46 protein-coding genes and 1 pseudogene (1 of these 47 only partly in view) are annotated in these 57,671 nt (G+C 67.8%); 26 read left to right on the top strand and 21 right to left on the bottom strand.

Annotation, left to right across the window (positions count from 1 at the left end; all coding sequences use genetic code 11):
- Positions 1 to 227: 227 nt before the first annotated feature.
- The 4 genes from BM394_RS15590 to BM394_RS15575 are packed head-to-tail and all read left to right on the top strand — an operon-like array spanning position 228 to position 3,324.
- Positions 228 to 1,016 (top strand): metallophosphoesterase family protein, encoded by a 789-nt coding sequence (locus BM394_RS15590; protein ID WP_175530120.1) that lies wholly within the window; start codon positions 228 to 230, stop codon positions 1,014 to 1,016.
- Between the two features lie 59 nt (positions 1,017 to 1,075).
- The gene (locus tag BM394_RS15585; RefSeq protein ID WP_092979251.1) at positions 1,076 to 1,519 is read left to right on the top strand and encodes an SRPBCC family protein; all 444 of its coding nucleotides are present in this window, start codon (positions 1,076 to 1,078) and stop codon (positions 1,517 to 1,519) included.
- Between the two features lie 53 nt (positions 1,520 to 1,572).
- Positions 1,573 to 2,799, top strand: a complete 1,227-nt coding sequence (locus BM394_RS15580) for an ArsA family ATPase (protein ID WP_092979249.1) — start codon at positions 1,573 to 1,575, stop codon at positions 2,797 to 2,799.
- Between the two features lie 6 nt (positions 2,800 to 2,805).
- Positions 2,806 to 3,324 (top strand): hypothetical protein, encoded by a 519-nt coding sequence (locus BM394_RS15575; RefSeq protein ID WP_092979247.1) that lies wholly within the window; start codon positions 2,806 to 2,808, stop codon positions 3,322 to 3,324.
- Between the two features lie 92 nt (positions 3,325 to 3,416).
- On the opposite strand, the gene BM394_RS15570 is transcribed toward BM394_RS15575, so the two are convergent.
- Positions 3,417 to 3,908, bottom strand: coding sequence for a DUF308 domain-containing protein (locus BM394_RS15570; RefSeq protein WP_092979245.1), 492 nt, complete (start codon positions 3,906 to 3,908; stop codon positions 3,417 to 3,419).
- Positions 3,909 to 4,334: 426 nt separating this feature from the next.
- Between BM394_RS15570 and BM394_RS15565 the strand changes: the two genes are divergently transcribed.
- The 4 genes from BM394_RS15565 (at position 4,335) to BM394_RS15550 (ending at position 8,650) form a co-directional block, all read left to right on the top strand.
- Complete coding sequence (locus BM394_RS15565) at positions 4,335 to 5,102, top strand: lysophospholipid acyltransferase family protein (RefSeq protein ID WP_092979243.1); 768 nt, start codon at positions 4,335 to 4,337, stop codon at positions 5,100 to 5,102.
- A gap of 59 nt (positions 5,103 to 5,161) precedes the next feature.
- Entirely contained in the window at positions 5,162 to 5,665 is a 504-nt protein-coding gene (locus BM394_RS15560) for a polyadenylate-specific 3'-exoribonuclease AS (RefSeq protein WP_092979241.1), read from the top strand.
- A gap of 255 nt (positions 5,666 to 5,920) precedes the next feature.
- Positions 5,921 to 6,958 (top strand): 6-phosphofructokinase, encoded by a 1,038-nt coding sequence (locus BM394_RS15555; RefSeq protein WP_092979238.1) that lies wholly within the window; start codon positions 5,921 to 5,923, stop codon positions 6,956 to 6,958.
- 252 nt (positions 6,959 to 7,210) lie between these two features.
- The gene (locus BM394_RS15550) at positions 7,211 to 8,650 is read left to right on the top strand and encodes a class II 3-deoxy-7-phosphoheptulonate synthase (protein WP_092979411.1); all 1,440 of its coding nucleotides are present in this window, start codon (positions 7,211 to 7,213) and stop codon (positions 8,648 to 8,650) included.
- Positions 8,651 to 8,810: 160 nt separating this feature from the next.
- Here BM394_RS15550 and pknB read toward each other — a convergent pair whose 3' ends face one another.
- Positions 8,811 to 10,865, bottom strand: coding sequence for a Stk1 family PASTA domain-containing Ser/Thr kinase (gene pknB, locus BM394_RS15545; protein WP_092979236.1), 2,055 nt, complete (start codon positions 10,863 to 10,865; stop codon positions 8,811 to 8,813).
- A 200-nt stretch (positions 10,866 to 11,065) separates the two neighbouring features.
- Between pknB and BM394_RS15540 the strand changes: the two genes are divergently transcribed.
- Positions 11,066 to 11,431, top strand: coding sequence for an Rv2175c family DNA-binding protein (locus BM394_RS15540; protein ID WP_217641598.1), 366 nt, complete (start codon positions 11,066 to 11,068; stop codon positions 11,429 to 11,431).
- Positions 11,432 to 11,618: 187 nt separating this feature from the next.
- On the opposite strand, the gene BM394_RS15535 is transcribed toward BM394_RS15540, so the two are convergent.
- Positions 11,619 to 12,740: a polyprenyl synthetase family protein gene (locus BM394_RS15535; RefSeq protein ID WP_092979234.1), complete on the bottom strand. Its 1,122-nt coding sequence runs from the start codon at positions 12,738 to 12,740 to the stop codon at positions 11,619 to 11,621.
- A gap of 176 nt (positions 12,741 to 12,916) precedes the next feature.
- On the bottom strand, positions 12,917 to 13,543 hold the full coding sequence (locus BM394_RS15530; protein ID WP_092979232.1) for a DUF3153 domain-containing protein: 627 nt from the start codon (positions 13,541 to 13,543) through the stop codon (positions 12,917 to 12,919).
- A 169-nt stretch (positions 13,544 to 13,712) separates the two neighbouring features.
- On the opposite strand from BM394_RS15530, the gene BM394_RS15525 reads away from it, so the two are divergent.
- Entirely contained in the window at positions 13,713 to 15,395 is a 1,683-nt protein-coding gene (locus tag BM394_RS15525) for a DUF885 domain-containing protein (RefSeq protein WP_092979230.1), read from the top strand.
- A 53-nt stretch (positions 15,396 to 15,448) separates the two neighbouring features.
- Here the strand turns inward: BM394_RS15525 and BM394_RS15520 are convergent, their stop codons facing one another.
- Together BM394_RS15520 and BM394_RS15515 are read right to left on the bottom strand one after the other, a co-directional pair.
- The gene (locus tag BM394_RS15520) at positions 15,449 to 16,021 is read right to left on the bottom strand and encodes a GNAT family N-acetyltransferase (RefSeq protein ID WP_092979228.1); all 573 of its coding nucleotides are present in this window, start codon (positions 16,019 to 16,021) and stop codon (positions 15,449 to 15,451) included.
- Between the two features lie 94 nt (positions 16,022 to 16,115).
- The gene (locus BM394_RS15515; protein WP_092979226.1) at positions 16,116 to 20,738 is read right to left on the bottom strand and encodes an ATP-dependent helicase; all 4,623 of its coding nucleotides are present in this window, start codon (positions 20,736 to 20,738) and stop codon (positions 16,116 to 16,118) included.
- Between the two features lie 262 nt (positions 20,739 to 21,000).
- Between BM394_RS15515 and BM394_RS15510 the strand changes: the two genes are divergently transcribed.
- Positions 21,001 to 21,195, top strand: coding sequence for a DUF3046 domain-containing protein (locus BM394_RS15510; RefSeq protein ID WP_092979224.1), 195 nt, complete (start codon positions 21,001 to 21,003; stop codon positions 21,193 to 21,195).
- A 31-nt stretch (positions 21,196 to 21,226) separates the two neighbouring features.
- Here the strand turns inward: BM394_RS15510 and BM394_RS15505 are convergent, their stop codons facing one another.
- Positions 21,227 to 21,949: a DUF4383 domain-containing protein gene (locus tag BM394_RS15505; protein ID WP_092979222.1), complete on the bottom strand. Its 723-nt coding sequence runs from the start codon at positions 21,947 to 21,949 to the stop codon at positions 21,227 to 21,229.
- Positions 21,950 to 22,269: 320 nt separating this feature from the next.
- Here BM394_RS15505 and recA point away from each other — a divergent pair, with 320 nt between their 5' ends.
- From recA to BM394_RS15485, 4 genes are all read left to right on the top strand, one after another.
- Entirely contained in the window at positions 22,270 to 23,358 is a 1,089-nt protein-coding gene (gene recA, locus BM394_RS15500) for a recombinase RecA (protein WP_092979217.1), read from the top strand.
- A gap of 17 nt (positions 23,359 to 23,375) precedes the next feature.
- Positions 23,376 to 24,032 carry a regulatory protein RecX gene (locus BM394_RS15495; RefSeq protein ID WP_245780227.1) on the top strand — a complete coding sequence of 219 codons (657 nt, stop codon included), beginning with the start codon at positions 23,376 to 23,378 and terminating at the stop codon, positions 24,030 to 24,032.
- Between the two features lie 1,164 nt (positions 24,033 to 25,196).
- On the top strand, positions 25,197 to 25,877 hold the full coding sequence (locus BM394_RS15490) for an HAD family hydrolase (RefSeq protein WP_092979214.1): 681 nt from the start codon (positions 25,197 to 25,199) through the stop codon (positions 25,875 to 25,877).
- Between the two features lie 90 nt (positions 25,878 to 25,967).
- Positions 25,968 to 27,023 carry an ABC transporter substrate-binding protein gene (locus tag BM394_RS15485; RefSeq protein WP_092979212.1) on the top strand — a complete coding sequence of 352 codons (1,056 nt, stop codon included), beginning with the start codon at positions 25,968 to 25,970 and terminating at the stop codon, positions 27,021 to 27,023.
- Between the two features lie 256 nt (positions 27,024 to 27,279).
- Here the strand turns inward: BM394_RS15485 and eda are convergent, their stop codons facing one another.
- A complete protein-coding gene (gene eda / locus BM394_RS15480) occupies positions 27,280 to 27,903 on the bottom strand; it encodes a bifunctional 4-hydroxy-2-oxoglutarate aldolase/2-dehydro-3-deoxy-phosphogluconate aldolase (protein WP_092979207.1) in 624 nt (207 codons plus the stop codon).
- 22 nt (positions 27,904 to 27,925) lie between these two features.
- A complete protein-coding gene (gene edd / locus BM394_RS15475) occupies positions 27,926 to 29,797 on the bottom strand; it encodes a phosphogluconate dehydratase (RefSeq protein WP_092979202.1) in 1,872 nt (623 codons plus the stop codon).
- 182 nt (positions 29,798 to 29,979) lie between these two features.
- On the opposite strand from edd, the gene BM394_RS15470 reads away from it, so the two are divergent.
- Positions 29,980 to 30,648 carry a transporter substrate-binding domain-containing protein gene (locus BM394_RS15470; protein WP_245780226.1) on the top strand — a complete coding sequence of 223 codons (669 nt, stop codon included), beginning with the start codon at positions 29,980 to 29,982 and terminating at the stop codon, positions 30,646 to 30,648.
- Between the two features lie 154 nt (positions 30,649 to 30,802).
- Here the strand turns inward: BM394_RS15470 and BM394_RS15465 are convergent, their stop codons facing one another.
- From BM394_RS15465 to BM394_RS15450, 4 genes are all read right to left on the bottom strand, one after another.
- The gene (locus BM394_RS15465) at positions 30,803 to 31,669 is read right to left on the bottom strand and encodes an amino acid ABC transporter permease (protein ID WP_092979197.1); all 867 of its coding nucleotides are present in this window, start codon (positions 31,667 to 31,669) and stop codon (positions 30,803 to 30,805) included.
- Complete coding sequence (locus tag BM394_RS15460; RefSeq protein WP_092628642.1) at positions 31,666 to 32,316, bottom strand: amino acid ABC transporter permease; 651 nt, start codon at positions 32,314 to 32,316, stop codon at positions 31,666 to 31,668. The genes BM394_RS15465 and BM394_RS15460 overlap by 4 nt, the downstream gene beginning before the upstream one ends.
- 68 nt (positions 32,317 to 32,384) lie before the next feature.
- A complete protein-coding gene (locus tag BM394_RS15455; RefSeq protein WP_092979195.1) occupies positions 32,385 to 33,272 on the bottom strand; it encodes a glutamate ABC transporter substrate-binding protein in 888 nt (295 codons plus the stop codon).
- 57 nt (positions 33,273 to 33,329) lie between these two features.
- Positions 33,330 to 34,058, bottom strand: a complete 729-nt coding sequence (locus tag BM394_RS15450; RefSeq protein WP_175496803.1) for an amino acid ABC transporter ATP-binding protein — start codon at positions 34,056 to 34,058, stop codon at positions 33,330 to 33,332.
- Positions 34,059 to 34,574: 516 nt separating this feature from the next.
- Here BM394_RS15450 and miaB point away from each other — a divergent pair.
- Both miaB and BM394_RS15440 read left to right on the top strand, forming a co-directional pair.
- Positions 34,575 to 36,059 carry a tRNA (N6-isopentenyl adenosine(37)-C2)-methylthiotransferase MiaB gene (miaB, locus tag BM394_RS15445; protein WP_092979407.1) on the top strand — a complete coding sequence of 495 codons (1,485 nt, stop codon included), beginning with the start codon at positions 34,575 to 34,577 and terminating at the stop codon, positions 36,057 to 36,059.
- 47 nt (positions 36,060 to 36,106) lie between these two features.
- On the top strand, positions 36,107 to 36,577 hold the full coding sequence (locus tag BM394_RS15440) for an Rv2732c family membrane protein (RefSeq protein WP_245780225.1): 471 nt from the start codon (positions 36,107 to 36,109) through the stop codon (positions 36,575 to 36,577).
- A 128-nt stretch (positions 36,578 to 36,705) separates the two neighbouring features.
- On the opposite strand, the gene BM394_RS15435 is transcribed toward BM394_RS15440, so the two are convergent.
- Positions 36,706 to 38,028, bottom strand: a complete 1,323-nt coding sequence (locus tag BM394_RS15435) for a DUF349 domain-containing protein (protein ID WP_092979189.1) — start codon at positions 38,026 to 38,028, stop codon at positions 36,706 to 36,708.
- A gap of 418 nt (positions 38,029 to 38,446) precedes the next feature.
- Between BM394_RS15435 and miaA the strand changes: the two genes are divergently transcribed.
- The 3 genes from miaA (at position 38,447) to hflX (ending at position 42,052) form a co-directional block, all read left to right on the top strand.
- A complete protein-coding gene (gene miaA, locus BM394_RS15430) occupies positions 38,447 to 39,373 on the top strand; it encodes a tRNA (adenosine(37)-N6)-dimethylallyltransferase MiaA (protein WP_092979187.1) in 927 nt (308 codons plus the stop codon).
- A 92-nt stretch (positions 39,374 to 39,465) separates the two neighbouring features.
- Positions 39,466 to 40,344, top strand: coding sequence for a diaminopimelate epimerase (gene dapF, locus BM394_RS15425; protein WP_092979405.1), 879 nt, complete (start codon positions 39,466 to 39,468; stop codon positions 40,342 to 40,344).
- Between the two features lie 337 nt (positions 40,345 to 40,681).
- Entirely contained in the window at positions 40,682 to 42,052 is a 1,371-nt protein-coding gene (gene hflX / locus BM394_RS15420; protein ID WP_092979403.1) for a GTPase HflX, read from the top strand.
- A gap of 310 nt (positions 42,053 to 42,362) precedes the next feature.
- Here hflX and BM394_RS23745 read toward each other — a convergent pair whose 3' ends face one another.
- The 6 genes and pseudogenes from BM394_RS23745 to lexA form a co-directional block, all read right to left on the bottom strand.
- Entirely contained in the window at positions 42,363 to 42,899 is a 537-nt protein-coding gene (locus tag BM394_RS23745; RefSeq protein ID WP_217643528.1) for a redoxin domain-containing protein, read from the bottom strand.
- 152 nt (positions 42,900 to 43,051) lie between these two features.
- Positions 43,052 to 43,864, bottom strand: a complete 813-nt coding sequence (locus BM394_RS23390; RefSeq protein WP_281246449.1) for an asparagine synthase-related protein — start codon at positions 43,862 to 43,864, stop codon at positions 43,052 to 43,054.
- A gap of 74 nt (positions 43,865 to 43,938) precedes the next feature.
- Positions 43,939 to 44,295, bottom strand: a pseudogene (locus BM394_RS23530) (asparagine synthase-related protein); the annotation flags it as partial.
- 281 nt (positions 44,296 to 44,576) lie between these two features.
- The gene (locus BM394_RS23740) at positions 44,577 to 44,759 is read right to left on the bottom strand and encodes an FAD-dependent monooxygenase (RefSeq protein ID WP_092979185.1); all 183 of its coding nucleotides are present in this window, start codon (positions 44,757 to 44,759) and stop codon (positions 44,577 to 44,579) included.
- Between the two features lie 320 nt (positions 44,760 to 45,079).
- Positions 45,080 to 46,294, bottom strand: a complete 1,215-nt coding sequence (locus BM394_RS15400; RefSeq protein WP_217643525.1) for an MFS transporter — start codon at positions 46,292 to 46,294, stop codon at positions 45,080 to 45,082.
- Positions 46,295 to 47,398: 1,104 nt separating this feature from the next.
- A complete protein-coding gene (gene lexA, locus BM394_RS15395; protein ID WP_092979399.1) occupies positions 47,399 to 48,130 on the bottom strand; it encodes a transcriptional repressor LexA in 732 nt (243 codons plus the stop codon).
- Between the two features lie 1,119 nt (positions 48,131 to 49,249).
- Between lexA and nrdR the strand changes: the two genes are divergently transcribed.
- From nrdR to BM394_RS15365, 5 genes are all read left to right on the top strand, one after another.
- Complete coding sequence (gene nrdR, locus BM394_RS15385; protein ID WP_092979181.1) at positions 49,250 to 49,792, top strand: transcriptional regulator NrdR; 543 nt, start codon at positions 49,250 to 49,252, stop codon at positions 49,790 to 49,792.
- A gap of 157 nt (positions 49,793 to 49,949) precedes the next feature.
- A complete protein-coding gene (locus BM394_RS15380; protein WP_092979179.1) occupies positions 49,950 to 52,793 on the top strand; it encodes a vitamin B12-dependent ribonucleotide reductase in 2,844 nt (947 codons plus the stop codon).
- A 156-nt stretch (positions 52,794 to 52,949) separates the two neighbouring features.
- Positions 52,950 to 53,678 (top strand): hypothetical protein, encoded by a 729-nt coding sequence (locus tag BM394_RS15375; RefSeq protein ID WP_139235240.1) that lies wholly within the window; start codon positions 52,950 to 52,952, stop codon positions 53,676 to 53,678.
- Positions 53,679 to 53,851: 173 nt separating this feature from the next.
- On the top strand, positions 53,852 to 55,654 hold the full coding sequence (locus BM394_RS15370; RefSeq protein ID WP_092979175.1) for a Xaa-Pro dipeptidyl-peptidase: 1,803 nt from the start codon (positions 53,852 to 53,854) through the stop codon (positions 55,652 to 55,654).
- A 154-nt stretch (positions 55,655 to 55,808) separates the two neighbouring features.
- A complete protein-coding gene (locus BM394_RS15365) occupies positions 55,809 to 56,996 on the top strand; it encodes a DUF4192 domain-containing protein (RefSeq protein WP_092979173.1) in 1,188 nt (395 codons plus the stop codon).
- 106 nt (positions 56,997 to 57,102) lie between these two features.
- Here BM394_RS15365 and galE read toward each other — a convergent pair whose 3' ends face one another.
- Positions 57,103 to 57,671, bottom strand: the 3' portion of a protein-coding gene (gene galE, locus BM394_RS15360; RefSeq protein WP_092979171.1) for a UDP-glucose 4-epimerase GalE. It continues 391 nt past the right edge of the window; the window shows 569 of its 960 coding nt (coding positions 392-960); the start codon falls outside the window, past its right edge; its stop codon occupies positions 57,103 to 57,105.

Genomic DNA, 57,671 nt, shown 5'->3' with positions numbered 1-57,671 from the left:
TCCGAAAGCACGCCAAATTGTGATGGACAACCTAACCCCGAGCGCTACTGGGCGGTAGCCCCCCGTGCCCTCGACATTGTGTCGGGAGGCCGGAATGTGTCGTATCCCGCATTGTTGCCGCAAGCGTCACGCCGCGCGCGTCCGGTTCCTCCCGGGTTGGTTCGTTCGAGCACACCTCGGGCGGTTAGGTTGGTCGGGTAGCGGACTCAGCGGCGAACGGAGACAACTTGCGGGTGCACGTGGTCTCGGATGTGCACGGGAACGTCGAGGACCTCAAACGGGCCGGAGAGGGTGCCGACGCGCTGATCGTACTCGGTGATCTGATCGACTTCGTGGACTATCTCGACCATGACAAGGGCATACTCGGTGCCGTGTTCGGGCGGGAGAAGGTCGGGCACTTCGCGTGGTTGCGTCGGAACAACCGGGGACCGGAGATCGGTGCTTATCTGCGCTCGTTGTGGGAGAGCCTTTCCGAACCGGCCACCGTGGTGCGCCAGGCGGTCCGCGAGCAGTACGCCGAGCTGTTCGCCGCGATGACGGCTCCGACCTACGCCACGGCGGGAAACGTGGACGATCCGACCCTCTGGCCCGAGTTCACCGGGGACGGCGTCCGGGCGTTCGACGGCGAGAGCGTCGAGATCGGCGGGTTGCGGTTCGGATTCGCGGGCGGTGCCTTGCTGCCACCGGGCGGTACGCTGCGGCGCGATCTGCCGTGGGTGCCGAACCTGCGTACCGAGGCGGAGTTCGACGAGGTGCTGGACCGGATGGGTCCGGTCGACGTGCTCTGCACCCACGTGCCGCCACGGATCCCCGAACTGGTTTACGACGTGGTGGCGCGCAGACCGGAGCACGGCTCCTCCGGTGCGTTGCGGCGGATCCGACACGACCGTCCCCGCTGGTCGCTGTTCGGTCACGTGCACCAGCCACTGGCCACGCGCACGCGTGTCGGCCCCACCGAGTGCGTCAACGTGGGGCACTTCAAGCAGCGGGGGCAGCCCTATGTGCTGCGGTGGTGAACCTTTCACCGCTCCCGCCAGTGCCGGTGCCCGCACGGCCGACATGTAATCTGCGCGGCATGGTCGACCAGTCCACCCAGTCCATCGTGATCGAGGCCCCGGCCACTGAGATCATGGCCGTGATCGCCGACTTCGGCGCCTACCCCGAATGGGCGGAGGCGGTCAAGGAGACCGAGGTGCTCTCACGGACGGACGAGGGGGTCGCCGAGCGGGTTCGCTTCGTACTGGACGCCGGTGTGGTCAAGGACACCTACAAGCTCGCCTACCAGTGGAGTGCCGACGGTCTGTCGGTGAGCTGGGACCTGGTCGAGGGGCAGGTCCAGAAGGCGCAACGCGGTAGTTACACGCTGCGGCCGCTGGAGGCGGCACGTACCGAGGTGACCTACAGTCTCGCGGTGGACCTGTCCATCCCCATGATCGGGATGTTCAAGCGCAAGGCGGAAAAAATGATCATGGATACGGCGCTGAAGGAACTCAAGCGTCGGGTGGAGTCCGTCGAATAGTTTTCCCGTGGGCGCGTGCCGCACGCCCGAGCTCGGTGGAGCGAGGCCCTGAGTTGCGAATTCTGATGTTCACCGGAAAAGGCGGGGTCGGCAAGACCACGCTCGCGGCGGCCACCGCCGCGCGTGCCGCCGCGCACGGACGCGAGGTTCTGGTGATCTCGACGGATCCCGCCCATTCGCTCGCCGACTGTCTGGACACGGAACTCGACGACACACCTCGGCCACTGCGGCTGTCGGACGACTCCGAGTCCGATCCGCTCCGGCTGCACGCCGCCGAGATACGAACTCGCGGACTGCTCGACCGAGCCTGGTCCGAGCTGCGGGAACATCTGCACACCGTGCTCGCCGGCGCGGGTGTTTCCGAAGTCGACGCCGCCGAACTCACCAGGCTGCCCGCGGTGGAGGAGCTGCTCGCGCTCACCGAGGTGCGGCGCATGGCCACCGACGGTCCGTGGGACACCGTCGTCGTGGACTGTGGCCCCACCGCGGACACCCTGCGCCTGTTGACCATGCCGGAAGCGCTGTCCGGGTATCTGGAGCGGTTGTTCCCCACCCACCGTCGGGTCGTGCGCGGCATGCTCGCGGGAATGGCGGGCAGTGATCTCACCGAGCGCTGGGACGCCGCCGCCGAGGCCCTCGGTGGACTCGCCGAGCGGTTGAACTCGCTGGCGGAACTGCTCGTCTCCCCGGCGACCAGCGTCCGGTTGGTCGCGACACCGGAATCGTTGGTGGCGGCCGAGACCCGCCGTATCCTCACCTCGCTCGCACTGCAGCAGGTTCACGTCGACGGTGTGCTCGCCAACCGCGTGGTGCCGGATCCCGGCTCCGCCCGCGGCGCGGCGGCGGCGTGGCTGCGCACTCGCGCCGGGCAGCAACGTGAGGTGCTGCGTGAGCTGGCACAACTGGGGCTGCCGCTGCACACCGTCGAGCACCGCGCGACGGAGCCCCGCGGGGGCGATTCATTGCTGCGCCTGGGTGACGAGATCTACGGCGAAACCGACCCGACCTCGGGAGCCGAGCGCACCCCGGTGATCGAGCTCGACGGGAGCGGAAGCGACTCGGAAGCTCGCTACACCCTGCGTATCGCCATGCCGCTGAGCAGACAGGCGGAGTTCGACCTCGCCCGGATCGGCGACGAACTGGCCGTGACCGTGGACGGACACCGACGGCTGATCACACTCCCCTCGGTGCTGCGGCGCTGCGTGGCGGTGGAGGCGGACGCGGGCGACGACGGTGTGACCGTGACCTTTCGGCCAGACCCGGCGCAATGGATGCGGTGATCGGTTTTGCACGAGGAACACACCGGTTCACGGACCGAGGGCGAGCACGAGCGGCTCGTCGAGGAGTTGCGTTCGTTGCTGCCCGCCCTCGCGGCGCGGGCGGAGGAGCTCCTGCTGGCGCTTTCCCGCGTTGAGCACCCCACCCGGCCAGCCGGTGGTGAGTTCGCCACGGGTGAGTCCGCTTTCGACCAGTCCGCTGTCGGTGAGCCCGCGGCCGGGGACTCCGCGCGAGGGGCGGTGGGGTGTCCGTTCTGCACCCTCACGGCGGTGCTGCGCGAGGCGAACGCGAAACGTCCGGCGGGTGGGCTGTACGAGTGGCTCCTCGTGCTGTTGACCTCGTTGCGTCAAGCGTTCACCGCCCCTGGCTGGGAAACCGGCGCGACCGACGCGGCGCACCGGGACGGAACGGGCGAGGCCGCCGAACGGCCGACGGACGAGCCGCGGGTTCGACCGATCACCGTCAACCGCGTGCGTGGCGACGTACTCGGCGGGAACTCCGCCCGTGGTCGGAACTCGGCGAGCTAGGGGCGGTGCCGGTCATCCGCTCCGGGCGGCCGTACCGGCGGACGAGCGAACCGCCCACCCAACGGTCGCGGGGCCGAACGAAGAAACCTCGGTCAGACCTGCGCCCCGTCGTCCCAGCCGGAGTCCTCGTCCTCCGGGGAGCCCTGCCGCAGCCGCAGCAGCAACCAGCCGATTCCGCAACTGATCGCGATCAGTCCGACCGGCAGCGTCAGCGGCCCCAGCGAGCTCGCCGCGAAGGGCACGAACAGCGTCAGCAGCCCCAGCACGATGAGCACGACACCACCCACGGTGCTCGCTCCGGGTTTGGGCAGCGGCGGTGGTTCCGGAGGCTCGTAGTGCCCCTCGTCCTCCTCCGCCTCGGTGGGAGCCCAGTCGCGGGGACCACTGTCCGTATCGGCTTCGGACGGTGGTTCGGTACTCGCGTCCCCCGTGGTCGCGGTGCCCCCCGAAGTCGTCGGAGAGGCGGTTCCGGACTCGCCGGGCCACTGCGGCAGTGAGGAATCGCGCTCCAACTCGGCCACGATTTCCGCGAAAGCCTTGTCGATGTCTTCGGGGCCGTCTGCGTTCTCATGGCGCGTGTTCATACGCATTCCCTGACGCGCTGGCGGTGGATGGTGGACTCGTCGGCGATCGGTACCGCCCCCGCGGTGCTCCGATCGTTCGGTGCGCCTGTGCTTGCAACGATTCGGTCGAACGCCGCACCGCCGAAGTGCGCCGCTCGCCCCCAGGGTCGCTGTTCGACGCCGAGTGGGCAAGGTCGTGTTCGGGGTGTGGCCCGAACCGACGCCGCGAATCCTCCCGGAATTCGTCCGCCCACTTCGTTCGCGTGTTCATGCACAATCACACTCTGCCATGCTCGCCCGCGCGTACGTTCCGCCGTGGTGCGCCGGTTCCGTGATGTGCTCGTGTCCTCGTGTTCCCCGATCGTGAATGCCGCCCCGCGATTGTGTGGCGCATGGCGGCTCCGTACCCTGACAACGTAATCCGGCCGTGAGGGAGGCAGCGACGCGGTGCTGTACTGGGTGATGAAGTACGTTCTTCTGGGGCCCCTCATGAGGTTGTGGTGCCGTCCCAAAATCGAGGGCGCACACCATGTTCCGGAGTCCGGTGGGGCGATTCTGGTCAGCAATCACCTCGCGGTGGCCGACTCCTTCCTGATGCCGTTGATGCTGCCCCGCCGGGTGACCTTCCTCGCCAAACGCGAGTACTTCACCGGCAAGGGACTCACCGGCGCGTTGAAGCGAATCTTCTTCAGCGGCGTCGGACAGGTTCCGCTCGACCGCTCCAGTGGCGCGGCGGCCCAGGCCGCGTTGGACACCGGTATCCGCCTGCTGCGCGAGGGACAGTTGCTGGGGCTGTACCCGGAGGGCACACGTTCCCCGGACGGCCGCCTCTACAAGGGCAAGACCGGTGTGGCGCGCATGGCGTTGGAAGCCGATGTGCCCGTGATTCCGGTCGTGACCATCGGAACCGAGAAGGTCAATCCGATCGGCTCCAAGATGTGGCGCCCCTACAGCGTGCGGATCCGGGTCGGTCAGCCGCTCGACTTCTCCCGTTACGAGGGTCTGGCCGGTGACCGGTTCGCGGAGCGTTCCATCACTGACGAGATCATGTACTCGCTGATGGAACTTTCCGGGCAGGAGTACGTGGACATCTACGCCGACCGGGCCAAGGACGACATCGCCGAGAGCGGGCGCGTGATCAGCAAGCGCGAGCGGCAGGCGGCCAAGGAAGCCGGGAAGTCCGAGAAGCGGATGCCGGACTCGAAGGCCGGTTAGACCCCGCGGGACTCGCGGGGTGTCTCCACCGGCGATCCGGGGACGCATACCCTTTTCCAGTGCGGTTTTTCTACGACTGCGAGTTCATCGAGGACGGTCACACCATCGATCTGGTGTCGATCGGTGTGGTCGACGAGACGGGTAGGGAGTTCTACGCAGTCTCCACCGAGTTCGCGGCGGAACGCGCCGGGCCGTGGGTGCGCCAGCACGTGTTACCGCAGCTGCCGTCCCCGGGATCCGGTGCCTGGCGTTCCCGGGCCACCATTCGTGACGAGCTCTACGGGTTTCTGACCGCCCACAGGTCCGACATCGAACTGTGGGCCTGGTACGCCGCCTACGATCACGTCGCGTTGGCGCAGTTGTGGGGGGCGATGCCGGCGCTGCCGCCGAAGATCCCCAAGTTCACCCGGGACCTGCGCCAGCAGTGGGAGGCCGTCGGAAAGCCCAGGCTTCCCGCTCCACCGGCCAACGCCCACGACGCACTGGCCGACGCCAAGCACAATCTGCGGCGCTGGCAGGTGATCGAACAACGGATGCGGGAACTGGGGCATCCGGCTCGGTAGCGTGACCCGCTCGGACGCGTGCGGGCTCAGGACCCGTGGTCGGGTTCCGTGGCTCTCGTGGTGAGGCCCCGCGACGGCGATCGACGTGAACCACGCGTGGCCCGAATCGGTTCGAGTCGGGTCACCCCGCTCGTCGTCACCGCTGGTTACCCGGTGTGCCCGATCGGATACTTGCTGCACCGATTTAGTCCGTGAAAGGCTCTTCCGCTGAGATCAATATCACGCCGACGGCGTGACGTGTTTCGAGGAGGCGGGATGTCGGCTGCCGAACGTATCGGGGTGCTGACCGGTGGTGGGGATTGCCCCGGTCTCAATGCTGTGATCCGTGCGGTCACCCGGAAAGGGATCGAGGTGCACGGCAAGGAGATCGTCGGTTTCCGCAGCGGCTGGCGTGGACCACTGGAAGGGCTGACCATGCCGCTCGGGCTCGAGGAGGTCGAGCGGATACTGGATCGTGGTGGCACGATTCTGGGCTCCTCCCGGACCAATCCCTACAAGGAGGCCGACGGTGTCGCCCGGATAAAGCGAACCATGGCGGAGCAGCGGATCGACGCGCTCGTCGCCATCGGCGGGGAGGACACGCTGGGCGTCGCGAACGGGCTGCACGAGGAGGGCGTCCCGGTGGTGGGGGTGCCCAAGACCATCGACAACGACCTGGACGCCACCGACTACACGTTCGGGTTCGACACCGCCGTGCACATCGCCACCGAGGCCATCGACCGGCTGCGAACCACGGCCGAGTCGCACCATCGCGCGTTGGTGGTGGAGGTCATGGGAAGGCACGCGGGGTGGATAGCCCTGCACTCCGGCCTGGCCGGGGGAGCGAACGTGATCCTCGGTCCGGAGCAGCGCTTCAGCGTGGACTGGGTCTGCGACTGGGTCACCCGGCGGTTCGAGCGGCAGTACGCCCCGATCATCGTGGTCGCGGAGGGGGCGATTCCCGAGGACGGTGCCGAGGTGCTGCAGGGGGGCGAGCGGGACGCCTTCGGACACGTGCGGCTCGGCGGTGTCGGCACCTGGCTCGCGGAGGAGATCTCGCAGCGGACCGGTAACGAGTCGCGTGCCGTGGTGCTCGGCCACACCCAGCGCGGCGGGACCCCCACAGCCTACGACCGGGTGCTGGCCACCCGGTTCGGGCTGCACGCGATGGACGCGTTGACCGAGCGGGACTTCGGCTCGATGGTCGCGCTGCGCGGTACGGAGATCGTGCGTGTTCCGCTGGCGGAGGCCACCGCCCAGCTCAAGACCGTGCCGCTGCACCGCTACACCGAGGCCCAGGCGCTGTTCGGCTGAGGAGTGGTGCCTCGGCTAGAGCCCGTGGCAGCGTGCCTCAACTGCTCGGGCGTCGCCCGGCTGGGCGACGCCCTGCGGTTGTAGCCGCAGCGGTACCGGCAAAGCGGTCTCGGCCCGGCGGCTCGGGCACCGCGGGGCGGTAGGCCGCCCAGGACCACCTGTCGCCGGTGTCCGCCCGCTCGCATCGAGCGTGCCGTTCAGCACTCGGGACAGCATCACAGCATGCGGGACGGAACCGCTACGCTGGGCAACATGCCCGTTGACCCCGAAACAGCAGCTCAGGGCGCGCCTTCGGACGGTCTCAAATCCTGGACCGTCGACGTGCCGGTGGACACGCTTCCCGAACTCCCGCCGCTACCCGCCGACCTGCGTACCCGTCTCGACGATGCACTGTCCCGCCCGGCAGCTCAGCAGCCGCGGTGGCCGAACCCGGAACAAGTGCGCAACGTGCGCTCGGTACTGGAGAGCGTACCGCCGGTGACCGTCCCCTCCGAGGTCCAGCAGCTGCGCAGCAATCTGGCCGCCGTGGCGCGAGGTGAAGCGTTTCTGTTGCAGGGCGGGGACTGCGCGGAGACCTTCGCGGACAACACCGAACCACACATCCGCGCCGGTATCCGCACCTTGTTGCAGATGGCCGTGGTGCTGACCTACGGCGCGAGCACCCCGGTCGTCAAGGTCGGCCGGATGGCCGGACAGTACTCCAAACCGCGTTCCAAGGACACCGACTCCCTCGGGCTGCCCGCCTACCGCGGTGACATGGTCAACTCACTGGTGGCCAACGAACAGGCCCGCGCGCACGATCCTTCCCGGATGATCCGCGCCTACGCCAACGCGAGCGCGACGATGAACCTCTCGCGCGCGCTGACCAACGGTGGTATGGCCGCGCTGGAGCAGGTGCACGACTGGAACAAGGACTTCGTCCTCAACTCCCCGGCGGGCGAGCGCTACGAATCCATCGCCGCCGAGATCGATCGTGCGCTTCGGTTCATGTCCGCCTGCGGCGTGGACGACACCAGCCTGCACGGCGTGGACTTCTACTCCAGCCACGAGGCTCTGGTGCTGGATTACGAGCGCGCGATGCTGCGGCTGGACACCAGTGGTCCGGAGCCGAGGTTGTTCGATCTCTCCGGGCACTTCCTCTGGGTGGGGGAGCGGACCCGGCAGTCGGAGGGCGCGCACATCGCCTTCGCCGAGCTGATCGCCAATCCGATCGGCCTCAAGATCGGACCGTCGACCACGCCGGAACAGGCGGTGGAGTACGTCGAACGGCTCGATCCGCACAACGAACCCGGCAGGCTCACCCTGATCAGCAGGATGGGCAACGACAAGGTCCGCGACACGCTCGGACCCATCGTCGAGAAGGTCACCGCTTCGGGACACCAGGTCATCTGGCAGTGCGACCCGATGCACGGCAACACCCACGAGTCCAGCACCGGTTACAAGACCCGTCACTTCGACCGGGTGGTCGACGAGGTGCAGGGCTTCTTCGAGGTGCATCACCGGCTGGGAACGCATCCCGGCGGCATTCACATCGAGCACACCGGTGAGGACGTCACCGAGTGCCTCGGAGGAGCGCAGGACATCTCGGACACCGACCTGGCCGGACGTTACGAGACCGCGTGCGATCCGCGGCTCAACACCCAGCAGTCGCTGGAACTGGCGTTCTTGATCGCCGAGATGCTGCGCGACTGAGGCGGTCCACGGGGTGCCGAGCCGTCTCGGCACCCTCCCGTGCCGTCGAGTCGGGGGTCGATGAGGACCGGCCCCCGACCCCGAAGAACCGGGTTCGGGTCGGTGCCCGACAGCGGTTCCCGACCCGATTCCCGACCCGGTTCCACCGCCGGGCGAGCCCTCAGAAGGCCGTGACCTTGACCTGCGATCCGCGTTTGACGGTGCTTCCCGGGCTCGGTTGTTGCCGCACCACCCGACCGTTGTCCCTGCCGAACAACGAGTCCACCCGCAGCGTCAGTCCGGCCTCCGCCGCTTGCTGTCGCGCCTGTTCCACGGTCTTCCCCCTGAATTCGGGCACCTCGACCGCGCTGGAGAGCACCACACCGACCCGCGGTTCACCGCTCATCGGCACTTCGCTGCCCGCAGCGGGATCGGTCCGCACCACGTGGCCGTTCGCCACTCCTTCGGCGAACTCCCGCCCGGACTCGTAGGGCTCGAACCCGGCCTCGCCGAGTGCGGTGAACGCCTGGTCGCGGTCCATGCCCTTCACATCGGGCACGGGTTCGGGAGCGGGGCCCCTGCTGACGATGATCGTGACCGAACCGCTCGTTTTCACCCTGCTCCCCGGTTCCGGTGCGACTCCGATCACCCGCCCCTTCGGCACGCTGTCGTGGTAGCGGTTGGCCGAGGAGTCCAGTTCCGGGGACAACTTCGCGTTGCGGAGCTTGCTCTGCACCTCGCTGACCCGGCTGCCCGATTCGATCTCCGGAACGGTGGGGCGCCCCCGCGAGACACGCAACTCCACCTGGTCACCGCTGCGGATCCGGGTTCCCCCCTGTGGGGCGGCACTGATCACGGTGTCTTCGGGGACCGTGTTGTGATACGACTTCGAGACGTCGGCCCGCAACTCGTTGGCGCGCAGCGCTTCCTTCGCCTCGGAGAGGGAGGAGCCGGCCAGTTCCGGTACCCGCACGTACGAGTTTCCACCCAGCAGCCAAGCACCCCCGGCGATCAGAGCGCCCAACAGCACCACGACTCCGACCACGGCCGCCAGGCGGCTTCGACGGCGGGAACCGTCCCGGGAATCGTCCCGGGAATCGTCGTCATCCGGGACCGAGGCGAACTCGTTGGTGGTTTCGGAGGCTTCCGGGGTTGGTGCGGAGGTAGGGCGTCGCAAGGCGCGGGTTCCCCGCGGCCCGGGGTCGCTCGTCGTGTCGTTGCCGACAGCGGCGGGGGGTACCGGAGGGATCTGTTCGGTGGGCGGCCCGTCGGCTTCGGACGACTCGGTGCTGCCGGGGTGCGGCACCGGTACCGGAACACCGGCCAGCCCGATCCCGTCCCGGGTCTGCCGCAGTTCGCGAAGCGCGGTTGCCCCGTCCGCGGGACGCCACGCGGGGTCACGGCGGGTGAACCGCAGCACCAGCTCGTCCACGGCGGGCGGTAGCTCGGGAACCAGTTCGCTCGGCGGGCGGACATCGTCGTTGACGTGTCGATACGCCACCGAGAGTGCCGTGTCACCGGTGTAGGGGGGACGTCCGGTCAGCAGTTCGTAGAGCACGATCCCCGCCGCGTACACGTCCGACCGGGTGTCCGCGGCCCCGCTGGTCACCTGCTCCGGAGCGAGGTAGGCCACGGTGCCCAGAATCACGTCCCCGCTGGTCGAGCCCGCGCCCGCGGCCGCTCGCACCAGTCCGAAGTCGGCCACCTGCACCGAGCCGTCGCGGCCGATCAGCACGTTCTCCGGCTTGATGTCCCGATGCACCATGCCCGCGTGATGCGCCGCCGAGAGAGCGGCCAGCACGGCCTCCAGCACGCTCAGCGCCACCGACAGCGGCAGTGAACCCCGAGCACGCAACAGGTCCCGCAGCGTGCCGCCCTCGACCAGCCGCATGACCAGGTAGAGCCGGTCCTCGCCCGGTATCCCCCTGTCCACGCCCTGGTCGTAGACGGAGACGATGTTGGGGTGGTGCAGGCGTGCCGCCGCTCTCGCCTCGCGCTCGAACCGTTCGGTGAACGACTGGTCACCTGCGTAGCGGGTGTCCATCACCTTCAGGGCCACCGGCCGGTCCAGCCTGGTGTCCAGTCCGCGGTAAACCGTGGACATGCCGCCGTGGGCGAGCACGTTGTCCACGCGGTAGCGTCGTTCCAACAGGTGCCCGAGCGGCTCGTCGGCCCCGTGGTTCGGATCGGCCCCGTGGTTCGGATCCGCACCGTTGCCCGGATCGACCGGGCTCATCGTCTCGCCTCCGCCCGGGCGGAGCCCGTTCGGATCGGCTCGGTCTCGGTTGCCTGGACGGAAGTCATCACGTCGCAACTCGTGCGGATCCTCCCGAACTCACCCTCGAACACGCTACCGATGGTAGGCGAGGTCGCGGTGTCGTCGTGGACGGCATACCGAGGTGGAAATCTGATCGGCGTACTGGCAAGCTGGGTGGTGTGAGTTCGGTTCCTTCCGCTCCGGATGTGCTTTCCACCGACGTGGACGTGGTTTCCATCTCCGCCGTCGCGGAGCGTCTCGGTTATCCGTTGACCAGAGTGCATCAGCTGATCCGTGACGGTCAGTTGGTCGCCATGCGCCGGGAACGTGAGTTGGTGATTCCCGAGGCGTTCCTGACGATGGGCTCCGTCGTCAAGGGGCTTCCCGGCACCATCACGTTGCTGCGGGACAACGGCTACACCGAGGATGAGATTCTCGAGTGGCTGTTCACCCCCGACGACACGCTCCCCGGCACCCCGATCGACGCGTTGCGTGGTGACCGTGGCCGTGAGGTCAAACGGCGTGCGCAGGCCATGGCATTGTGACCGACAGGCCGGTGCGAACCGGCCGTTCGGGACTTCCGCGGTGGGATGACCCGCTTCGGGAGGGGCTCCGCTTCGTGTGAGTACCGACTCCGGGGAGAGCTCCGGACGGGGTTCGACCGCGTTCGTGCCGGCGGCTCCCATGCCAGTGGTTCCCATGCCGGCGGCTGCGATGCCGGCGGCTGCGATGTCAGCGGCTGCGGTCGGTCACCGTGATCGCGAGTTCCTTGAGCCGGGTCGCGGCCGGTTCCGCGAGTTCGTCGGTGTGCAGCGCCGACATCGCGGACTCCGTCAGCTCGTCGATGCGTCGCTCCACGGCTTCGACCGCACCGATCCGGGTCAGTGCCTCCTGGACCAGTTCCACGCGGGTCCGGGTCAGCTCGGAATCGCCCAGTGCGGAACTCAGCAGCCGTGCGGCCGCCTCGTCGTGCTGCTGCCGGGCCCGCAGCATTCCCTCGGCCACCAGCACCGTGCGTTTGCCCTCGCGCAGATCGTCGCCCGCCGGTTTGCCGGTGATCTCGGGGTCGCCGAACACGCCGAGCAGGTCGTCGCGCAGTTGGAACGCGATTCCGATGTCCGCGCCGAAGCCGCGCAGCGTCGACACCGTGGCCGGGTCGGCGCCCCCCACTCGTGCTCCGAACTGCAACGGACGTTCCACCGTGTAGGAAGCGGATTTGAGCTGGTCGATCCGCAGTGCCGAATCCGGGGACTCGTCCGCGCGGGCCTGCCCGAGCATGTCCAGGTACTGACCCGCGAGTACCTCGGTACGCATCGATCGCCAGGGCTCCAAGGCTCGCTGCAGCGCGTCCTGCGCCAGCCCCGCGGCGTGCAGCATGTCATCGGCCCAACTCAGCGCCAGGTCGCCCAACAACACGGCCGCCGCGAGCCCGAAGTGCTCCGGGGTCCCCGTGTAGCCGTTCTCCCGGTGCGTCGCCGCGAACCGCACGTGCACGGTCGGGCTGCCCCGCCTGGTGGCCGAGCCGTCGATGAGGTCGTCGTGGATCAGCGCGCATGCCTGGATCAGCTCCAGCGCGCTGGCCGCGCGCAGCATGCTCGCGGCGTCCCGGTCCCGCACCTCTCCTCCGGCGGCGCGCCAACCCCACCACGCGAAGGTGGGGCGGATCCGTTTGCCGCCGCGCAGCACGAATTCCGACACTTCCTCGGCGGCTTCGGAGATGGCGGGATCCAGCTCGGCACACTCCCGGACCCGCACGCGAAGGTAGTCGGTCAGTTCCCGGCGTACGTGCTCCGCGACATCGTGATCCACGTCCGGTGTCGTCTCGTCTCCTGCCGGCGGGTTCTCCAGGGACATGTCCCAATCCTCCGTGACGAGCGGGTATGTCCGCACCACGGGGTGCGTCCGCGTCGCACGGGCACACCGCTGCGTACCGGCTCGGCGCACGTCGCCGCTCACCAGGGCTCACCGGCCGGTAGCACCGACTCACTCGTCGGGGGAACCGGTCACACGGGCGAGCTCCGTCCCGCTACTCAGCGTCTCCCGGAGTCGGCGCGGGCGCGTTGGCGGGTGACGAGTGCCAGTACCGCCACCAGCAGTGCCGTTCCGAACGTCGCGCCGCCCAGTATCAACGACCAGCCGAAGAGGCCAGCGCTCCTGGCATCGGTGAACTGGAAGGTCGCCGACATCTCGGTGACCTCCCCGGGCTGGGGTCGCCAGCTCACCATCCCCGCGTTCGTCTCGCCGTTGGTGGTGGTCACCTCGCCCGGCGCGCTGATCTCCACCAGCACCTCCGAATCGGTTTCCGCCAGCGGAGTCAGATCCGCCGAGCCCCTCACCTCGACGAGCGAGCCGGATCTGGAGATCGACAGTTTGTACCGTGAATCCGACCGGTTCAGCTCGGTCGCCAGCCGTTCCACCTCGTCGAAGCTCAGTTCGTCGAACTCCAGCTTGGAACCACGGGCCTCTCCCTCCCGGTACGAACTCAGCCGGACCTTCTCGGAAAGCTCCTCCGGTACCCGCAGTCGGAAGTCGTGCCGGTCCGAAGTCGGTGGGACGGCGACCATCACCTCACCGGAAACCTTGTCCTTGCCGTTGATACTCAGCGACACGGTCGCGTTCAGACACCCCGAGACGAGGATGCCCACAAGCATGATCATCAGCGACGCGCCCCATCGGGAACGAGTCGCGTTACCGGAACACCGCACACCCCGCACCTTTGTGATCGTGCCACGTCACAGCGTTTTTCACCGGCTGCGCGCAGTGGTGTGCCGTCCGAGGTGGCGGATCCGTGTTCGGTGCCGCGGCTCGGCGAGGTAGCGTGCTGCCATGTCAACCGAGGCCCGGGGCGTGCACGAGATCAGCAACCGTTACGTGGAGGAGCTCGCGGCGCTCGATCCCATAGCCGCGACCATGCTGGGGTTTTCCGTGGGACAGCAGGAGCTGCCCGACTACTCGCCGGACGGCCATCGTGCGCGGGGTGACCTGGCCCGGCGTGCCCTGGCGGAGATCGCGGCCGCCGAGCCCGTCGACGAGTCGGAGCGGATCGCCAAGGCGGTGTTCACCGAACGGGTCGGTCTGGACGTCGAACTGCACGAGGCCGGTGCCGACATGTCGGCGCTGAACGTCATAGCGAGCCCGGTCCAGGAGCTGCGGCAGGTCTTCGACCTGATGCCGGGCGAGACGGAGGGGAACTGGGACGACATCGCCAAACGGATGTCCGCCATGCCCGCGGCCGTCAAGGGGCTGACCGCCGGCCTGTCCGAAGCGGCCGCCAACGGTGACGTCGCCGCGGCACGACAGGTCAAGCGCGTCGCGGAACAGTGCGACACCTGGTCCGGCAGGACCGACGGCAAGTCCTTCTTCGGGGACATGGTCACGCGTGCCGAAAACCTTTCCCCGGCACTGCGCGACGAGCTCAACGCCGCTGCCAACGTCGCCTCGGAGGCCTACGCCGGACTCGCGGACTTCCTGCGAGGTGAGCTGTTGCCGCAGGCTCCGGCCGAGGACGCCGTGGGGGAGGAACGCTACCGTCTCTGGTCGAGGTACTTCACCGGCGCGAAGCTGGACCTGCACGAGGCTTACGAGTGGGGCTGGCAGGAGTTCGCGGCGATCGAGGCGGACATGAAACGTGTCGCCGATCGGATCAAGCCCTCGGCCACGCTCGCGGAGGCGGCCGCGGCACTGGACGCCGATCCGCGTTATCGGGTGCACGGTCAGCGGGCCCTCGCGCAGTGGATGCAGCGGTTGTCCGATCAGGCGTTGCGGGATCTGAGCCGGACGCAGTTCGACATTCCCGAGCCGTTGCTGAACCTGGAGTGCCTCATCGCCCCGCCCGGTGGTGGAACGGGTGCCTACTACACGCCGCCGAACGACGACTTCAGCAGGCCCGGTCGGATGTGGTGGTCCGTTCCACCGGACAAGGACGAGTACTCCACCTGGCGTGAGGTTTCCACCGTGTACCACGAAGGTGTGCCGGGGCATCATCTGCAGGTGGCAACGGCGGTGCACCAGGCGGACAGGTTGAACAAGTTCCAGCGATTGGGCTGCTTCGTCTCCGCTCACGGCGAGGGATGGGCGCTGTACGCCGAGCGGCTGATGCGCGAGCTGGGCTACTTCGCGGACGACGGCAATCTGCTCGGCATGCTCAACGAGCAGTTGTTCCGAGCCGCCCGCGTGATCGTGGATATCGGTATGCACCTGCGGCTCCGCATTCCGGAGGGGACCGGTTTCCACGAGGGGCGGACCTGGACCCCCGAACTCGGGCTGGAGTTCATGCTCACCCGCACCATCACCGACACCGCTCTCGTGCGGGACGAGATAGACCGTTACCTGGGGTGGCCGGGGCAGGCCCCGTCCTACAAACTCGGTGAGCGGCTGTGGCTGTCCGCGCGGGACGAGGCACGACAGCGCCACGGCGAGGACTTCGACCTCAAGCGGTTCCACCGCGACGCGCTGGAGATGGGGCCCATGGGGCTGGACACCCTGCGGGAGCAGCTCTCCTACCTGTGAGTGGTTTCCGAGGGGCTGCCACGCCGAATCCCGAGGCGGCAGCCCCTCGGATGTCACGCCTCCAGCGGCAGGTCGCGCCCCAGTACGGCGAACGGGCGAGGGTCACCGCTGAATCGGTAGTCGCGCAGCACGTCGACGAAACCGAGCCGGCGGTAGAGTCGCCACGCCCTGGTGGGGCCTTCCGGGGTGGACAGCAGCACCTTCGCGCCCGGCGCGGAGGCCAGCAGGGTGCGCAGGATGCTTTCCCCCAGCCCGTGTCCCTGCGTGTCCGGGTGGACGTGCAGCTCGGTCAGCTCGAAGTAGTCGTCCAGCCACTCGTGTGCCCGTTGTTGTGGCAGGCGTTCCAGCATCCCGCGACGCACCTGCTCGTGCCACCACTGGCCGGTTGCCCCCGAGTAGCCGTAACCGACGCCGCTCACCTCGTCCCGGTCGTTGAACGCCACCACGCAGCGCCATCCGGCGCGTGACATGTGTGCCGACCAGATCGGAATACGCTGCTGCGTGGCCCAGGTGGGATAACCCATGGCCGTGACGTATACCCGCACGGCTTCGGGCAGCCTGGCACGCAGCTCGTCGGCGGAGAGTTCCACCACTCGTTCGCAACGCGGAGACGGTGCAGCGGTCACAGCCTCGCACCCTAGAGGATTCACCGCCGACCACGCTTCCCGGTGGGGGATGCGTTGCCGCGGTGGCGCTGTGCGTGCGGTGGCCGCCGCCGGTTCAATTCCGCAGGCGCAGTCCCTGCGGAGTGGGCCGGAACCCGGCCGCGACGAGGATTCCCGCCAGCTCGCCGCCGATCGCGCTTTCCCCGTCGGCGCGGCGGAACACCAACTGCTCCAGTTCTCCCTCGGTCACCGCCTCGGCCAGCCGTCCCGCGGCGGCACGCAGCGGCCGTTCCCGTTCCGTGAACGACAGCAACGACTTGCCGCCCCGCTCGATGTAGAACACCGGTTCCCCGTCGACGAGCACCACCAGCGCACCGGCTTTACGCCCCGGCCGGTGCCGGGTGTTCCCGGCCACCTCCGGCCAGGGCAGCGCCGCACCGTAGGGCTGGGCCGGGTCGGTCGCGGCGAGCAGCACCGCCCGATCGGGGTCCTGCTGCCGGGTCGAGCCGTCGAAGTCGCGCAATCGGTCGATGGCCCCGGGCGCAGCGAACTGCGCGGGGCCCAACCCGGCCACCACGTAACCGCGCCCGCAGCCACCCGCCTCCTCCATGATCCGCAGTACCCGGTAGACGGCCGCGAACCCACCCGTGACCCGTTCGATCTCCAGTGAGCCGCGGGTGAGCACGCCGTGGCGCTGCAGGAAGGTCTCGGTGCGCGCGCTCGCGCGGCTGGTGGTCTCCTCCGAGGGCGTCGGCGCCAGCGACCAGCGGCCCGTGACGCCGGGTGGCCCGGAGCCCGCCGTGGACACGGCCCTGACCGAAGTCGGTCTGGCGTAGCGCCCCCGTGGCACGCGTCGGGGACGACGGTTGGCGCGTCGGCCGGACAGCAGGGCGCGCAGCGGCGCCAGGGTGTCGTTGGTGACCTCACCGGACCACACCAGATCCCACAGCGCCGATACCAGCGTGGCCTCGCTCGTTCCCGTCCCCCCGCGTCGGTCGAGCAGTTCGGTGGCGCGGTCGGCCAGCTGTCGGAAGAACAGCGCGCCGTCCTCCAGGGACTCCCGGACGGCGTCGTGGGTGTCCGAGTTCTCGTGGCCGCTCACCCGGTCCGGTAGCACCAGCTCGGCGATGTCGGACGGCGCCAGCGCCACCCAACCGTCGTCGTGCGCCAACGCGCCGGCTCCGACCCATACCACCTCGCCGCCGGTGGTGAGCTCGTCCAGCATGGCCGGTTGATAGCCGGGAACTCGGGCGGGCAGGACCAGTGATTCCAGCGAACCAGCGGTCAGCGGGACTCCCGCCAGCTGTTCGACCACCGCGAGCACGTCGGCCGCGGAACCGTCCCGCTGGGAGCCGACACCGTTCGAGACCACACCCTGCCAGACCGGCAGGAACCTGCCCAGCGCTGCCGGTTCGGCCGGTTCGATCTCGGAACGGAGCTTGGCCAGCGAAGCACGTCGTAGCCTGCGCAGCACCTCGGCGTCGCAGTACTCCGCACCGACGTCGCCCCCTGCCCCGGCCGGACGCAGTTCGCCGCGCACCAACCGGCCGGAGCCCCGCAGTCGCTCCAGTACCTCCGTGACCACCGCCGCACCGAGCCCGAACCGCTCCGCGAGCGCGTCGGCGCGGAACGGTCCACGGCACCTCGCGAACCGTGAGACCAGTTCGCCCAGCGGATCCTCGACCCGTTCGGTGAACACCTCGGGAACACGTTCGGGCAGGGCGACGCCCAGCCCGTCACGGACCCTGCCCGCGTCCTCGACGGCGATCCACCTCGCTTCGCCCGCGACGTGTACCAGCAGCGCGCGCTGCTGTCGTGCCAGCTCCGCGAGCCACTCCCGCCGGATGCCCCGTGCCGCGGCCTCGTCCTCGGTGAGGTCCCCCAGCACCCGAAGCATGTCCGCCGTGTCCTCCGGACCACGGGCGTGCCTTCGCCGCTCCAGCCGTTGCAGCCCGTTCTCCACCTCGACGACGACCTCGGTGTCCAGCAGCTGCCGCATCTCCTCCGAGCCGAGCAGCTCGGCCAGCAGCGCGGTGTCCAGACTCAGCGCCGCCGATCTGCGTTCGGCGAGCGGAGCGTCCGACTCGTACAGGAACATCCCGGCATAGCCGAACAGCAGGCTCCGCGCGAAGGGAGACGGGCCGGTGGTGGACACCTCGACCACCCGGATGCGGTGTCGGGCTATCTCCGACATCAGCTCACGCAGCCCGGCGACGTCGTAGGCGTCGCGCAGGCACTCCCGCATCGCCTCCAGCACGATCGGGAAGCGTTCGTAACGCGCGGCCACCTCCAACAGCCGGGTGGCACGTTGTCGCTGCTGCCACAGCGGAGCGCGGCGTCCCGGGTCCCTGCGGGGCAGCAGCAGCGCCCGCCCCGCGCACTCCCTGAACCGGGAGGCGAACAGTGCCGAACCGGCTATCGAGTCGGTTACCAGCTGTTCCACCTCCTCCGGGGCGAGCACGACATCCTCGGCGTTCGGCACCACCTCGGCCCCGGAGTCGTCGAGTGCGTCGCTGACGCGCAGCACGATCCCCTCGTCGGCGGAAACCGGTCGGACGTCCGCGCCCCCGCGTTCGCGCAGCCGCGTGCCGAGCGCCAGTGCCCACGGCGCGTTGACCCGCTCGCCGAACGGGGAGTGCACCACTATCCGCCAGTCGCCGAGCTCGTCCCTGAACCGCTCCACCACGATCGTGTGATCGTCCGGTACGTGGCCGGTAGCCGCCCGCTGCTCCGCCAGGTAAGCCAGCAGGTTCTCCCGCGCGGGACGGTCCAGCCCGGCCTCGTGGGTGCGCTCGCGGGCCCCATCGGAAGTGGCGGAGGAGATCTCGCGCAGAAATCCACCAACCGCGCGCCCCAGCTCCAGGGGACGGCCCGTCGAGTCCCCCTTCCAGAACGGCATCCTCGCCGGAGTCCCCGGAGCCGGTGTCACGATCACCTGGTCGTGAGTGATCTCGGAGATCCGCCAGGAGGAGGTGCCCAGCAGAAAAGTGTCCCCGACCCGGGACTCGTGGACCATCTCCTCGTCCAGCTCGCCGACCCGTTTCCGGCCGGAACCCCTCGCCGCGTCGGAGACCCGCGTGACCACGGTGAACAGTCCCCGGTCCGGGATCGTGCCACCGGAGGTCACGGCCAGTCGTCGCGTGCCGGGACGGGGACGCAGTTCGTCGGTGGTCCTGTCCCACACGATCCTGGCTCGCAGCTCGCCGAACTCCTCGCTCGGATAGCGCCCAGCGAGCATGTCCAGCACCGACCGGAACGCCGATTCGGGCAGTGCGGCGAACGGTGCCGACCGTCGCAGCAGCGTGGCGAGCTCTTCCACCCCGCGGACATCCACGGCCACCGCGGCCACGATCTGCTGTGCCAGCACGTCCAGCGGGTTGCGAGGTATCGACAGCGCCTCGATCGCTCCCGAACGCATCCGTTCCGCCACCACCGCGCATCCGACGAGGTCCCCTCGGAACTTGGGGAAAACGACTCCGCGCGAGGGCTCGCCGACCCGATGACCGCCCCGCCCGATCCGTTGCGTCCCCGAGGCGACGCTGGGTGGTGTCTCGAGCTGTACGACCAGGTCCACGGTCCCCATGTCGATGCCCAGTTCCAGCGACGAAGTCGCCACCACGCACGGCAGCTCGCCCGATTTGAGCTCCTCCTCCACCGAAGCGCGCTGCTGCTTGGACATCGAACCGTGATGCGCACGCGCCACGACCGCTGCCACACCGCTGGTGACGCCCGAGGCCCCGACCGCCTCGGCGGGAAACGACCACGGTCCGTCCCGGGGCGTCGTGCTCGCCCCGTCCGCCCCGTCCGCCCCGTCCGGACCGCGCTCCGCGGCGAGCTCGTTGAGGCCGGATGTCAGCCGCTCGGCCAGCCGTCGCGAATTGGTGAACACGATCGTGGAGCGATGCCGGCGCACCAGTTCCAGGATCCGTTCCCGCAGCGCGGGCCAGACGGAGGCCGCACGTCCGCCCGTGCCGTCCCCTTCGGCGGTCCCCGACTCGGGGCGCGCCATGTCCTCCACCGGAGCCCGCACCGAAACGTCGACCTGTTTCGGATCGGGCGGGCGGACCACCCGGACCGGTCTGCCCCCTGCCAGGAACTCGCTCACCTCGTCGACGGGGCGCACCGTCGCGGAGAGCCCGATCCGCTGTGCCGGACCGGGCGACAACTCGTCCAACCTGTCCAGTGATACCGCCAGATGCGCGCCGCGCTTGTCGCCGGCCATCGCGTGCACCTCGTCCACGATGACCGTCTCCACTCCGCGCAACGCTTCCCGAGCGGTCGAGGTCAGCAGCAGGAAAAGCGATTCCGGGGTGGTGACCAGGATGTCGCTCGGACGCCGTCCGAAAGCTCGCCGTTCGTCGGTGGGGGTGTCACCGGTCCGGGTGGCCACGCCGACCTCCGTGATCTCCTCACCCAGCCGGTGGGCCTCCCGCTCGATCCCCGCGAGCGGGGTGCGCAGGTTGCGGCGCACGTCCGCGACGAGTGCTTTCATCGGCGAGACGTAGAGCACCCGGCACCGCCGTTTCGGGTCTTCCGGCACGGCGGTGTGGGTCAGCCGGTCCAGGGCGGTCAGGAACGCGGCCAGCGTCTTGCCCGAACCGGTCGGTGCGATCACCAGGGTGTGCTGTCCGGAGGTGATCTCCCGCCATGCCTCCGCCTGCGAGGGGGTGGGAGCCTCGAACGTCTCGCGGAACCACCCCCGTGTAGGAGGCGAGAACCGTTCCAGTGGATCCGTCACGGTTCCATGCTGAAGTCAATGTCCGACACGCGCGCTCGATGGACAGCGACTCGCTCGGTGCGCGGGCACCACCCCGCCGTCAGCGCCCCCGCTGGTTCCACAGCCTGCGCAGCAGCAGGATCACTATGATCAGCAACATGGCGGCCAGCGCCGCCTGCCCCCACGCCGAGGACAATCCGGTCAATTCGGCCTGCGACATGGCACCAGCCTATCCGGCGGGCGCGGATCTCCTCATCCGTGCGGTACACGTAGCCTGGTCAGGATGCGTTACACGGTTTTGCGGCGGCGAATGGCCGAGGAGTTCGGCGATGTCCGGGCCGACACGTTGGCCAGGGACCACGTACTGGCCGCGTTGGGTGAGCGCACCGTCAATCAGGCACTGGAAGCGGGTTGGGAACCCAAGCGCGTCTGGTCGGTACTCTGCGACAGCTTCGAGGTGCCCAGCGGCAGGCGCTGAGCGGGCTCGGGTATTCGAATGGAGGAGGCCCTCAGCCGCCGGAGCCGGTCTCTCCCGTTCCAGTCCCGGAGGGTTTCCGTTCGTTCCGCAGCGCCTGCTGGATGTGGGCGTAGTGCTCGTAGGCGCGTTGCCGTTCCGCCCTGGCCAGGCGCAGCGCTTCCGAGCGAACCAGCTGCTCCTGCTCCGGAGTGGCGTGTCCCTCTCCCAACGCGACTTCCGCGTCGGCCAGTGGTTTCAGCTCGTCGGCCCGCTGTTCCTCCGCGCCGCGTTGTTCGGGGACCTCGCCCTCCGGCGGTTCCCGGTGCCGGTAGCGCACGAACGGATTGTCCTCGGGCAATCCGCCACTGACCCGGCCGTAGAGCCCGACGAACAACAGCAGCATGCCCGCTATCAGGCTGAACACCACGTTCTGCATCTCGAAAGCGAGCAGGTTCCACCCGGTTTCGAGCACAGCCAGGTTGGCCAGGCCGGACAGCAGGAACAACGCGCCGATCGTCGCGGTGACCGTCGATGCCAACGGCCCTCCGATCGCGGCCGCCGCGATCAGCGACGCCCCCACCACGACGGAGATCAGCGAAAGCAGCCCGTTGCTGGAAAGCCCCAGGATCTGCTGACCACTGGTCGAGAAGAACCCGAGGTTGTTGGTGAATCCGAGCACGCCGAAGGCGATCAGCGCGCCGCCGAAGGCCGCGGCCCCGCCCCGGTAGACCTTGCTCAACCAGTGTGTCGGCGGCAGATAACGATCGATGCGCATCCGGCCACCTCCTGACGCCCGTCGCGCGGGCCGTAGTGGTCGTTCGTCCGGCCGAGCGGGCCCGGTGCGAGCTCGTGGGGCTCGCCCGGTGGAATGGCTCCAGTGTCCCTCGGGGGAACGACAGATCGCACCTGATCAGCAGGGGAGACGCGGCGGCCGTGGCGGTGTGTCGACAAGCTCTCGAACATTAGTTCGGTTAGAATGGGTCCACAGCCGGGCAGGTTGTCCACGGATCCGTGGACCCGGAGCCGGAATGTCGGCCCTGACCCGTAGCGTCGGCCCTGAGACCACGACCTTCGAACCGACCGAGGTGGACCCCGATGGCAGCAGCATCCGACAAGGGTGGCGACAAGAGCAACGACAAGAGCAACGACAAGAACAAGGCTCTTGAACTGGCCATTGCCCAGATCGACAAGCAGTTCGGCAAGGGATCGGTGATGCGGCTGGGCGAGGACAACCGCCCGGCGGTGGAGGCGATCCCCAGCGGCTCGATCGCGCTGGACGTCGCGCTCGGCATCGGTGGGTTGCCGCGCGGACGCGTGGTCGAGATCTACGGCCCCGAGAGCAGTGGTAAGACCTCGGTCGCCCTGCACGCGGTGGCCAACGCCCAGCGGGGTGGCGGTACGGCCGCGTTCATCGACGCCGAGCACGCCCTGGACCCCGAGTACGCCAAGGCGATCGGTGTGGACACCGACTCGCTGCTGGTTTCCCAGCCCGACACGGGTGAGCAGGCGCTGGAGATCGCCGACATGCTGATCCGCTCCGGTGCGCTGGACATAATCGCCATCGACTCGGTCGCCGCACTGGTGCCCAAGGCCGAGATCGAGGGCGAGATGGGCGACAGTCACGTGGGCCTGCAGGCGCGGTTGATGAGTCAGGCACTGCGCAAGCTGACCTCCGCGCTGTACACCTCGCAGACCACAGCGGTGTTCATCAACCAGCTCCGCGAGAAGGTCGGTGTCATGTTCGGCTCGCCGGAGACCACCACCGGCGGCAAGGCGCTGAAGTTCTACGCCTCGGTGCGGCTGGACGTGCGGCGCATCGAGACGCTCAAGGACGGTTCCGACGCGGTCGGGAACCGCACCAGGGTCAAGGTGGTCAAGAACAAGGTCAGCCCGCCGTTCAAGCAGGCCGAGTTCGACATCATCTACGGGCACGGCATCAGCCGCGAGGGCTCGTTGATCGACATGGGAGTCGAGCACGGCTTCGTGCGCAAGTCCGGCGCCTGGTACACCTACGAGGGCGATCAGCTCGGCCAGGGCAAGGAGAACGCGCGCAAGTTCCTGCGGGACAACCCGGACGTGGCGAACGAGATCGAGAAGCGGATCAAGGAGAAGATGGGCATCGGCTCCGGCGCCGGTGCGGACACCGCCGAGCAGCAGAGCGAACCCGCGCCCGTCGAGTTCTGATCGGAGGAGTGACTTCCTTGGCCGAGACCGAATCCGTCGCGGACGACACCGCGCCTCGTCCCGACGAGGTGTCGACTTCGGATCCGACTTCGTCCGCCGAGATTCCCGAAGCGGTGCCGGGCGACACCGCGGCGGACTCGGGCGACACCACCGGCAAGTCCGCTGACGAGCGAACGGCACGCGAGACCGTCTATCGGTTGCTCGCGGTCCGGGCGCGCAGCCGTGCGGAGCTGCTGCGTGCCCTGTTGCGTGGTGGGGTGGCCCCGGAAACGGCCGAGGACGTGCTCGACAAGTTCGTGGCGGCCGGGTTGGTCGACGACGCCGCCTTCGCCGCGGAGTGGGTACGTGGCCGCCACCGGCAGCGAGGCCTGGGGCGCGGTGCGCTCCGGGAGGAACTCCGAGACAAGGGGATCGAGGAGGAGACCGCCGCCGAGGCGCTGCACGAGGTGGACACCGAGTCCGAGGTGGAACGTGCCCGCGAGCTGGCGCGGCGCAAATCGCGCGGTATGAGTGGTGTCGAGCCGCGAGCCAGGATGCGTCGCCTGCTGGGGATGCTCGCGCGGAAGGGGTACGGTCAGGCGTTGGCCTTCCGAGTGGTGCGGGAGGAAATGGAGGCCACCGAGGCGGGAGAGTCCTTATCGGACGACGAGCCGTGGTTCGAGCCGGAGGACTGATCCGGCCGCACGGGGTCGATCGTCGGTCCGGAGTCGTCGTCCCGCGGCGGGATCGTTGGTGCTGTTCAGCCTGGCGCGCGAGCTTTCCGGGATAGGTTGTTCCGGATGGATCGGGCCAATTTCCAAGTGTTCCGGTTTTCGGAAAAAATTTCGCGTTATCTCACGCGTTCGTAGGAAGGGGATTACCCTTTCAGGGTATGCACGGATTGGCTCGGGATTTGTTGATGTCTTTTCGTGTGAGGGTGAGCGGTCGCTGGGGTTCTGCGGTTCGGGGTGACTCGGTGGCCACTCCGAATTTCTTTCGTGAGGAGATTGGCGTTGCGTTCCAAATTCTTCGTTTCAGCTTTTCTGGCCGCGGCGATGGTGGGTGGTTCCCTGGCTGCTTCCGTTCCTTCCTGGGGTGATTCCTCGGAGAGTTAGGCCACGGCGAAAGCCTGCCGGCTAACAGTGTGGGAACCTTCGCAGAACGGTGCCCGGGTCGGTGGTAGAGGAGGAAGATCCGGTTGCGGAAATGTCGTCGGCTGGCTGGAGGTCCAAGTATGGAAGGACGTCAACAACGGATTCGACGAGAAGATTGGATCTACTAGGTACAGCGATCATCACAACGGTAGTTTCGTGGCTACGGGAAAGTGTCGTGGAGCTTCCGCTTACTACACGGTAGTGGTGACTTCCAAGGGGTACCGCAAGGAATCCGCGCATCCCGCGATGTGCTGAAGTGGTGACTTGGTGACTCCGTTATCACGATTCCGGATTATCACGATTCCGGAGTCACCACGGTGCATCCGTGCTGCTTCCGACACGACTGAAACAGCGGCCATGAAATCCATTTCCGGCCAGGGGTGATCCGTAACGGGTCTTCGGTCGGTTCTGGGCTCCGATCGTCTCGGCGGTGTTCTTCGTCGTGACACTGGCTGTCACCTGGTCATGCTCCACCGGCCTCATCCGAACTGGGCACTGACCTCGGCGCAGTTCCATCAGCGGTTCACCATGGCCGGGCCCACGGCTGGATCGTCGCCACCCGCTGTGCCGCGCTGCTGTCGCGACGACTCGTCAGATCCGTCGCCGCGTGCGAGACCGGGCGCGAGGAACTGCCGAACCGGCAGCGCTTCGCGGCGAGGACTTCGGCGTACGAACGCGGTCGGTGGACAACGATAGGATCCGCCGGTGAGCGTATCGAGTGAGCTGCCGCCGACGCGGCACATCGTCTGGGACTGGAACGGCACACTGCTCGCGGACAACGAGGCCGTGGTGGCCTCGGTCAACGCGGTGTGTGCGGCCTATGACGCCGAACCGGTCGATCTCCCCGGTTGGCGTGCCGTGTTCGGCAGGCCGTTGCGCGACTCCTACGAGCGAGTGCTCGGACGCGAGATCGACCAGCGGGACTGGCGTGCCATCGATCGCATCTACCACGACGCCTACCGGCGGTTGCTGCACACCTGCGAACTCGATCCCGAGGCGCCGCACGCGCTGCGGGAATGGCGGGAGCGGGGTGGCAGCCAGTCGTTGTTGTCCATGTTCTTCCACGACGAGCTGGTGCCGCTGGTGGAGCGTTTCGGGCTGAGTTCGATGTTCGGTCGGATCGACGGGTTGCGCGATTCCGAGGTCGGCGGTTCCAAGGCAGCGTATCTGGACGCGCACCTGCGTTCGTTGCGGCTGGAACCGTCCGAGGCGGTGGTCATCGGCGACGTCACCGACGACGCCCGTGCCGCGGCGGAGGTCGGGGCGGAGTGCGTGTTGGTCAGTACCGGCGTCATGTCGCGTGCGGCGCTGGAAAGCACGGGGCGTCCCGTGGCGGACTCGCTGCGTGCTGCTGTGTCCCGAATCACTCCGATGATGGCGCGGTGAGTCCGCTCGCCGGGGTGGGGTGGTCTTGAACCGGGCATTTCGTTTTGTTTAGGCTAACCTAAACATCGACTTCGGTAGTTGAGGTACGCAATGCCACGCGACAAGTTCGGCCCCACCCGCTCCGATATCAGCCGCAGAGGTCTGCTCGGTGGTGCGGGATTGTTACTGCTCACGGCCTGTGCTCCCGGCAACGGTGGCGGTTCCGGCTCGGGATCCGGTTCCGGTTCGGGTGCCTTCCCGGTAAGCGTCGAGCACAAGCACGGCACCACCGAGATCACCGAGCGCCCCGAGCGTGTCGTCACGGTGGGACTGACCGATCAGGACACCGTTCTCGCGCTCGGTACCGCCCCGGTGGCCACCCGTGAGTGGTTCGGTGGACAGGACGGCGCGCTGTGGCCCTGGGCCCGGGAGAAACTGGGCGATCGCGAGATGCCCGAGGTGCTGGCGCGACAGGAGCTGGAGTTCGAACGGATCGCGGCACTGGAACCGGACGTGATCATCGGGGTCAACTCCGGACTGAAGAAGCAGGAGTACGACAAGCTCTCCGCGATCGCTCCCACGGTCGCCCAGCCCGGTGAGTACGCCGATTACGGTGTGCCCTGGCAGGACATGACCAGGATCATCGGTAAGGCTCTCGGCGAGAGTCGGAAGGCCGATCAACTCGTCACCGACATCGAGGGTGAATTCGAAGCGGCCCGTTCGCGGAATCCGGCGTTCGACGGTGCCACCGGGCTGCTGGCCACATCGATCAGCGGGCAGGCATGGGTCTACGCCGAAGGTCCCGCCCCCAGGCTGTTGCGTTCCCTGGGGCTCCGGCTTCCCCCCGCCACCGAGAAACTGTTCTCCGGTGAGAACCGGGAACCCAAGCAGCTCAGCAAGGAGCGCCTCGGACTGCTCGAAGCCGACGTGCTGCTGCTGGGTGTTTACGGTGCCCCGGAGGACAGCATCGCTCGTAAGCAGGTCTACAAGCAGCTCGACGTCGTCAAGCAGGGCCGGGATATCACCATGCAGCGTCAGACCACGCTCAACGGGGCGGTCTCCTTCTCCAGTCCGCTCAGCCTGCCCATAGCGCTCGACGGTCTGGTGCCGCGCATGGCGGCGGCGATCGATGGCGATCCGAGCACCAAGGTGCAGCCGGTGAAGTGATCCCGGTCCGTTCGGGCTCGGAACGGACACGGCCGGTGCGTGCGGCGGCGCCTCGGGGAACGTGGCCCGCTGGTGGGCAGTGCCCCATGCGCGGGGAGGCGCCCCATGCTCGGGGAAGCGGCCGGCTTCGGGAATCCCGCCCACGCACCGGCGTACATTTCGCGAGAAATCGACGCCCGCGGGGCCGCATCGCCGAACCGGGTGGCGTCAATTTCGCGAGAAATCGACGCCACCCCGTCGACGAGGCCCTCCCGGATCAGCCCAGCGCGACCGCCTGACGTGCCAGCGCCTCGATGTGGCCCCAGTCGCCCTTGGCCAGCGCCTCCTTCGGGGCGAGCCAGGAGCCACCGACACAGCGCACGTTGGGCAGCGCCAGGTAACGCCCGGCGTTGTCCGGGGTGATTCCTCCGGTCGGGCAGAAGGACAGCTCGGGCAGCGGGCTGCTCAGCGACTTGAGGTACGGCACTCCGCCCGCGGGTTCGGCCGGGAAGAACTTCAGCGCCCGCATGCCGCGTTCGGCCAGTCGCAGCGCTTCCGAGACGGTGCTCACTCCCGGCAGCGCGGGCAGTTCGGTGTCGGCCACCTCGTCCAGCAGCCGGTCGGTGGTACCCGGTGTCACCAGGTAACCCGCTCCCGCCCGGGCGGCCTCCTTGGCCTGCCCCGGCTGGGTGATCGTCCCGGCCCCGACCGTGATGCCCTCGACCTCGCCGTTGATCCGCTCGATCGCCTCCAGCGCGACCGGGGTGCGGAGGGTGACTTCGATGGTGCGGATGCCGCCCCGCTGCAGCGCTTGGGCGAGCGGGGCGGCGTGGGTCGCGTCGTCGAGTACGACGACGGGGATGACCGGGCTGATATCGAGGATGTCGGTTGCGGCTCGCATCGTGGAATCCGTTCGTGCTGGCTCAGGCGGAGATTTCGTCGCGGGACTGCTGTTGTGCCTGTGTCTGCTGTTCCGGCGTGGGGAAGACGCTGGCGCCCTGGTCGGCCCTGCCGACCGCCTGCCGGAAGGTGGCGAACAGTTCGCGTCCCGTGCCGAACTGGTGCAGTGCCGTCGGTGCGGCCGGCTCCCGTGCGGCGAGCTCGTCGTCGGGAACGAGCGCCTCCAGGGTGCCCTGTTCGCCGTCGACCCGGAGCACGTCACCGTCGCGGAGTCTCGCCAGCCGGCCCCCCGCGCTGGCCTCGGGAGTCACCTGGATCGCGGAGGGAATCTTGCCGGATGCTCCGGACATGCGCCCGTCGGTGACCAGCGCCACCTGGTAACCCCGGTCCTGCAGCACGCCGAGGCCGGGGCTGAGCCCGTGCAGCTCGGGCATCCCGTTGGCCTGCGGCCCCTGGTTGCGCACGACCACCACGACGTCGCGGTTGAGTTCGTCGGCCTGGAACGCGGCCTTGAACTGCTCCTGGTCGTCGAATATCCGCGCCTGGGCCGTCACGGAACGGTGCTGCTGCTTGACCGCCGAGACCTTCATGACCGAGCGCCCCAGGTTGCCCTCCAGCACTCGCAGGCCGCCCTCGGTGTCGAACGGCTCGGAGACGCCGCGCAACACGCTGGTGTCCAGGCTCCGGGCGGGGCCTTCCCGCCAGATCAGTTCGCCGTCCTCCAGGAAGGGCTGTTGGCGGTAGCGCTCCAACCCGTCACCGGCGACGGTTCGCACGTCCGGGTGCACCAGTCCCGCCTCGAGCAGTTCGGACACCAGGGTCTGCACCCCGCCCGCGGCGGTGAAGTGGTTGATGTCGGCGGAACCGTTGGGGTAGACGCTGCCGAGCAGCGGCACCACCGAGGAAAGGTCGGAGAAGTCGTCCCAGGTCAGCTGGATCCCCGCGGCCGATGCCACGGCGGGCAGGTGCATCGTGTGGTTGGTGGAACCGCCGGTGGCCAGCAGCGCGACGACACCGTTGACGATGGCGCGCTCGTCGATGATCTCCCCGATCGAGGGGGCTTCCTCGGACTTCGCGGCCCGTACCGCGTTTCGGGCCGCCTCCTCGGTCAGTGCCCTGCGCAGCGGTGTTCCCGGCGGCACGAAGGTGGAACCCGGCAGGTGCAGCCCCATCATCTCCACGACGAGCTGGTTGGAGTTCGCCGTGCCGTAGAACGTGCAGGTGCCGGGGGAGTGGTAGGAGGCGGACTCCGCCTCCAGCAGTTCCTCCCGAGTGGCCTTGCCCTCGGCGAACAGCTGCCTGATCCGGCTCTTCTCCCCGTTGGGGAGTCCGGAGGGCATCGGACCGGCCGGTACCAGTGTGATCGGCAGGTGTCCGAAGGTCAGTCCACCGATCAGCAGGCCGGGTACGATCTTGTCGCAGATCCCCAGCAGCAGCGCGGAGTCGAACATCTCGTGCGACAGCGCCACACCGGTCGCCATCGCGATCACGTCCCGGGAGAACATGGAGAGTTCCATCCCGTCACGTCCCTGCGTGATGCCGTCGCACATGGCGGGAACGCCGCCCGCGAACTGCGCGACGCCGCCCTCGTGGCGGGCGGCCTCCTTGATCCAGTCCGGGAACTCCGCGTAGGGCTTGTGCGCGGAGAGCATGTCGTTGTACGCCGAAACGATCGCCACGCCCGGACGCACGAGTCCCTTCACGGACTCGCGATCGGTGCCGCTGATGGCGGCGAAACCGTGGGCGAGGTTGCTGCAGGCCATGTTCGCCCTGGCCGGTTCGGTGCGTTTCGCGGCGCGAATCCGTTCCAGGTATTCGCGGCGCGTCGCGGAGCTGCGCTCGGCGATACGTTCGGTAACTTCGCGGACTACTGGATGCACGCTTGTCGGTGTCACTCATCGCCTCCCGGTGCGTACGGGGGTGCGGTACGGACGGGCGACGACATTGGCGCCTCGATTGGTATGAACCGGTTGCGGACCCTATCCGGTGTTAACCGTGTATCACAACCGATCCAGTCGGCCACGAGCCTACAGCAATGTTCTCCGAGGCAGGTGGACACCGAGTGACGAGCGGGACGATGATTACGTGCATGTGGCTACGAGCGGTACCCCGTGCGGTGCTCGGACTGGTTCTCGTGTCGCTGCTCTCGGCCTGTGCGGCCACCGACGGTGAGCGGGGGGCGGCGGTGCTCCCGCCCGAGCAGCGCAGTGCCGAGCCGTCCGCCGGGACCGGGACCTCGGCGACGACGCCGACCGGGGGCGCGCGGCTGCCGGGCTCGCCCGCCCTCTCCGAGATCCGGCGACGCGGCGAACTGCTCGTGGGCGTGCCCAACGACTCAGCGGACTTCCTGCGCCGGACCGACGGGGAATACCGCGGTTTCGACGTCCGGCTGGCCGGTCTGCTGGCCGAGGGGGTGGGGCTGGATTCCGCGTCCGACGTCGCGTTCCGCAGACTGCCCGCCTCGCTGCGGAGCGGAGCCCTCGCACGCGGCAGCGTGGATGTGCTGCTCGGCGGGTTCGACCGGAAGGCGGACGGAGTGACCGTGGTGGCCCCCTACGTCGTCACCGGCCCCGAGTCACGGCCCGCGGAACGGCTGGTCGGAATCGCCGAGGGCGACGCGAGGTTCCGCGATCGGTTGCGTGCGGTCCTCGACGCCGCGATCGCCGACGGGCGCTGGGCCGAGGCGGCGGACGAGACGCTGCGCGAGAGGCGCCCCGAAGCGCGGGCCCCCGAGCTCTCCGGTTGAAACGTTCGTCGGCGGTCTCCCGCCCCGTGGTTCGTCCGGGGCGGGAGACCGGGCGTATTCCGCCACCTCGCCGGTGCCGCGGAGCGATTGTCGACGGTGGGGCACGTTCGCGGCCGTCGCGATGTGCCCCACCGGTCCTCCGCCCGGAATCGGCTCAGTCCCCGGTGGTGGCGGCGCTTTCCGGCTCCGCGGTCGCCGATGACTTGCGACCACGGCTCAACCTGCGTTCGGTGTACACCGCGAGCTTGCTCAGCGTGTAGTTGATGACGATGAAGATCAACGCGATGAACAGGTACAGCTGGATGGGATTGCCGAGGTTCTCGATGGCCGTCTCGCCCCGCTGCACGAACTCGGGATAGCTGATCGTGAAACCGAGCGAGGTGTCCTTGAGAACCACCACCAGCTGGCTGATCAACGCGGGCAGCATGGCCCGGAACGCCTGCGGCAGCAGCACGTTGAACATGACCTGGCCGCGGCGCATCCCCACGGCGTAGGCCGCCTCGCTCTGCCCCTTGGGCAGCGAGTCGATCCCCGCACGCACGATCTCGGCGATGATCACGCAGTTGTACGCGGTCAGCCCGATGACCAGCGACCACATCACCGGCAGGTCCAGGCCCATCACCGGCAGCGCCTGGTAGGCGAAGAAGATCAGCACGACCACCGGGGTGCCGCGCAGCAGCTCGATCACCCCGACCACGGCCCAGCGGTACCAAGCCGCTGCCGTGACCCTGGTCAGCGCGAGGATCGTGCCGATCACCAGTGAGAACAGGATGGACCAACCGGCCGCCAGCAGGGTGTTGCCCAACCCCTTGCCGAGCAGCGTCCACAGTGGGGTGAAGCTCTCGTTGGTGGGGTCGATCAGCGGACCCCACTTCTCGTAGGTGAACTCACCGCCCTGAGCCAGTCGGTAGATCACCCAGCCGAAGACGGCGAGCAGCACGAGACCGGTGATCACGCTCGCGTATCGGGCGCGGAGCCTGGCACGCGGTCCGGGAGCCTCGTAGAGCACGGAGTCGCTCATCGTGCGATCGCCACCTTCCGTTCCACGTAACCCAGCAGCAGTCCGGCCGGGATGGTGATGATCAGATAGCCCAGCGCCACACCCAGCAACACCGGGATGATCTCCTCGCCCTGAGCGGAGGACTGCCGGATCCCCACCGCGTAGAGATCGCCACCGATTCCGAACGCCCCAGCGATCGCGGAGTTCTTGATCATCGCGATCATCACGCTGCCCAGCGGGGGGATGATGCTGCGCACCGCCTGCGGCAGGATCACCAGCCGCAGGGTCTGCCCGAAGCCGAGGCCCACGGATCGAGCGGCCTCCGCCTGGCCCGGTGAGACGGCGTTGATACCGCTGCGGATCGCCTCGCAGACGAATGCCGAGGTGTACAGCGCGAGTCCGATGGTGCCGAACACGAAGTACGAGGCGTTGATCCCCAGCGCCGGGATGCCGAACGCCATGAAGAACAGCACCACGGCCAGCGGACAGTTCCGGAACACCGTTACCCAGGCGGTGCCGAACGCACGCAGCGGGGTGAGCGGGGCGACGCGACAGCCCGCGATGAACGTGCCCACCACCAGGGTCAGCAGTCCCGCGTAGAGGCAGATCTGCAGCGTCGTGCCCAGCCCCCGCAGATACAGATGATAGTTGTCGATAAGGACTTGCACGTTTCACTCCAGCGAGCTGAAAGGGGGCACCGGGATCGCCGGTGCCCCCTCACACAGACGGATGAGGCTCAGCCGCAGGACTGCAGCTCGGGCAGTTCCGGTGTCTTCTCCGAAACCTGGCCCGCGCTGGAGTTCCAGGCCTCCTGGTAGGTGCCGTTCTCGGCGGCGGTCCGCAGGCTGTCGTTGATGAACTCGCAGAAGTCCACGTCGCCCTTGACGATCCCGACGCCGTAGGGCTCCTCGCTGAAGGTGTTGCCGACCACCTTGAACTGGTTCTCGCTCTCGCTGACCAGACCCATCAGGATCGAGTTGTCCGTGGTGACCGCCTGCGCCTGGCCGTTGCGCAGCGCGTCCGCGCACTTCGAGTAGGTGTCGAACAACACCAGCCGGGAGGAGTCGACGTACTCGCGGATCCGCTCGGAAGGCGTGGAGCCCCTGGCCGAGCACACCTTGGCGTCGCTGTCGCGCAGCGACTCCGGACCGGTGATCGAGTTGTTGTCCTGCTTGACCATCAGGTCCTGACCGGCCTCGTAGTACGGCCCGGCGAAGGTGACCCGCTCGGCGCGTTTGTCGTTGATCGTGTAAGTGGCCACGACCATGTCGACCTTGCCCTGTTCGAGATACAGCTCGCGGTTCTTGCTCGGGGTTTCCTTCCAGTTGATCTTGTCAGCCGGAATGCCGAGCTTGCCCGCGATGATCTCGCCGATGGCGACGTCGAAGCCCTGCATCTCGCCGTTGAGGTTCTCCAGCCCGAACAGTGGCTGGTCCTTCTTGGTCCCGATGGTGATCTCGCCGGAGTCGGCGTATTCGGCCATCGTGGTGCCCTGCTCGAACGAGGGGTTCTCGGCGACGGGGGCGGAGAAGCCCTCTTCGGAGCTCGAGCCGCTGCCACAGGCGCTGAGCAGCAGGCCCGTCGACGCCGCGATCGCCGCGGCGGTCAGCTTGCCGTTACGCATGAATGTCCCTTCCAGTGGTGGTCGTGGAACCGATCGACATCCGGGTGCGAACCGGATCTAGTGAGTGAGGATCTTGCCCAGGAAGTCCTTGGCGCGTTCCGACTCGGGCGAGTCGAAGAAGGTCTCGGGGGAGGTGTCCTCGACGACCTCACCGTCGGCCATGAACAGCACCCGGTGTGCGGCGCGGCGGGCGAATCCCATCTCGTGACTGACCACCAGCATCGTCATGCCCTCTTCGGCGAGCCCCGCCATCACTTCGAGCACCTCGTTGACCATCTCCGGGTCCAGTGCCGAGGTCGGCTCGTCGAAGAGCATCACCTTGGGCCGCATGGCCAGTGCCCGTGCGATCGCCGCGCGCTGTTGTTGCCCGCCGGAGAGCTGCGCGGGGTACTTCTCCGCCTGGTCGGCGATCCCCACCCGGCGCAGCAGCCGCATACCCTCTTCGCGTGCCTCGTCCTTGCCGAGCTTTCGGACCTTGATCGGTCCCAGCGTGACGTTGTCGATGATGCTCTTGTGCGCGAACAGGTTGAACTGCTGAAACACCATTCCGACATCCGCCCTGAGCTCGGCGAGCGCGCGCCCCTCCTCGGGGAGCGGCACTCCGTCGACGGCGACGGCGCCCGAATCGATCGTTTCCAGCCGGTTGAGTACTCGGCAGAGGGTGGACTTGCCCGAACCGGAGGGTCCGAGAACCACCACGACCTGACCACGGGGGATTTCAAGGTTGATGTCCTTGAGCACGTGCAGTGACCCGAAGTACTTGTCGACCGCGGACACCCGGATCATCGGCGTATCCGTGGGAACTTCGGTCATTCGATCTCCAGATCGGTCGGAAATGGCGGACACGATGAAGGCAACCTAAGGCGCATGAAGCCGCTGAGTCCAGCACCGATCGGTCGACTGATGTTGCGACTCGATTACATTCACCGTTTTCGGGGTGTTGTGCGGACGTCGAACGCGTCGACGGGTCGACCCGACACGGACTGTGTCCGAGCCCCGTGGCCGGCAGGTGGCCGGCCCGGCACGGTACGAGGTTCATCCGATGGGTTCGATGCCGGCCGGTTCCAGCGGCCGTGCCGCTTCACCGGTGCCGATACGGCTGCCGGTCGCGGGTCGCGGTGGTTCCTGCCGACCGAGGGCAGAGCGCGTTTCCGAGCTCGCCACCACTGTCCGACGAGCAGGACAGCGAACCCGGTGACCTGGACCGTGACCTCGGCTCGTCCCGGTCGACGCCCTCGGTTTCCGTACCACGAATGAGTGCTTTCCACCAGGGGATATGGTGGGAGCGTGACGGACAAGCGGGTGCCTCAGTCATTCGAAGTGCGCACGTATGGCTGCCAGATGAACGTGCACGACTCCGAGCGGTTGTCCGGGGTGCTGGAAGAGGCCGGTTACGTGCGGGAGGCGGGCGACGACACCGCCGACCTGGTCGTGTTCAACACGTGCGCGGTGCGGGAGAACGCCGACAACCGGCTCTACGGAAACCTCGGACGGTTGCGTGCCGCCAAGCGGGAGAACCCCGGTATGCAGATCGCGGTGGGGGGATGCCTGGCGCAGAAGGACCGCGGCGAGATCGTTCGACGTGCACCCTGGGTGGACGTCGTCTTCGGCACGCACAACCTGGGATCGCTGCCGACGTTGCTCGAACGCGCCAGGCACAACCAGGAAGCCGAAGTGGAGATCCTGGAATCGCTGGACCAGTTCCCCTCCACGCTGCCCGCGCGTCGCGAGTCCGCCTACTCCGGGTGGGTCTCGGTCTCGGTCGGCTGCAACAACACCTGCACCTTCTGCATCGTTCCCTCGCTGCGCGGCAAGGAGAAGGACCGTCGCCCCGGCGACGTGCTGGCCGAGGTGGGCGCGCTCGCCTCCGAGGGGGTTCTCGAGGTCACCCTGCTCGGGCAGAACGTCAACGCCTACGGCGTCGAGTTCGGGGACCGCTACGCCTTCGGGAAGCTGCTGCGCTCCTGCGGCGACATCGAGGGGCTGGAGCGGGTGCGTTTCACCTCACCGCACCCCCGGGACTTCACCGACGACGTCATCGACGCGATGGCCGAAACCCCCAACGTGTGCCCCCAGCTGCACATGCCGCTGCAGTCCGGCTCCGACCGCATGCTCAAGGCGATGCGTCGCTCCTATCGCGCCGAGCGCTTCCTCAACATCGTGCACAAGGTGCGCGAGGCCATGCCGCACGCGGCGATCACCACCGACATCATCGTCGGTTTCCCCGGGGAGACCGAGGAGGACTTCGAAGCGACGCTCGACGTGGTGCGCAGGGCACGATTCGCCAGCGCCTTCACCTTCCAGTACTCCAAGCGTCCCGGCACTCCCGCCGCCGAGATGGACGGACAGCTGCCCAAGGAGGTCGTGCAGCAGCGCTACGACCGATTGATCGAGCTGCAGAACGAGATCTCGCTGGAGGCCAACCAGCAACTGGTGGGAAGCGAGGTCGAGCTGCTGGTCGCCGAGGGCGAGGGGCGCAAGAACGCGCACACCGAGCGTCGCTCGGGCCGCGCCAGGGACGGGCGGCTGGTGCACTTCACACCCGAGGGGGAGACGGACGGGGAGCTCCGTCCCGGTGATCTCGTGCACACCACGATCAGCAGGGCAGCGCCCCACCATCTGCTCGCGGACGGTGGCGTGCACCGACACCGTCGCACCGTGGCCGGTGATCGCTGGGAGGCCGGACAACGTCCCAAGACCTCGGGAGTCGGTCTCGGCCTGCCCTCGTTCGGCGCTCCGAGGGACGCGAGCACCGAGAGCACCGCCGAGCAGGGGTGCGGATGTTGAGCGAGAATTCCGGTGCCGGGCGACCGCTTTCGGATGGAGACGAACAAGTGGACCAGGGCGACCAGCAGCGGTTCCGTACCGATTTGTCCCGTGCCGAGCGGGACATCGGTCGTGTGATCGATCCGGGGGCACGGGCGCTGGTCATCACCGGGATCATGCTGGTTCTCGTGTTGACCGCGGTGCTGCCGTGGGTCGGCGGTGCTCCGGGGTGGCAGGTCCTGGCCGGACAGGCGGATCCGGCGCTGGGTATCGGGCTGCTGCCCCGGCTGTTCTCCATCAACTCCGCCATAGCGGGAGTGCTGCTCGGGGCCCTGGCCCTGGCCACGCGTCGGTGGGCGATCGCATGGCTGGCGGCGATGCTCTGCTGCGTGGTCACGGTGGAGGGAGTCATCGCCATCTGGTCCAGGCAGACGGCTGAGGCCGGAGAGCCTGGTCCCTCGTTCGGACTGTTCATCGCGGTGATCGCGATGGGGGTGCTGGCCGGTCAGTGGCTGCGGATCGTCTGGTCCCGCGCCTGACCGAGCCGCTCGGAGCGCGGGTGCCGCGGTGATCGCTCGGCGGCACCGATCGGCGGGCACCGGCGTCGTCCGCTTCCCGGTTCGGGAGCGGTCGGCCAGCTGCGCCCGCCGATCGGTTCACCCGACGCTCAGCGGTCCGTCAGGGCGTTCTGCGCGGCGGTGAGCCACTCCTGCCACTGCCGCGCCTGTTGCTCGGCCTCCTTGGCACGTTTCTCGTTGCCCGCAGAGCGTGCCTTGGCGGCCTGCTGCTCGTACTGCTCCACCCGCTCGCGGAACTGTTCGACCCTGGCCTGGGCCTCCGGGTCGGTGCGACGCCACTCGTGCTGGGCCGCCGAGCGCACCCGATCGTTGACCGCGCGCAGCCTGCCCTCGAGCTCGCGGATGCGTTCCCGGGGGACCTTGCCGATCTCGTCCCAGCGTCGCTGAATGCGCTGCAACTGCGCCTGGGCCGCGTTCGGGTCCGTGTCGGTGTCGATCCGCTCCGCCTCGGCCAACAGCTCCTCCTTGAGCCTGGCGTTCTCGGCGAACTCGGCGTCGCGCTCGGCGAACGCCTCGGAACGGCGGGAGAAGAACTTGTCCTGCGCGGCACGGAAGCGTTTCCACAACGCCTCGTCGCTGTCCTTGGGCGCGCGCCCCACCGACTTCCACTCGCTCATCAACTGCTTGTAGCGGTCCGCGGTGGGACCCCAGTCGGTGGATTCGGTCAGCGATTCGGCCTCGTCGACCAGCTCCTGTTTGCGTTCCTTGGCGGCGTTGCGCTGCCGGTCCAGTTCCGCGAAGTGCGACCCCCGGCGGCGGTTGAAAGCGTCACGGGCCTTGGTGAACCGCTTCCAGAGCTGCTCGTCGGTCTTACGGTCGACGCCCCGGACGCTCTTCCACTCCTCGAAGATGGCGCGCAGCCTGTCTCCCGCGGCTTTCCAGTTGGTGGCTTCCGCCCCGATCTGTTCCGCCTCTTCGACCAGCGCTTCCTTGCGCGCCACCGCATCGGCGCGTGCCTTCTCCCGCTCGGCCTTGGCCTGCTCCACCGCGTGCTCGGCGCGCGTCACGATGTGTTCCAGCCGTGCGGCCAGCGAGTCGACATCGCCGACCACGGAGGCCTCGGGGAGCCCGTCACGCAGATGTTTGGCGCTGGACAACGCCTGTTTCGGATCTCCCGAACCCGAGGAGAGCCGCGTCTCCAGCAGCTCGGCCTCGGTGCGGAGATCGTCGAACCTCCGAGCGAAATGAGCCAGTCCTTCGCCGGCGTCTCCCGCCTGCCACGATCCGACGAACCGTTCTCCCTCGGAGGTTCGTACGTAAACCTCCCCCTCGGAGTCGACCCGGCCCCAGCGCGCCGGATCGCCGGAAGCGATCGGTACCGCGGGCGCGGCGCCACGTCCCGAACCGCTCGTTGTCGAGTCCGCGGCCGCCGACGCGTCGGCGGTGTTCGGCGTCGTGTCCTGGTCTGTCATGGCCGGCTTCCTCCTTCTGCCCGCTCAGTGCTCGTGCGGAGCACGAGCGCCCCGTCGTCGGACGGGGCCGAAGCACCCGGCGACACGTCGTCGGATGTGTCGCCGTCGGCGCATTCAAACAGCCCGGGCGCGTGTCGACCAGCCCGAGACGGCCGAAACTCCCGGTTCCCGGTGCCGACACTGCCGGTGCGGACCGGGTGGAATGCACACCGGTCGTAGAAACCCCTGGTCCGCACGGGCCGACAGCGCCCGCTGGCAGCTTCCGTCATGAATGTGCCTCTACCACGATATTGGACGGCACCACCCTGTTGGCGGTAGGAAGGCTTTTTCGTGACTACCGCGTGTCGGCCGCGCGTGCGCGGTAGGCGGGTCGGGTGTGCCGCTGCTCCGGCCGTGAAACACGCCCTAGGCTGGAGGGATGCCCGCCACCACGCCACGCCCGGTGGCCGTTCTCGGTCCCACCGCCACGGGCAAGTCCGAACTGGCGCTGCGACTGGCCGAACGGCTGGGCGGCGAGATAGTCAACGTCGACGCGATGCAGCTGTACCGCGGGATGGACATCGGCACCGCCAAGCTCCCACCGGAGCGGCGACGCGGCGTACCGCACCATCAGCTCGACGTCCTCGAGGTCACCGAGACGGCCTCGGTGGCCGCTTATCAGCGGTACGCCAGATCCGATGTGGAACGGCTGCTGGACTCCGGGGTCCCACCGATCCTGGTCGGCGGTTCCGGGCTCTACGCGCAGGCGGTGCTGGACGAGCTGAACTTCCCGGGAACCGATCCGGTCGTACGGCAGCGCTGGCAGCAGCGGCTGAACCTGATCGGCCCCGAAGCGCTGCACCGCGAACTCGCCGAGCTCGATCCGCCCGCGGCGGAGTCGATATCGCCGTCCAACGGGAGGCGAGTGGTTCGCGCGATGGAGGTGATCGAGATCACCGGACGTCGGTTCTCCGCCAATCTCCCCGAACCCGGCCCGCCTCGTTACGGCACCCTGCTCGTGGGGCTGGACCGTTCCGTGCCCGAACTCGACACCAGGGTCAACGCGCGAGTCGCCGAGATGTTCGACGAGGGACTGGTCGACGAGGTTCGTGCGTTGGAGGATCGCGGGCTGCGGCAGGGCCGCACCGCTTCCAGAGCGCTGGGATACCAGCAGGTGCTGGCCGAGCTGGACGAGGCGGCGGACATGACGGCCGCCGCCGCCGAGACCGCGCGAGCCACCCGACGGTTCGTGCGGCGGCAGCGTTCCTGGTTCCGCAGGGACAAACGCATCCACTGGTTCGACGCGGCGCGGACCGACACCGTGCCGGAGGTCTTGCGACTCCTGGGCCGCGCCGGTGCGGAATGAGTGACCGTTGGTGTGTCGTTCCGCCGACGAACGAGGTTCGGATTCCGCGGTGTGTCCCGGATGGGTGCGTACCCGGCGGCTAGACTGTGGCGGTGCAGTCTTACGCGGGACCGGAATTTCTCAAGGGGCACGGAACCGAGAACGACTTCGTCGTGCTGCCCGACCCCCGGGGCGAACTCGACCTGACGGCGGCACGGGTACGCGCGTTGTGCGACCGCAGGATCGGCCTGGGCGCCGACGGCGTGCTGCGGGTCGTTCCGGGCGGTCTGCTGGGCGAGGAACTCCCCTCCGACGTCCCCACCGACGCGTGGTTCATGGACTACCGCAACGCCGATGGTTCCGTGGCCGAGATGTGCGGCAACGGGGTGCGCGTCTTCGCGCGTTACCTGCTCGAATCGGGGCTCGCCGCGTCGGGGAACGTTCCGGTGGGCACGCGTGCGGGGCTGCGTGGAGTCCTCGTCGGGGAGGACGGACGCGTGACCGTGGACATGGGCGGCGCTGCCGTCACCGGGCACTCCAGCGTCACCGTCGCGGGTTACGCGATGTCCGCGCTGGCGGTGGACCTGGGCAATCCGCACCTGGTCTGCGTCACGTCCGGAATCGGTGACCTCGACCTGTCGGTACAGCCCGGTTACGACCCGGAGCTGTTCCCCCACGGCGTGAACATCGAACTGGTGGAGCCGCTCGACGAGCGGGAGCTGCGGATGCGGGTGTACGAGCGAGGCGTCGGTGAAACCCGTTCGTGTGGCACCGGGACCGTAGCCGCCGCCGTGGCCGCGCTGCGCGCCGACGGCGGTGAGAACGGTGTTCGTCTGGTGCACGTTCCGGGGGGAACGGTGGAGGTCGAGGTCACTCCGGAGACCACTACGCTGACCGGGCCGGCGGAACTCCTCGCCCGGGGTGAGCTCGACGCCGACTGGTGGCGGCGTATCGGCGAGCCCGTACTGGTCACTTCGGGTACGAACCGGTGAAAACCAGTGGACGGTCGTGCCATAATACAGGGTGGCAGGACCGAACCGACCACCCCCCGAGGGGGCGACCCCGAGCGGCGCCTCCCGAGAGTGGGGCCGACCGGGTCAGGGCCGCCCGCGGTTTCGCCGTGGGCCTTGCCCAGCCGCGGTTCGTTCGGAGCGGTCGGGCCACAACCGGATACCCCACTAGTGACTGAGTAAGGATTACTTGAGAAGCCGTTATCACACCGATGAGCGCCCCGAAGCGGCCGAGTGGAACACCGGCGCGGACGGCGCTGACGTACGGACGGCCGGTGAACACCTGAGCACGGACTCCCGGGAGCCCTCCATCGGCGAGATGGAGCGCGCGGAACGTGCTTCGCTGCGCCGCGTTTCCGGTCTTTCCACCGAGCTGTCCGACATTACCGAGGTCGAGTACCGCCAGTTGCGACTCGAAAGGGTCGTACTGGTCGGCGTGTGGACGGAAGGTACCTCCGCACAGGCGGAGAGCTCACTCGCCGAACTCGGCAGACTGGCCGAAACCGCCGGCTCGGAAGTGCTGGACGGTGTGGTCCAACGCAGGGATCGCCCGGACCCCGCGACCTACGTCGGCGCGGGCAAGGTGCGCGAACTGCGGGACATGGCACTGGCGGCCGGAGCCGACACCGTCATCTGCGACGGTGAGCTCGCACCGGGCCAGCTCAGGCAGCTGGAGGAGAAACTCAAGATCAAGGTCGTGGATCGCACGGCCCTGATCCTGGACATCTTCGCCCAGCACGCCAGTTCCAAGGAGGGCAAGGCCCAGGTCGAGCTCGCCCAGTTGCAGTACTACCTGCCACGGCTGCGTGGTTGGGGTGACAAGATGTCCCGGCAGGCCGGTGGGCGCGCCGGTGGCGGCAACGGTGGTGTGGGTACCCGTGGTCCCGGTGAGACCAAGATGGAGACGGACCGTCGGCGGATCCACAAGCGCATCAGCAAGCTCCGCAAGGAGCTCGCCTCGATGAGCACCATCCGTGAGACCAAGCGTTCGCGCCGTGTCGCCAACGCCGTTCCCGGGGTGACCATCGCGGGTTACACCAACGCGGGCAAGTCCAGTCTGCTCAACGCACTCACGGGCAACGGGCTGCTGGTGGAGGACTCGCTGTTCGCGACGCTCGATCCAGCCACCCGCAGTGCCCGTACGCCGGACGGCAGGCCCTACACCCTCAGCGACACCGTGGGATTCGTGCGGCACCTGCCGCACCAACTGGTCGAGGCGTTCCGTTCCACGCTGGAAGAGGTAACCAGGGCTGATCTGCTGTTGCACGTGGTGGACGGCACCGATCCCGCACCGCAGGAGCAGGTCAGCGCGGTGCGCGAGGTCGTCACCGAGATCAGTGCCGAGCAGGGCGGTACGGTCCCACCGGAGCTGGTCGTGGTGAACAAGGCCGACGCCATGGACAACACGAAGGTCGTCGAGCTGCGCAGGCTACTTCCCGAGGCGATCTTCGTCTCGGCCCGTTCCGGAACGGGGGTCGAGGAGCTCAAGCGCGCTGTCGCCGACTGGATGCCCCAACCGGATGTCTACGTGGACGCGCTGGTGCCCTACACCAGGGGTGAGCTCGTTTCCCGCGTGCACACCGAGGGTGAGCTCGTCGCACGTGAGCACACCGCGGAGGGAACCAGAGTGCGTGCCAAGGTCCGGACGGATCTGGCCAACGCGCTCGAACCGTTCGCCACGACGGGATGAGCCGGTTCCGGCGCGTCGCCGCGTACTGCCGCTGACCGCCGGCTCCGCGTTGACCGGTGGGTACGCCTCCGGGCAGCCCGAGCACCGGTGCGCCACCCGCACCACGGGTTCGGTGCACGCCCGGGGAGGAGCGGCTCGCCGAGTTGTCGGGGCCGGTGGTCGGGGACCGGAACTGGTTCGCCGTGGGAGACGTCGTCGCGGAGCGGCGCGCATCGCCACCGGTTCCGACCGGGCACGGCCCGGGCAACGGGCGTGACCCCGTCGAGAGGTCGGAGCCATACCCGTACGTGCCGCTCAACGTGCGAGTCGGTCAGACACCACCGTGCGGCGGGTGGGTTCTGCCGCACCACGAAGTCGATCCCGCTGATGAGCTCTTCCAGCTTCGGCCGCCCGAACGGCATGTTCGTGATCGCCGAGTAGTACAGCGTCTGGTCCGGGGAGACCAGGAACAGGCCCGGTTCGTTGAAGTGGGCCGGTTCGGACTCGTTGGTCCCCTCGGAGACGTAGAGTCCCCACTGGCGCATCGTTTCCACGTCGAGGTCGTAACCCAGCGGAACGTTCCGGAGGTCCCATTCCTCGCGGGTCCGCTCGCGCTCGCCCGGTCGTTGGCGCTGATGGCCACTGCTTCCACGCCGCGGCTCGCGAGATCCGGGAAGCATTCGTCCACTTCCCGCAGCTGTCCACGGCATGCGGGGCAGTGCGGCCCGCGATAGCAGACGACCATGGTGAACGTCGACGGGAGCTGCTCACGAATGTTCCACTGGCCGCCGCCGACGAGCGGGACGGACAGCTCGGGAACCTTCGTGGCCGGTCGAGGTGCGGGAACGGGAGGCGGGATGGCGGTCATGTCGTACTCCAATCGACAGTGTCCGGTTGTCGTCGTTCGGGATGTCGCGATCGGGTTTCCGGGTTCCTGCTGATCGATTTCTCCGTCGCGCGGAGCGAGGGCCGTGCGAGGTTCCGACGAACACGGGCGGGAGAGACCGAGTCCACGAGGCCCTAATGGAACTTCAGTTCGGGGCTGTGCTGCTTGAGCCACACGGAAAGGTCCAGCAACCGTTCCATGTCGTTGCGGGCGGGGGTCGTGATCTCGGTTGTCGCCACGTTCGTCATGGGGCGGAACCAGTCACCGTTGATCAGATCGTTGACCCTGTCGTTCGGATCCGCCAGTACGTCGCCGGTCTGCCGTTGCAGCTCACCCACGTACAAATCGTCCTGCGTGGACGGATAAGGGCTCTTCGTGCGCTGTGCCACCCAATCGGGGAGGAGATCCGCTGTGGCCGAGCGCAGCAGGCTCTTCTCCTTGGAGTCGAACGTCTTCAACGACCAGGGCGTATTGAACACGTACTCGACCAGGCGATGATCACAGAACGGAACGCGCACCTCCAAACCCGTTGCCATGCTGGTCCGGTCCTTACGGTCCAACAGGTACTGGACGAACCGACTCAGGTGCGGGTAGCAGAGTTCCCGCATCCTGGCCTCGACACCGTTCTCGGAGTCGAGTCGGGGGACGTCACGCAGCGCTGAGCGGTAACTGTCGGCGACATAGCTCTCGACGTCGAGGGATTCCGCGAGTTCCGGTCGCAGCAGCGGCGATCGCGCCCAGTGCCCGACCCCGAGCGAGTTGATCCAGGGGAAGTTGTCCGCCCAGCGGGTCTCGGCGTCGTGGAACCACCGGTATCCGCCGAACACCTCGTCGGCGGACTCACCGGAAAGTGCCACCGTGGAGTGCCTGCGGATCTCGCGGAACAACAGGTAGAGGGAGTTGTCCATGTCGCCCAGCCTGATCGGCATGTCCCGTGCGGCGACCACCGCGCACGGATCTCCGGGTCCGCGAGTTCCTTGTGGTCCAGGACGATGTCGGTGTGTTCGACGTCGAGGTGCTCGACCATGTCCGCTACATAAGGTGCGTCCGGGGTGCCGCGGATCGCGTCCGGAACGAAATTCTCCGCCTGGCTCTTGAAGTCGATCGCGAAGGTGTTGATCCGTTCACCGTGTTCTCGCAGGCTCGCCGCGGCGAGCGCGGTGATCGCGCTGGAGTCCAACCCGCCGGAGAGCAGGGAGCACCGCGGTACGTCGGAAACGACCTGGCGGTTGACGATGTCCTCGAACAGCTCGCGGACGTGCGCCACGCTGGAGTCCTGGTCGTCCTCGTGGTGCCGTGCGGTGAGCTGCCAGTACACGTGCTCGCGTCGACCGGACCGGTCGAACGTCAGCACCGTTCCGGGGCGGACCTCGTGCATCCCCGACCAGAAGGCGTGTCCGGGAGTTCTGGTGAATCCGAACAGTTCTCGATCTCCGTGCTGTCGACGCCGGCGACTTCCGTGCCCGCACGCAGGAAGAATTATTCCCTGGTTCGGAGCCGCTCGAGCAGTGTTCGGCGTATATCCGCCTGGGCCATCATTCTCGCGTCCGGAACATTCGGGCCGAGCTCGGAGTAGTCACGAGCGAACACTGACCCCGAGGGGCCGTACTCGCGGACTCCCCTTATTTTTTTGGTGGAATTTTCCCAGGGTATGGCGATTTATGTTTTCGTGAGCAGATCCACTGTGCCGGGTTGCAGGGTGACTGACTGCGGGGCCGAAGTGGGATCTTCCTGTCGTTCGACGACGGTGACGTTTTTTCCCGGCCTCGTCAGTAACTCGGAGAGCGTCAGGCTCGCCGGTCCCGCTCCGACGACGACCACGTCGGTTCGCGCGTATTCCATTTTGATTCCCCTTGTTCGTTGTCGTGAAACACAAGGGCAGCATAAGGCAGCAGGGGAGGGGAGATTTTTCCCGGAAGGAATTGCTGTGGTTTTTCGGTTCGGTTTCCGCCGTGTCCCCGTCTCCGGGCGGCACAGCGGGATCGACAAAGCACTGGCGGAGGATTCCGGAAGGGCCGGGATCGACGTCGTGTGGTGCCGCGCCCTCGAACGGGTGACCCGACCGGCACTCACGGTTTACGGGTTCCGGGTTGTTGCCGTCGACATCGACGGCAACAACCACTCGATCGGCCGGACGCGGCACACCGTCCGCGTCCGGTCGGTCATGTGCTCGGGGCTTCGTGAACCCTCTCCGACTGTTCCGTGGTCGTCGAGTGGGCCGTGCGCTGCCGTACCCGTGGTGTCAACGAGAAGGCGACGAGCATCAGTACCGCCCCTACGAAGGGAACGTAGCTGGCTCCCAGGGTGCCGACGACGACACCACCGATGGCGCCGCCCACACCGGTACCCAGGTACAGCCCCGATATGTTCAGAGCCATCGCCGTCATGCCGGCCTGTGGCGCCGCCGCGAGCACACTTCCCTGCATGGGCGGGTTGAGACTCCAGGCGAAAGTGGACCACAGTGCCACCAGGATTCCCAGCACAATCGCGCTCGTCACGCCGGATACGCCGAACAGCCCGGCCAGGATCAGCGCGGCCAGGTGGCCTCCGACCACCAGTTTCAGCGTGCGGTGGGGGCCGAGGGCGTCACTGACCCTGCCACCGAACAGCGCTCCCACGAGACCGAGCAGTCCCACGATGAGCAACATTCCCGCGCGCAGATCAGCACCGCCGCCCACTGTCGCGGTGGTGAACGGACCGATGTAGTTGTAGAACATCAGACCGCCTGTTCCGCACAAGAACGTCACGGTCACCAGCCGTGCCACCGGTAGGCTGCGCAGTGGACTGAGCCGTTCGGCCAGCGGTGCGGCGGGACTGCCCGCGATCCTGGGAGCGGTGGTGAAAACACCGAGCGCCGAGAGTGCTCCCACGGCCGCGATGAGCCAGAACGTGGCGCGCCACCCGTAGAGCCCGCCGAGCAGCGTTCCCAGCGGAACACCGGTGAACAGTGCCACGGTCATCCCCGCGGTGACCACGGACAGATAACTGCCCTGTCGACCTTCGGGTGCGCCGGAAGCCGCTGTGGCGAAAGCGGCCGAGGTGACGCTCGCCGCTGCCAGCGCGGCGACGATGCGAGAAGCCATCAGCGTCCAGTACTCGGGCGCGAGAGCGGCGGCAGCGTTGGCCACTGTGAAGACCGCGAGCCCTCCGCCCAGCACGAGTCGTCGCGGCAGCCTGTCGAGCACGACGGCCAGCGTGGGTGCTCCCAGGGCGTAGACCACTGCGAAAGCGGTCACCAGTTGCCCGGCCACACTCACGGTGACATCCAGGCTTTCGGCCACTTCGGGGAGAACCCCCGCGATGACGAACTCGTCGGTGCCCGTTGCCAGCAGTGCCGCAAACAGCACCAGCAACCAGGGCGGTATCCGGTGGGACACGGCGAACCTCCTTGCGTATCACTCGTTAAGTCGAAGCTGGTGTCATGACGAGTGGCTGTGGGGGCCACCCCGGCACTTCGATCAGCTGTATTCGTCGAACGTCGGGTTCGAGTACTGCCATTCGCTGCTGCGTCAGGTGTTCGTGGTGCCTGACGAATGCCGTTCGTTGCCGGTCGGGGAGCACCGCTTTCACGTTCGGGCCCGATTCGGTTCGTCGGTCGCGATCCCGATATTCCGTGTGGTCGTCGCGGGCTCGGTCGCCGCGCGAGACGGTCGGGGCCTCGCGTGGTCCCGGACGGTTCGAGTCGTGCGAAGTGTTCGAAGGGCGCTCCTCCTCCGTCGTGCCGCTCGCGAAGTCCGGTCGAACCTTGCTCCGATATTAAAAAACCAACTGTCCCGTTTCGTCAAAGCGGATATATCGTGGTCCGAACTACTCTTCGTGTTGGGTTTCGGTGACAGTATGTCGTTTTCGGGGGCCATGAGACAGCTGGCTGTTCGCGCTGGAACTGGGAGTTTTTCCGAGTTTTACCTGATGGTCCCGATGTTGGTCGTGGCTTGCGGGGGGAGCCGATCGTCATGTGTTCGGGGGTCGAACAACGTGACAACTAAGAGGGTAAATGGTCGGTTTTTGTCGCCGTGGGGAGGTGGAGCGGAGGAGGACATCCGAGCGGAGGGGAGGGTCGAACGGAGAGTACGGGCCGACCTCGTCGAACAGCCCGTTCCGCGGTGGTCACTCGCGGGGGGTGTTCGTCCGCGTCCCTGGGGAATGGCGGAGCCGGGCTCTCGTCCTACTGCCGAAGTTCGTGGCGGGCCCGCGGGAACGGCGTCTCTCGGGAAGAGGAGGTAGGGCTCGGGTGGTTCGAGCGGAGGAAGTAGTGGTGCCCGCTGTTGCGGGCAGGGGAGTTACGGATGGGGCCGCTACGGATGGGGCCGCGGTACCGTGATCCGGCAAACCCGCGCGATCCGGCGAATCCGAGCGGAACTCGTCAACTGGTCCGACAGCGGGTACTTGAGCCAGCGCTGTTGTCGCTTTCCCGCCCCGATAAAACGGCTCCGTGTCGAAGCGCTAAGCCGGATCACGCGCTTTGATTGTCCGCTGAAGAGTCACATCTTGCGCAGCACAGCGACCACCTTGCCGAGCACGGTGGCCTGATCGGCGATGATCGGTTCGTACTCGTCGTTGTGCGGTATCAGCCACAGGTGTTCCGCCGTACGTTTGAAGGTCTTCACCGTGGCTTCCCCGTCGAGCATCGCGGCCACGACGTCGCCGTTCTCCGCGTCGGGCTGTTGCCGGACCGCCACCCAGTCACCATCCGTGATGGCCAGGTCCACCATGGAGTCGCCCACCACGCTCAGCAGGAACAGGGAACCCTCTCCGACGACCTCCCGTGGCAGCGGGAACACCTCGTCCACGGACTGCTCGGCGAGGATGGGCTCGCCCGCCGCGATACGTCCCACAACCGGCACGTAAGCGGGGTTCGATCCGTCGGGGAAAGCCGGGGATTCCGAGTCGTCGTTGGTGACCACGCCGACCGTGCGGGGGCGATGCGGATCACGCTTCAGGTACCCGCGTCCTTCGAGTACACGCAGCTGGTATGCCACCGAGGAAGTGGACGTCAACCCCACGGTGTCGCCGATCTCGCGCACACTGGGCGGATAGCCGTACTCCCGCATCCACTGCCGGATCGTGTCCAGCACGCTTCGCTGGCGCGAAGTGAGCTCGTCGTTCGGCTCCGAGGTGGTCTCGCCGTTGTTCTCGGAGTCGGTCGCCCGGGGTGTCGTGTCGGCTTCGCCGGACGTCCCGCCGTCGAACCGGTCGGAAGCGTAGCCGTCCACCACGCCCTCCTGTTCATCGCTGCTCGCGCGTGCACGCACATCTTCAGATTAGACGGCTCGCGGAGTCGGATCAAACACTAGTTCGAGTGAATCGTCGCGTTCTCGCCTCGAAAGCGCGGTCGATCGGGCGGTTCCTCGGCCGCCGCGACCACGTGCGGGGGGATGGAGTCGTCAGGCGTGGTCGAGGTGCGCGAGGACGTCCCCGTTCCGCCGTCCACCTCTCGCGGTTGCCGGATGCGGGCGGGCCCGCCGGTGTCGATCACGGTGAGCCTCTCGCGCCCGGGCCGATTTGATGCTACACCTTTCGCACAGCAGTTCGATCGAACTCGTGTTCGATCTCGCTCGGATGTGTTGCGGACGGGTCGGTCGTCCCAGCGGGAAAGGCGTGCGGTTCCCGGTGATGGGGCTCCCGTGCCGGACCGTGGATACCGAAGATTCGTACGGGGAGTCGCGATGCCGGTGTTTCGTGTTGCCAGGCGGCTCGAGGACCGCGAGTGCCGGACGGTGGTGGGACGCCGCGCTGCTTATGATCGCGGGGCGCGGTATCTTGCCGCGGCGTCCTCGCGCGCTCCCGCGGACCCGCGCGCGGCGAACACTGGGCCGTCACGCGGCCACGAGAGTTGTCGTGGTGACTCGCGATGCTCGGTTGCCCGCTTCGAAGCGTCGTGCTCCGTTGTCGGGTGCCGGGGCGGCGCGCCCGGGGGTGAGTCGCTCTCCGGTCCGCCGCGCTCGTCTGTCGTCGAGATCGCCTTGCTCGTCGCGGCGGCCCTGGGGGCGGGTGCGTTCGTCTTGCTCGTGGGAGTGGTGCTTTCGCTCGGGTGAGGCGGAAGTCGGCGTGCTTCGGGGGCGGCGTCCGTCCCCGAGCGGCCGGAGCGGCGCTGTGATCGCTGTCCGGGGGGTGGTCGACATCCCGCTTCCCGAGTTGCTTATGATTCGGTCCAGGATTAGGCTCAACCACAACATCTAGTAGTTGCATCGTTGTGATTAATCCATAGCTTGGGTGTAGCCGTCTTGTCGACGGCTGCTCACCCCCAGCGGTGTCAACCGTCCGCGAGGTACCGGGCGTCGCGTCGTGCGCGCCCGTGGACCATTGGGCTGCGTCGAGGAGATGACTGGCGATTGCGTTGTCCGTTCTGTCGAGGTGACGATTCGCGTGTCGTCGACTCTCGTGAGGTGGAGGAAGGGCAGTCGATCCGGCGCAGGCGGTCCTGCGCGGGCTGTGGACGCAGGTTCACCACTGTCGAGGAGCTGGTGCTCACGGTGGTGAAACGTTCGGGGGTGACCGAGCCCTTCAGCAGGGACAAGGTCGTGCGTGGGGTTCGTCGCGCGTGTCAGGGACGCCCTGTGGCGGAGGACGACCTGCAGCAGCTCGCCCATCGGGTCGAGGAGACGATCAGGTCGCTCGGTGTTCCGGAGGTGCCCAGCCACGAGGTGGGGCTGGGGATCCTCGGCCCGCTGCGTGAGTTGGACGAGGTCGCCTACCTGCGGTTCGCCAGTGTCTATCGTTCGTTCACCTCGGTGGAGGACTTCGAACGTGAGATAGCCGAACTGCGCAGGGTGGAGGGGCCGGATCCGGAGAACTCCGGAGCCGGGGAGACCCCCGCGGACGGCGAGGGGAACGAATCCGCCGGTCAACAGGACGAGGCGAGTGCGAATGCCTAAACCGGGCAAGGGGGCGGCGCGCCGCCGAAAGGGCGGTGCGAAACGCGAGCGGGGCGCCCGTTCGGGCGATAACTCGCAGCGTGAGAAACCACCGGGACGGACGGGGAGCCCGGACGGTGGAAGTAGGAGAGCGAGCGACAAGGGAGAGGCCCGAATCATGACAGAAACCGTCGGTAACCCGACCGCCGTAGGGGAGTCGGAGTCGGGTAGCCGTGAGGCGGGCATCCGGGTGGAGCGTGTCTACACGACCGAGGGTGTGCATCCCTACGACGAGGTGAACTGGGAACGACGCGACGTCGTCATGACCAACTGGCGTGACGGCTCGGTCAACTTCGAGCAGCGTGACGTCGAGTTCCCCGACTTCTGGTCGCTGAACGCGGTCAACATCGTCACCAGCAAGTACTTCCGCGGCGCGCTCGGCACCCCGGAGCGGGAGAGCAGCCTGCGGGAACTGATCGACCGAGTGGTCAAGACCTACGCACGCAACGGTGCCGAGCACGGCTACTTCGCCACCGAGCTGGATGCCGAGGTTTTCGAGCACGAGCTGACCTACATGCTGCTGCACCAGGTGTTCAGCTTCAACTCGCCGGTCTGGTTCAACGTGGGGACCACCTCGAAGCAGCAGGTATCGGCCTGTTTCATTCTTTCGGTGGACGACACGATGGAGTCGATCCTCGACTGGTACAAGGAGGAGGGGCTCATCTTCAAGGGAGGCTCGGGCGCGGGACTGAACCTCTCGCGCATCCGCTCCTCCAAGGAGCTGCTCTCCTCCGGCGGCACCGCGTCCGGGCCGGTGTCGTTCATGCGGGGAGCCGACGCCTCGGCCGGGACCATAAAGTCCGGCGGTGCCACTCGCCGTGCCGCGAAGATGGTCGTGCTCGACGTCGACCACCCCGACGTCGAGGAGTTCGTCGAGACCAAGTCCAAGGAGGAGCACAAGATCCGCGCGTTGCGTGACGCGGGATTCGACGTGGACCTCGGCGGCTCCGACATGGTCTCGGTGCAGTACCAGAACGCGAACAACTCGGTGCGGGTGAGCGACGAGTTCATGCGTGCCGTCGAAAGCGACGGCCAGTTCGGACTGCGGGCCCGCACCGACGGCTCGACCACCGACAGTGTGCAGGCCAGGGATCTGTTCAACCGGATGGCTAGGGCCGCCTGGGAGTGCGCGGACCCGGGAATCCAGTACGACGACACGATCAACGACTGGCACACCAGCCCGGAGTCGGGCCGTATCACCGCCTCGAACCCGTGCTCGGAGTACCTGCACCTGGACAACTCCAGCTGCAACCTGGCCTCGCTGAACCTCATGAAGTTCCTCCGCGAGGACCTCACCTTCGACGCGGACCTGTTCCGGCGCACGGTCGAGCTCGTGATCACCGCGATGGACATCTCGATCAGCTTCGCCGACTTCCCCACGGAATCGATCGGGCGGACCACCCGTGACTTCCGGCAGCTCGGCATCGGTTACGCCAACCTGGGCGCGTTGCTGATGGCCACCGGACACGCCTACGACTCCGACGGTGGGCGGGCGCTGGCCGCCTCGATCACCTCGCTGATGACCGGTACCGCGTACAAACGTTCCGCCGAGCTGGCCGGAGCGGTCGGACCGTACGCGGGCTATGCCCGCAACGCCGAGTCACACCAGCGTGTGATGCGTAAGCACGCGGCCGCCAACGATCTGGTGCGGACGTACCACCACAACGATGTCGCCGTGCACGACCTGGCGACCCAGGTCTGGCAGCGCGGGCTGGAGATCGGCGGGCGCAACGGCTGGCGCAACGCCCAGGCGTCCGTGCTGGCACCCACCGGCACCATCGGTCTGATGATGGATTGCGACACCACCGGTGTCGAACCGGATCTGGCGCTGGTCAAGTTCAAGAAGCTGGTCGGCGGCGGCTCCATGCAGATCGTCAACCGGACCGTGCCCCGCGCGCTGCGTGCGCTGGGATATCCGGACGAGCAGGCCGAGGCGATCATCGAGTACATCTCCGAGCACGGTCACGTCGTCGACGCCCCCGGGCTGCGCCCGGAGCACTACGACGTATTCGACTGCGCGATGGGCCAGCGCTCCATCGCCCCGATGGGGCACGTGCGCATGATGGCCGCCGTGCAGCCGTTCCTGTCCGGATCGATCTCCAAGACCGTCAACATGCCGGAGCACGCCACGGTCGAGGACGTGCAGGAGATCTACTTCGAAGGATGGCGACTGGGACTGAAGGCCCTGGCCATCTACCGGGACAACTGCAAGGTCGGCCAGCCGCTGTCCGCGGGCAACGGTGGTAAGGGGCAGAACGAGGACAAGGAGCAGGCCGAGAAACGGGTCGAGAAGGAGATCGAGTACCGGCCGGTCCGCAAGCGGCTGCCCAAGAAACGTCCCAGCCAGACCGTGTCGTTCACGGTCGGCGGAGCCGAGGGCTACCTGCACGCCGGGTCCTACCCGGACGACGGTCTCGGTGAGATCTTCATCAAGCTCGGCAAGCAGGGCTCCACGCTCGCCGGTGTGATGGACGCGTTCGCGATGTCCATCTCGGTCGGCCTGCAGTACGGGATTCCGCTGGAGTTCTACGTATCCAAGTTCCAGAACGTGCGTTTCGAGCCGGCGGGGATGACCGACGATCCGGACGTGCGGATGGCCAGCAGCGTGCTCGACTACCTGTTCCGCAGGCTGGCGCTGGATCACCTGTCCTACGAGAAGCGGGCGCAGCTGGGGATCTTCACCGCTCAGGAGCGCACCGAGCAGGTCAACGGCGCGGCGGAGGCGGAGACCACCAACCAGGTGGAGTCGATGCGCGAATCGGTCGACTACTCCCAGCAGCCCACCCCGTTGGTGCAGAATCACTCCGATGATTCCGAAGCGGGAAGTTCCACCGAGCTGTTGGAACTGAAGCTGGGCAAGGCGGCCGACGCTCCACTGTGCATGACGTGCGGCACCAAGATGCGGCCGTCGGGCTCCTGCTACCTCTGCGAGGGGTGCGGCGCCACCTCGGGATGCAGCTGACAGCCGCTCAGCGCCGGTAGGATTTCGTCGACTCGGTGTGAGTTCGGGGAGCCGGTCCGCCGATCGGCTCCCCGATTCCTCGTCCGAACTCCTGGGCGGGACGGCGGTCGGGAAAACCGGTGGCGGCGACCGTGGTGCGGGCGTCACGCTCGATCGGTGACCGACGAAACGAATTGTCTTGCCCTGCGAGTGATCGTTCCCGATCCGCCGGAGGTCGGCGCGACGGTCGAGGTGCGGCCATTGGTCGACGGCACGGACGTCGTCGCCACCGGGCTGCCCGGCAAACCGGCCGAACCCCCGTTCCGGCTGTTGGCGCCCGAGACTCCGCTGCTCGCGAGCAGCGAACCGCACGAGGTGCGGTTGGCCGAGGCTGTCTGCACCGAGGAGTGCTGCGGCGCGCTGTACGTGACGATCCGCCGCGACGGTGACCAGATCGTCTGGTACGGCTGGCGCGATCCGGACAGTTCGGACCCCGAGCTGCCCGACTTCCGGTTCGACGCGCGGCAGTACCGGGCGGAGATCGATCGGGCCCGCTCCGATCGAAGCTGGGAGTGGACCGCGTACACCGTGGCTCGGCTGTTGTGGCGAGACCTCGAGCAGCGGCCGCAACCGTTCGAACGATGGAGCTGCCTACTCAGCGGAGTACATTCCTACCCCTGGGAGAGGGATCGGATCAACATCTTCTTCATGTATCCGCGTCGACCCTCCTCCGCCGAGCCGTGGCTGCAGTTCAGGATCGTGTGGCCCGTTACCGAGACCGACCCGTTGACCCAGGCGGCCGAGTTCGCCGAGCGAATTCGCACCGCGGATCCACGGGAGCTCGGTGAGATCTGCGGTGGTTCTCCAGAGAACGCGAGGCAGCTAGGGTACTCCTGGCCCCGCTGACGCCGGTGCCGCGGATTCCCGCTCGGGCGGATGCCCCGTTTTCGCGCGGCCGGGCGAAAGCACTCCGATTCCTCGGCTACACATTGGCGCAAATCCGCCGCGCTTCGTGATTGACATTCCATCGGTGGGTGGCAAGCTGCTGGTTGACCTTGCAACCTGATCGTGGAGTTCGCATGTGGCGAGCGCGAGCGGCCGTCGTCTCCGCCCTGGTGGTCCTGCCGTTGACCGGTGCCCCCGCGAGCGCGGGAGAGGTCACACGACCACCGGAGCCGGTGATCGAGGACGGCGCGGCGCAACCGGTGTTCGATGCCGCGAACGCCGTGCGTGAGGACCTGTTCGTAACGGCCGATGTGGACAGTGACGGCGACGGGCGTGACGACCGGGTGCACGTGCAGGTCGTCCGTCCGGAGGAGACCGAGCACGGGATGCGTGCTCCGGTCGTCTACCGGGCCAGCCCCTACTTCGCGGGCGGCAACCCGGTCACCAACCACGAGGTCGATCGTGAGCTCTACGTTCCGGATCGGGCCGCGGCACACGCCGCGGGAGTCGGAGCCTCTTCCGCCAGATCCGCATCCGCCGAGATCGACTGGGCTTACCAGGATTTCCTGCTGGAACGGGGATACGCGGTCGTCTACGCCGAGTCACTGGGAAGCGGGGCCTCCGAAGGGTGCCCGACCTCCGGTGGACGCAACGAGACCATCGGCGCCAAGTCGGTCATCGACTGGCTGAACGGGCGGGCCCCCGCGCACGATTCCTCCGGCGAGCAGGTTACGGCCGACTGGTCCACCGGGCAGGTCGCCATGATGGGTGTCTCCTACAACGGAACACTGCCCAACGCGGTGGCCACGACCGGTGTGGAGGGCCTGGAGACGATCGTGCCGATCGGCGCGATATCCAGCTGGTACGACTACTACCGCGCGGACGGGGCGGTGGTGGCGCCCGGCGGTTACCAGGGTGAGGACACCGATGTGCTCGCCGAGTACGTGCACACCAACGACCGGGACTGCTCGGCCGTCATCGACCGGTTGCGCCGAGAGCAGGACCGGCTGACCGGTGACTACAACGAGTTCTGGAACGAACGCGACTATCTCGACGGGGTCTCGAACATCGACGCCTCCGTGCTGACGGTGCACGGCCTCAACGACTGGAACGTCAAGACCAAGCAGGCGGCACAGTGGTACGAGGCGCTGCGCGAGAACGGCGTCGAGCACCGGATCTGGTGGCACCGGGGTGGGCATCTCGACCCCATCGGAGTACGCCGGGACGAGTGGCTGCGTACGCTGAACCGCTGGTTCACGCACTATCTGCACGGTGTGAACAACGGAGTTCGCTTCGAACCCCGGGCGACCATCCAGCGCGCCGACGGCAGCTGGCATCGCGAGTGGGAGTGGCCCGCTCCCGCCGCCCGCGAGATCTCGCTGAGCCCGATCCCCGGTGGTTCCGAGCGCGGTGGTCTGCGGTTGTTCCGCCACGGTTCGACGGACGTCGTCGAGAGTCTGCGCGACGACGCGGGCGAGACGGCCGAGGAACTCGCGAGGGTGGAGAGCTCACCGCACCGGCTGGCCTACTTCACGCGTGACCTACCGCGCGGTGTCCGGATCAGCGGCACGGCGCGGGCGGAACTCGCGCTGTCGTTCGACCGTCCCGCCGCCAACGTCACGGCCATGCTCGTCGATCGTGCTCCCGACGGCACCGTCACCCCCATCACCCGTGGCTGGACCGATCCGCAGAATCGTCGTTCCGTGGCGAGGACAACCCCGATCGAACCGGGTGAGCAGTACCGGATCGAGGTGAGCATGATGCCCGACGACTACGTCCTCCGACGTGGGCACAGTCTCGGGCTGGTCGTGCTCTCCAGCGATCACGACTACACGCTGCGCCCGTCCGCCGGAACCGGGCTGCGCCTGGACCTGTCGGACAGCGAGCTCCGCGTTCCCGTGGTGGTCGCTCGTGGTGAGCGTGATCGTTTCTTCTGAACCCGCGTAGCGGCACCGCTCGGTGCGGCTCGGTGACGCCACCGAGCTACACCGGGCGGCCTGCCGTCCGTTAGTCGTCCACATCTCCTCGAACCCTGCACAAGCAGCGGAATCCGGGTTTTCGCGTCAGCTCCGTGACGTCGACTTTGGAGGTATGGGTTCTACCGCGAAGCAACGCACTGTCCGACTCTCGGCCCCGGCGGAGTACCTGGCTGCGATTCCGCACCTGCTCGGCTTCTACCCGAGGGATTCACTGGTACTGACCACGCTGCACGGCGGCCCGGAGGTGGCGAGGCTGGGGATGACCGCCCGGGTGGATCTCCCCGAACCGAGCTGCCGTCGTGAACTGGCGGCGGAACTGGTGCGGGGGCCGGTTTCGCACGACGCTCCCGACGGTCTGCTGGCCGCCGTCGTCGCGACCCCGGCCGCCGATTCCGCCCCGGACATCGATCCGGCCCCGGACATCGATCCGGCCCCGGACATCGATCCGGCCCCGGACATCGATCCGGCCCCGGACATCGATCCGGCGGAGTCCGGAAGCGACGCTCCCGCAACCGTACGGCCGCCGGATCCCGTCACGGGGGATCCACCGCACTCCGGACTGGTGGAGTCATTGCGGCACGAGCTGCGCACGGCCGACATACCGCTCGTCCGGGCACTCTGGACGCCCGAGATCCGACCGGACGGGATCTGGCGGTGCTACGGCGAGCGATGGGACGGAACGGTACCCGATCCGAGGTCCTCCCCGCTGGCGGCCGAGCTGGCCGTGGCGGGGGCGATCACGTTCTCCAGCAGGGAGGAACTCGCGGCGAGTATCGCTCCGGAGTCCCCGGAGACCACGGCCAGGTGGTCGGCACGGCTGAACCTGATGCAGGACGAGGCGGAGCCGCACCGGGGTGACGCGACGATGTGCGCCGCCGACACCGAGGCGGTGTTCGCCGCGATCCGCCGTACCGCGCGGGGCAGTCCGCTGACCGAGGAGGACCTGTTGCGAGTGCTGGTGGCGTTGTCCGATTACCGGGTGCGGGACCTGGCCATGGGAATCGCGCTGACCGTCTGGTCCCGTGCCGCCGAACAGCTGTGGTTCGTGCTGGTCAGAAAAGCGCCCGAACCCGAGGTCGCCGATGTGGCCGCACTGCTGGCGTTCTCCGCGTATCTGCGGGGTGACGGTGCCCTCGCGAGCGTGGCGCTGGACCGGGTCGAACGGACCAGGCCCGCGCACCGTCTCGGTGAGCTGTTGCGGCGAGCGCTGGACAGCGGGATAGGTCCGGAGGAACTCGCCGTCGTGGTGCGCGACACCGCGGTGGACGCGCGGTTGATGATCGAACAGGAGGAAACGTGAGTCCGGCCACCGGCAGTGGCCGGAACGGTTCCGCCGAACCGGGGACGGGTGCGCGACGAGCCCTCGTCGAGTGGAAAAGCTCGATCCGGTCCGCTGCCGTACTCGGTCAGTTCCTGTCGTCGCGGACGAAGTCCCACGCGTCGCGTACGATCTCCTCGATCTCGCGGCGCTGTGGGTACCAGCCCAACTCCTGCTGGGCCCGCTCGCTCGAGGCCACCAGCGTGGCGGGATCCCCCGGACGCCGTTCCGCCACTTCCGCGGGAATCTCCCTGCCGGTAACCGCACGGCACGCGTCGATGACCTGCTTGACCGAGAAGCCGGTGCCGTTACCGAGGTTGTAGATCCGGTGGTTGCCCGGCAGCGATTTCTCCAGGGCCAGTACGTGCGCTTCCGCCAGGTCCCGCACGTGGATGTAGTCCCGCAGACAGGTGCCGTCCGGCGTGGGCCAGTCGTCCCCGGCGATGTGGACGCGGTCGCGCAGACCGCGTGCCACTTCGAGAACGATCGGAATCAGGTGCGTCTCCACCGTGTGCCGCTCTCCCAGCCCCCCGTGGGCACCGGCCACGTTGAAGTACCGCAGGCTCGTGGCCGCGATGCCGTACGCGGTCGCGTAGGAGGTGATGGCGTGATCGATGGCCAGCTTGGTGGCCCCGTAGGGGTTGGTGGGCCGAGTCG

The organism is Actinopolyspora lacussalsi subsp. righensis, assembly GCF_900116555.1.
In the GTDB taxonomy this organism is placed as follows: Bacteria; Actinomycetota; Actinomycetes; order Mycobacteriales; family Pseudonocardiaceae; genus Actinopolyspora; species Actinopolyspora lacussalsi.
This window is presented reverse-complemented; position numbering and strand designations above follow the sequence as displayed.

Excerpts from the sequence above, each read along its gene's own strand:
- BM394_RS15585 (WP_092979251.1), top strand. The coding sequence starts at position 1,076 with ATGGTCGACCAGTCCACCCAGTCCATCGTGATCGAGGCCCCGGCCACT.
- BM394_RS15570 (WP_092979245.1), bottom strand. The coding sequence starts at position 3,908 with ATGAACACGCGCCATGAGAACGCAGACGGCCCCGAAGACATCGACAAG.
- BM394_RS15555 (WP_092979238.1), top strand. The coding sequence starts at position 5,921 with ATGTCGGCTGCCGAACGTATCGGGGTGCTGACCGGTGGTGGGGATTGC.
- BM394_RS15550 (WP_092979411.1), top strand. The coding sequence starts at position 7,211 with ATGCCCGTTGACCCCGAAACAGCAGCTCAGGGCGCGCCTTCGGACGGT.
- pknB (WP_092979236.1), bottom strand. The coding sequence starts at position 10,865 with ATGAGCCCGGTCGATCCGGGCAACGGTGCGGATCCGAACCACGGGGCC.
- BM394_RS15535 (WP_092979234.1), bottom strand. The coding sequence starts at position 12,740 with ATGTCCCTGGAGAACCCGCCGGCAGGAGACGAGACGACACCGGACGTG.
- BM394_RS15530 (WP_092979232.1), bottom strand. The coding sequence starts at position 13,543 with ATGATCATGCTTGTGGGCATCCTCGTCTCGGGGTGTCTGAACGCGACC.
- BM394_RS15525 (WP_092979230.1), top strand. The coding sequence starts at position 13,713 with ATGTCAACCGAGGCCCGGGGCGTGCACGAGATCAGCAACCGTTACGTG.
- BM394_RS15510 (WP_092979224.1), top strand. The coding sequence starts at position 21,001 with ATGCGTTACACGGTTTTGCGGCGGCGAATGGCCGAGGAGTTCGGCGAT.
- BM394_RS15505 (WP_092979222.1), bottom strand. The coding sequence starts at position 21,949 with ATGCGCATCGATCGTTATCTGCCGCCGACACACTGGTTGAGCAAGGTC.
- recA (WP_092979217.1), top strand. The coding sequence starts at position 22,270 with ATGGCAGCAGCATCCGACAAGGGTGGCGACAAGAGCAACGACAAGAGC.
- BM394_RS15485 (WP_092979212.1), top strand. The coding sequence starts at position 25,968 with ATGCCACGCGACAAGTTCGGCCCCACCCGCTCCGATATCAGCCGCAGA.
- eda (WP_092979207.1), bottom strand. The coding sequence starts at position 27,903 with ATGCGAGCCGCAACCGACATCCTCGATATCAGCCCGGTCATCCCCGTC.
- BM394_RS15470 (WP_245780226.1), top strand. The coding sequence starts at position 29,980 with ATGATTACGTGCATGTGGCTACGAGCGGTACCCCGTGCGGTGCTCGGA.
- BM394_RS15465 (WP_092979197.1), bottom strand. The coding sequence starts at position 31,669 with ATGAGCGACTCCGTGCTCTACGAGGCTCCCGGACCGCGTGCCAGGCTC.
- BM394_RS15455 (WP_092979195.1), bottom strand. The coding sequence starts at position 33,272 with ATGCGTAACGGCAAGCTGACCGCCGCGGCGATCGCGGCGTCGACGGGC.
- BM394_RS15450 (WP_175496803.1), bottom strand. The coding sequence starts at position 34,058 with ATGATCCGGGTGTCCGCGGTCGACAAGTACTTCGGGTCACTGCACGTG.
- BM394_RS15435 (WP_092979189.1), bottom strand. The coding sequence starts at position 38,028 with ATGACAGACCAGGACACGACGCCGAACACCGCCGACGCGTCGGCGGCC.
- miaA (WP_092979187.1), top strand. The coding sequence starts at position 38,447 with ATGCCCGCCACCACGCCACGCCCGGTGGCCGTTCTCGGTCCCACCGCC.
- hflX (WP_092979403.1), top strand. The coding sequence starts at position 40,682 with ATGGAGCGCGCGGAACGTGCTTCGCTGCGCCGCGTTTCCGGTCTTTCC.
- BM394_RS23745 (WP_217643528.1), bottom strand. The coding sequence starts at position 42,899 with ATGACCGCCATCCCGCCTCCCGTTCCCGCACCTCGACCGGCCACGAAG.
- BM394_RS23740 (WP_092979185.1), bottom strand. The coding sequence starts at position 44,759 with ATGGAATACGCGCGAACCGACGTGGTCGTCGTCGGAGCGGGACCGGCG.
- BM394_RS15380 (WP_092979179.1), top strand. The coding sequence starts at position 49,950 with ATGACAGAAACCGTCGGTAACCCGACCGCCGTAGGGGAGTCGGAGTCG.
- BM394_RS15370 (WP_092979175.1), top strand. The coding sequence starts at position 53,852 with ATGTGGCGAGCGCGAGCGGCCGTCGTCTCCGCCCTGGTGGTCCTGCCG.
- BM394_RS15365 (WP_092979173.1), top strand. The coding sequence starts at position 55,809 with ATGGGTTCTACCGCGAAGCAACGCACTGTCCGACTCTCGGCCCCGGCG.